The organism is Ureibacillus massiliensis 4400831 = CIP 108448 = CCUG 49529 (assembly GCF_000772965.1).
Lineage (GTDB): Bacteria > Bacillota > Bacilli > Bacillales_A > Planococcaceae > Ureibacillus > Ureibacillus massiliensis.
Genome location: NZ_JPVQ01000006.1, coordinates 57,672 through 115,342, shown reverse-complemented (window position 1 = coordinate 115,342; position 57,671 = coordinate 57,672). Strand labels below are relative to the sequence as shown.

Below are 57,671 nucleotides of genomic sequence, written 5' to 3'. Positions count from 1 at the left end.
GCTCTAGCGCCAGTTAAATCTAAAAATGGATTTGCAGGGAAAAGTGTTAAAATTTGTTCAGGTAATGAAGCAACTGTCCCTGATTGTTCCTCCAATGTTTCCCCACGTGCGATTTCGCTTTCTCCCTGTACTAATTCGGAAGCATCTAAGTCGAAAACTGTTGCTGAAAGTATCCCCACTCCAGCTGAAATTGCCGTAGTACCGATTAATATGAATAAAATAAATCCAGCAATTTTACCTAAATTCGCACCAAGCTTCATTTTCGTAAATGCAGATAGAATGGATATGAATACTAAGGGCATTGCAACCATTTGAAGTAATTTAACATATCCTGTACCTACTATGTTATACCAAGGGACAGTATTTCCGATTGTAGCAGAATCAGCACCATAAATTAATTGCAGCACTAAACCTAGTAAAATCCCGAGCCCTAATCCAATAAACACGCGATTTGAAAACTTTACATGCTTTTTATTTAAAAATTGTAGAAATAAAAGTAGTATGAGTAATATTGCTACATTTATTATTGTATATAAATCCATTTGATTTCCTCCTTTAAGAATCTAATTTTAAATTTTATTCGCATAAAACATATAAGTCAAGTAAGAATTATCGTATTTTATTATATTTCAATGAAAAACAAATAATAACGTACTATTTTACTATATTGGTTGAAATTTACTGAATTTAAGACGAATTCTAATTTATTGGACAGTTTTATTGTGATAAAGAATTCGCTAAATATACAGAAGACTATTTGGAATTTCATTAGATGTTCGTTTCTATCAATTGTAGAGTAATTTTGGTAAAATTAAATTTACGAATTATGAATTGGGAAGGAAATTAAAATCGTCATGAAATCACCATATACATTTCAACATATTGCGCCAACTGATAGAAGTAAAGGAAGTGATGCAGCAATCTTTTTATTTCATGGATTAGGAAGTAATGAGGAAGATTTGCTTCAGCTTGTCGAGTCCCTAAAAGGTAAATGCCACATATTTAGTTTGAGAGGACCAATTACTCACTTTCCAGGTTATGCCTTTTATACGTTTGAAGAAGAAGGAAAGCCAAATAAAAAAGTATTCGATCAAATGATTATTTTTACAAAGCAATTTATATTAGAGGCAATTGAAGAATTTAATCTAGATATAAGTAAAGTTTACCTCATGGGATTCAACCAAGGGGCAGTCGTAACGAATACACTATCTTTAATATTCGGTAGTGAAATAGCAGGGACAATTAGTTTAAGTGGATATATCCCTGATTTTGTAATGTCTGATTATCGACAAAATATTCATGATGCCAATATTTTTATCTCTCATGGAGAATATGACTATGATTTTCCAATTTTGTGGGCAGAGGTAAGTAAACAATTTTTTGAAGAAAACGGGGCAGTTGTATCATATAATACCTATCCTGTAGGGCATGGCGTATCACCTGAAAACATCAATGATTTATTAAACTTTATAAAAATTGATTAATATAAAAACTCCACGAACGCTAGGCAAGTACGTGGAGTTTTATTTAATGTTATTCAATAATTTTTCAGCTTCATTTATCGGCATTGGTTTGTGAAAATAATAGCCTTGTCCAGTATTACATCCAATATTTTTTAATAGATTGTATTGATCAACAGTCTCAATACCTTCAGCAACAGCATGCATTTTTAATCTTGAAGCTAGCTGAATAATAGTTTGGACAACCGCAAACATTTCATCATTATTCATATTACTTATAAATGATTGATCGATTTTTATTTCAGAAAAAGGTAACTGTTGTAAATAACTTAAGGATGAAAAACCAACCCCAAAGTCATCAATTGAGCTCTCATAACCGTATTCTTTTAAACGCATCAAGATATTTTTAGCTTTCTCAAAGTCAACTAACTCAAAATTCTCCGTTACCTCCACTTTTATGTATTCCGGGCTAATATGGTATTGATGAACTAAGGAAATGAAATCATCAACAAACGTATCATGGTAAAAGTGTACGGGTGAAATGTTGACTGAAACCGGTACAAGTTTTAATCCTTTTTCTTTTCTAGCTTGTTGCCATTTTAAAACCTGTTTAAGAATAGCGTTATCAATTTCTCTTATTTTGCCACTATATTCTGCAATAGGAATAAAGGTAGCTGGTGATACCGAACCTAAAACAGGGGAGTGCCATCGAGCTAGTGCCTCAAACCCTTCAATTTCAGCAGTTTTCAGATTCACTTTAGGCTGTAAAAACGCAGAAAATTCATTATTTTTTAGCCCGTGAATTAATTGATTTAACGTATCCATCTCTTGCTGCATTAACTTATTCGTTTCTTCTTCAAAGAAAGTGATAACAGTCCCGAATTTTTTTCTAGAGCTAGTTAGTGCAATATCTGCTTGGCGAATACTTTCTTCCATTAAAACACCATTTCCGAAATGTGCAATTCCAATATTTAAGCTGATAAACATTTCTCTATCTGCTAAGACGTAGGGAGAGGTAGTTAACTCCTGTCTCAATCTCGAAACATATAAATCGATTTTGTCATCGTAAATTTTTTTGGCTGTAATAATAGACGAATTTGAAAATCGGCCATAAATGATATCCTCATTACACTCTACTTTTTGGTGGTTTTTGAGTCGATTTGCAATTTGTATTAATAATTCGTCTCCTGTTTTTCTACCATATAAATCAACTATTCCAGAATATTCACCAGGTTGAATTATAAGTATTATCCCAGTAAAATCTCCTTCAATCCATTCTGTTAAATTAGTGTAAAAATAGTTTTGATTTGGAATTCCTGTATTCATATCATAAAAAGCAAGTCTTTCTAATTCTTGTTTTTGCTCTGCATATTTTAAAGAGAGAGTAATGATGGGAGATAGCTTGTTTAAAAATTCCAAATCTGATTGTTTCAGTGATGCTTGGTCTTTTAAATAGATTGTAATACTCCCTAGTATATGATGATGTTGATTAACTATTGGCTTAGTCCAACATGATATAACTTCCAAAGAGGATATATCATTATAGATGTTGTTATTCAATTCAATTTGTTTATGTGAAACATTGTCAATATAGACAGCTTTTTCATTAAATCCAGCTGTTGGTTCAATAATATATGCATTTATTGATTCAATTAAAGTTGAGGGTAGTGAACCTGTAGCAACAACCTTTAACTCTCCAGTAGAATCTAAAACTCTAATGGCACAATATACACTTCGAATATAATACATTTCTATTTTTTGGGCGATGAGTTGTAATATTACCTCTGTATCTCCACCTTTATCGAGCTCTGCATATACTTCCCGCTCCAATTTCGATAACATTTTATCTAACATTTGATCGGTAATATTTTTACAGCATATTAAAGTAAACTGTACCTCATTTGTTTCGTCTTTTATCGGTAAGGAATATAAATAATTCCAAAAAGGCGAACCGTCTTTATGATAATGTATGATATTTATTTCAACAGGTAGTTGACTTTTTATGTTAAGGTCAATTTCAGATTCTATCTCAGGATCAGTTTTAATACCTCTTAAAGACCGTAAATTTTTACCTATCAACTCATTGTTTATATATCCTGTAAGCTCTGAAAAGGATTCATTATAATAAAGAATCGGTAAGTTTGAATCTTGCTGGTCAATAATTGCAATACATGAATTCGATTGGTCAATGATATTGCATACGAAAGAGAGTAATTGTTCCTTTGATAGGGGCATTTTATTTGGTAATAACATGGCAGTCCCCCTAAAATCAATATGATTATATATAAGTATAACAAATGAAAATAAGATTACTAGAAAAAATGTATGAATATACAGAAAATTTTTATAAATCTTAATGAACTATATATTGATGTAATAATCGAATAAATGTATTAATGCCTCTTTACCTTTTTCTTCAACAAGGTGCTCATCATTGAATTCTAATATGACGTGAGTAGAATTATCGAGAATTTTATTTTTGACAATTTCAAGTTGAACGATTACTTTACCTTCCTTTTTCAATTTCTCTTTCTTTTCCATAGTAATGGAATACATATTAAACAACCCCTCTTGCCAAATTCCTTTTATAGTTAATAGTTGTTTTTCTTCCTTTTGTTCATATTCCCATTGGACATCACGTAAGATAGTTGTAAATAATTCATTTACAGTAAAAGATTTATTTTTATACTCAATTTCAATATTACGTACTGTTTGTGCATCTAAAGTAATTGCATTTGCGGCCCTTTCTGCAGCTGCATTAATCCCAGATATCGCTTCAGTGATTTCATTTATTTTTTCAGCACAACCTGTGAGAAGAAATGTAAATAAAATTGTAATGCTAGCTATTTTAATTTTTCTCATAAGAAAACCTCCAGTCTACAAAATCACTTTATTGCCTTTAATGATAGCGAAATTTATTTAATAGCAGATGTTAAATTTCTCACTATTATCATAGGATTTTTTTGCAAAATGTGAGGATTCTATGAAAATGATTAATTCATAGGGTAAGTGTGCGAAAAACTATCGAAAAGAAAACCTAAAGCGAAAGGAAGAAAGAATGAGAATTGAAGATGACATTCTCGAAAAATTAGGAGTTTATTTTGTTTATCATGATATTTATAATCGTTATGGAATAACATTTGAAACCTTTGTTGATCGGTGGACTAGGGGAATATTGGATATTTAAAATGAAAAGGTAACTCAGAATGGCTTTTTGTAAACCATTTTGAGTTACCTTAAATTACATTTAGAAATGTCGCTTAATCCAATTGTTTGCTTCAATCCAGTTGTTAACCCGTACTACGTTTTTTGGAACAGCATTTTGATTATAGGGTGTATTGAACAATAGGACCGGAATGTTTAATTCTTCTGCAATGGCAACTGCATTATCATGTTTGTCTTCAAAAAACACTTCCACATTATGCTTTTTTGCCGTCTGCAATTTATCATGACTACCTACTAATTCAATGTGATGGTAGGGGACTTTATTTTCCTCAAACCATTTATGGGTTACATGTAAAACACTTGTATCACGAGCAGAAATATAGACAAGCTCGTAAAGGGAATGCCAATTGCGAAGTATGGATTGTGCATCCTTAGCAATTTCACTTACAGTGTACATATGTGCTTCGTTTTCCTTAAACCAACGAGAAAATTCATCGCGATCTACTGGATGAGGAAAGGCACATAAAAAATCGTATTCCGTAATATCATCTAGAACGATGTTTGTATTGTATTGTTTATTGATATGTGGAATAAGTGTATCTGGTGTTGTTACTGTTCCATCAATATCTATTCCAAATCGAGGTTTTTCTTTAGCTTTCATTTAAAACCTCCTATTTTACTTAAGATTGAGTGTTTGATGCTTTTTCTCTTTGTTCTGCCATTTCTGCAGCTAGTTTATCAATTTCTTTTTTCAGTTCTTCAACCATTGTTTCTTCTGGTACTTTACGAACTGTTTTACCTTTCATAAATAAAAGTCCTTCTCCGCGGGCACCTGCGATACCAATATCTGCTTCACGCGCTTCTCCTGGCCCATTTACTGCACAGCCAAGCACTGCCACTTTAAGAGGAACATTTAATTTAGAAATATATTCTTCTACTTCGTTTGCTATTGAGATTAAATCAATTTCAATACGTCCGCATGTTGGGCAAGAAATTAATGTCGCCATATTTGATGCTAGACCAAAGGATTTTAATAACTCTCTTGCCACCTTAACTTCTTCTACTGGATCAGCAGATAATGAAATACGTAACGTATTTCCTATACCTTTTGAAAGAATAGCCCCAAGTCCTGCAGCTGATTTGACAGTACCAGCAAATAAAGTACCTGATTCCGTAATGCCTAAGTGAAGTGGGTAGTCAAATGCCTTTGAAGCTTTTTCATATGCTTCTATAGCGAGATTTACATCAGAAGCTTTCATAGAAACGATAATATCATGGAAATCTAAGTCTTCTAATATTTTAATATGATGTAAAGCCGACTCTACCATCCCATCAGCAGTAGGATAGCCGTATTTCTCTAAAATATGGCGTTCTAATGAACCAGCATTAACTCCAATACGGATTGGAATTCCTTTTGCTTTTGCTGCATTGACAACAGCTTCCACTTTTTCACGACGACCAATATTACCTGGGTTAATACGTACTTTATCAATCCCATTTTCAATAGCCATTAAAGCAAGCTTATAGTTAAAATGAATATCCGCAACAAGTGGGATATGAATGCGTTTTTTAATGTCTGCGATTGCGTTTGCAGCACGCTCATCTGGAACGGCTACTCGCACGATTTGACAACCTGCTTCTTCTAATCGTAATATTTCAGCAACTGTCGCTTCAACATCATGTGTCTTTGTTGTACACATACTTTGGATAAATAGCTCGTTACTACCACCGATTGTTAAATTACCTACACGTACAGGACGTGTTTTTGTACGGTGAATTATTTCACTCATGAAAAATTCTCTCCTTTAACAGGTACATTGATGAAATTTTATTGTACCATCGCCACTCTATTTTATCAGTGTTAGAAAGAAAAAGACAAGGATATGCGCAATTTATTACAATTAACAAATATTTTTCACACTAGTATAAACTGGTATTTTTATTAATTCGCCCGGAACCATTGCTTGCTTTTGTAAATGGGGGTTTAATTCATAGAATTTTGCTAAACGTTCTGCAAGTGTAATGTTAGCTTCTGATGGATATGCTGCAAAGAGAGATTGTGGTGAATCTCCTAGTTCAGTTATAACTGGAATAGTTTTGATTGTATATTGTTTCTCACAATGCTGTTGTGCTTTAGGATTGTCAAATGAAGCTAATGGTAGAGTTCCATCAGTTAAATCTATTTTAATAACTGTCGCTAAAATAAAAATGATAGCAGTTATGATAAGATAACGCATAATAAAATCCCTCCTCACTCCACTATATGAAGACAGAAGGGATTCATGCATATTATTTTTTTGGCATTTTAGGATATTTCGTAGATGCGATAAAAAGTAGGATAATTGTGATGACAATTCCTATTACTGTTTCTAACACATCATGAATGGGTATGAATGAAAATAGAATTGATAATAGAGTAGCCCATGTGATTGCTAGTGCAGATGATCGCCACACATGTCGATATTCACCACGACGTTTTATTAATTTAAGTATGCCAACTCCAATAAACGCATAAACACTAATTTGTAAAAATATCAAAGCCGTTGTTGTCATAAGTAAGATTAATAGTGCGAATGGATATAATAACCATTGGATGTCTTCAACATATTGTGTTAGACCCTCTATATTATAAGTATTAGTATCGGTAGTAGACATTCCCATGACAAATTGAGTAAATGAAAATATCATTACTAAAGTAATTAAAATAAAAACATATTGAATGGTTTTACCGATTGGAAGCATCCGATATCCCGCTAATTTTTTAGGGTGTATTAAACTATCAATAAAAAGTTGTGAATGTTTTACCATCTTTTCTCCTCCATTCGAAAGTTTACCATGAAATTCATGAAAATAGAAAAATAAATAGTTGTCGGTTTTTCAAGTTACTATTGAAACTTTTATAAATTTAAATTCGTAATTTTAAAAGAAGTAGGAAGAGGAGATGTCTACCTTGGATATCATTGCATGGGCTTTAATCATTGCAAGTTTTGTCATCGCTTTTGTTGGCCTTGTTTACCCAATCATACCGTCAGTTCTATTTATATTGCTAGGCTTCATCATCTACGGATTGTTTTACTCCTTTAGTGTTTATAGTTGGTGGTTTTGGGTAATCGAAATATTACTTGTTATTCTACTATTTGTAGCAGATACAGTATCGAATTTAATTGGTGTAAAAAAGTTTGGTGGTACAAAAGCAGGGATATGGGGAAGCACTATTGGGTTGTTAGTCGGGCCTTTCATCATCCCATTCGCTGGAATATTAATAGGACCATTTTTGGGCGCGGTAGTAGGAGAATTAATAGTTACAAAATTCAATTTCATGCAAGCAATTAAATCAGGAATTGGTTCACTAATAGGTTTTATCACATCGGTCATTACAAAAGGTATATTGCAAATAGTCATGATTATTGTGTTTTTTATCGCAATCTAACGTTGCTTAAAGGATTAAAGAATTTATATGAAGGATATAATACTTTGTGGGTTACTATCTATCAGGTTATCAAAACTAGAAATCAATACTATACTCAGTCAAAAGTATGAAATGTAAATGTTTGATGTCAAATAATTGAACAATATTCCTAAATTTGATAACCTACTATTGTAATCAACATTATTTCTTATTCTAGGGAGGAAATTCAAAATGGCTTATGAATTACCAAAATTAGCGTATGCTTATGACGCGTTAGAACCACACATTGATGCAAGAACTATGGAAATCCATCACTCAAAACATCACAATACTTATGTAACAAATTTAAACAATGCAGTAGAAGGTACTGAATTTGCTGGTAAAGATTTATTAGAACTTATCTCTAACATTGATGCACTTCCAGCAGACAAACAAACTGCTGTACGTAACAACGGTGGCGGACATGCTAACCACTCTTTATTCTGGGAAATCTTAACTCCTGGTGGCGCAACTGCTCCTACAGGTGATTTAGCAGCTGCTATTGACGCTAAATTTGGTAGCTTAGATAACTTCAAATCAGAATTTGCAACAGCTGCTGCTGGCCGTTTCGGTTCAGGTTGGGCATGGTTAGTAGTTGATGGTGGAGAATTAGCAATCACTTCAACTCCAAACCAAGATTCACCTGTAATGGAAGGTAAAACACCAATTTTAGGTTTAGACGTTTGGGAGCATGCATATTACTTAAACTACCAAAACCGTCGTCCTGACTATATCTCTGCTTTCTGGAATGTAGTAAACTGGGATGTAGTAGCAGAAAAATTCGCTGCTGCGAAATAATTTGATCAACAAATAATTAAAATAAAATCAAAGGGCATTCTCCGTAAATTATGGGGTTTGCCCTTTGTTTTATTTAATTTAAATCTTTTTTAGTATTGGCTTATGGGATATCTGCTTTTATTAATAGCATTAGGCATAAAACACTCGAAACATGCTCATATTGATAATTGTGGAGGTGAGCCAATTGGCAAAAGAAAAAAGAGAAAAAAAAGGATTAGACCGTGAAGAATACGGGTATGGATTTGATTTAAGTCCAGATGATTTTGATGTAATTGGGCAAAATGATCAAGCCAAAAGACAAAATAAAAATGAAAACAAGGATAAACCTGATAATAAGCACAATCCATCAAGACTAAATGAATAAACAATAAAGTATTTGGCCATTAACATTTTGTTTTTCGCCAAATACTTTTTTTATAATCTTTTCGACAGAAGTTCTATTTATTCCCCATATTTCTTACAGTATATTAACAATGTAAAAGGGGCGAATCAGTTGTTAATAGATGGGGTCTTTTCAGGTGGAGGTATAAAAGGTTTTGCTTATGTAGGTGCATTGCAAATATTAGAAGAAAGAAACATTGAATTTAAACGTGTTGCAGGAACTAGTGCTGGTGCCATTTTAGCTTGTTTTATCGCAGCTGGCTATAAAGCATCTGAAATAGAGGAATTACTTGATGAACTGGATTTAAAGTCTTTATTAGATCCTCCGAAAATTGCTAGAACACTACCTTTTCTAAAATGGTTAAATTTATATTTTCGATTAGGTCTATATCAAGGAAAAGCGTTGGAAAAATGGTTCTATAAAAAGCTAGCAGCAAAAGATATCTACACGTTTGATGATTTACCTAGAGGATCATTAAAATTAGTAGCATCTGATTTAAGTAATGGACAGATGATCGTATTACCAGATGATCTAGATAAATATGGTATGAACTGGAAAAGGTTCTCTGTCGCAAAGGCATTAAGAATGAGCTGTGGTATACCCTTTTTCTTTGAACCAGTGAAGCTTAAGGATAATAAAGGTGAGTGTATCGTTGTGGATGGTGGTGTCTTAAGTAATTTTCCACTTTGGATATTTGATAATGGAAATATGGAACGCCCCTTAATTGGCTTTAAACTAAGTAACCCAAGTGTAGAATCTGGGCCTCGTAAAATAAGTGATGGTTTAAAAATGTTTGAAGCATTATTTGCAACGATGAGAGATGCCCATGATGAACGATATATCTCTCGAAAACATGAAAAAAATATAGTTTTTATTCCTGTAGAAGAGTATAGTGCTACACAATTTGATATAGATGAAACAGGAAAAGAAGCTTTAATTAAAATTGGTAGACAACGAACTGAGAAATTTTTAACAACGTGGAACCCTATTAGTTCTTCTTCAATTTTAAAAGTCAAAATTTAATAAATTCAGATAGCATAAAAGTACAATTCAAGTATTTCAGAATTGTACTTTTAACATTTTGGACAGCTCATTCTAATTTTAAAGAAATAATAACTAAAAATGAAAACAATTACTATATAATAATGCTAAAACTAGTAAGGAGAAACATATGTGGAATTTAACAAAAGAGGCGAAAAAAAGGTTTCAAACTTGTAATCTATTACCTATCCATGAATCAGATGGCGATTGGGAAAGTGAATTCGAATATGCTAAAGAAGAAGGAATCGATTTAACAAAACGATTAGCTGAGGATCTTGAAATGGTAAAGGAGGAATTATTAACAGTGTTACCAAGCCGTTTCATCCCATTTGTTGAAGATGGTACACTTAATCAGCCTACATTACCAAAGAGTGTTCGAGAAGATTATCTGCAGTGGATGCGAGAATGTGATAAGGAATTTGAAGAAATTTTAGCTACAGCCTATGAAAACACAAAATCGACAATCCCTTATTTAAGTGAAAATGTACAAGAAGTTTTTAATGATAGCTTGCATGATTCTATTATTGAACGAATTGAGAGAGAAAATCAAAATCTTCATATATTTTTAAATGCAGAGGGCGGTTTTACCAATAAAACAATCATTCATTTTATTTTTAAGGATGTACTAAGAGAAGAAAGTGACGAGCCACTACAAATTGGTCAATGGTTTATATACAACGAGTTGAAAAAAACGGACAAAGGCTTCGCGTTTAGAGTGTTATTGGATTGTCCAGATTCAGAGTGGACAATTGAGGCACAAAATATAGATGCATCGTATTACTATAGACCAGTTAACTACGCAAAATTACGTGATGAACGCCGAATAATGGATAAAAGTATTGAAGAATATATTCAAGAGTTAAACAAAGACCAACACCAACAATATTTCTTCATTACTCCAGATGCAAATATAACGATTAGCGGCTTTAAGGATAGCGCACCTTTTGTAAATTTAGAAGTAGGGGAAATTCAACTAAAGGATCAAAAACTTATACTATCTCTTAACCAAAACAGTTTTGAATACGATCTTAAAGAACAAAGCTTTATTCATTTTATATATACAGATATATATGAAGATCCATATGCCCAATTTAATATAGCTGTTCCAATTGATGAATTAGAGCAAGCTGTATTCAGTGATGATTTAGACTATCAAGTTCGAGCATGGAATACAATGTATTCAAATCCAGAAGAGACAAAGGATATCGTGAATCGAATTTTCATGAAAATGGATGTGACCGAAGAAAATGAGATGATGTTAAGTATCTATTTGAATCATTTCAATAAACACAAAGTATTAACAGAGAATGTACTTTCTAAATTTGCTACTTTAATAGATGAATAGAATGTTGACGGTGGGACATAAGGAGAAAATTGCAATTCGGAAGGTTCATTGAAGTGGAAGGCACGAAGACTCCTACGGGAACAGCACGAGCTAAAAGCATCCGGACTAAAGCATAGCGAGGGGAAAGGCTGAGGCCGTGCCCGTGGAAAGTAGCGCCTTTAATGGAAATCGACAATTTCTTAATATGTATTGTAAATAGAAAAAGACTGCAGACAATCTCAAGTGGGGCTGTCCCAAAAGAAAAAATTTCTTAGAACTACTCAAAGGAAAATGGTATTTTTTTGCTACTAATTATATTGAAAAGTAGTTGATTGGAGTGGAAGGCGGCGAGTGCATCTGCCGCTTGCGCTTTCGATGCAAAGCAAAGCTTTCCTGCGGGAGCAAAGAGCAGTGGTGAGACCCCGCAGAGCGAAGCGAAAGGAGCACCGCTCGCCACTGGATGCGCGTCCGCCTGGAACGGAAATCAACTAACATTTATCAAAAAAGTATAATTTTGAAATAGTGGTCGATTGTAATTTTCCGCTTATTGGACAGCCCCTTTCATTCAAATCTTACCATGGGATAGTCGTACAAAATTCAGGGTAGTAAATTTAAATAATCGGATTTTAATTATTTTTTGCCTAATTTTCTGTAAAATATTTGATTTTGAAAGATGAAAATACGAACAAAGAACAGAAGACAACATATAATAGAGTAAAGAAATAAAACCTGCTAAAAAATTTAAGCGTTTTCACACGATACATAACTTCTGCCCCTAACATTCAGCCCCATTTACATAAAAAGGTTAGGTGGTGAGGCAAATGGAATACTTTATTTTAGGATTATCACTCTGGCTAATTATCATTGTATCGCTGCTTTTTATGGTAAGAGGGTTCCAAAAGAAGTCTCGTCCAATGATTTACATTAGTATCGTAGGTTATTTATTGCCGATGTTACACTTTGCTACGTACGAAAAATACTATCTCGCCTTCGCGCTTCTTTCACTCTTTCCGTTAATAAAAGCATTTTATATGAAAGGATAGATCCATATCTACTATAAGCTAGTCTTTTACGGCTAGCTCTTTTCAATTTTAAAGTAAGTCGTTATTTAAGAGCTCTTCCTTATGTACCACTCAAAAATACAATACAAAATTTCTAAATACCAAAAATAAAGACAATCAAAGTGATAAGTTCTGAATATAATATAATAAGCATAAATTATTATTAAAGCGCTTACATTTCCTATATAAAAATAACACTTAACTAACGTAAAAGAGTTTTTTATACATAACTAGTTAGGTGGTGAGCAAATGGAATCATTAGAATTAAAACTGTTACTTTGGTTCTTTATTATTTTTTCTTTGATGTTCATCATTAGAGGGGTTCAGAAAAAATCTAAGTTATTTATCTATTTTGGGACGATTGTTTATTTTCTTTCTACGCTCTACCTTGCACAATTTGATCAACAGTATTTCATTTATTCATTGTTCTCCATTATTCCATTTGTATTTTCATTTTTCATAAAAAAACAGGAAATAAGTTAATTTTATGAGCTGATCATTAATGATCAGCTTTTTTATGGTTAAAAAAGGAATTTATACGTTTGATACAAATTTAAATGTAAAAAATCTCAATTTTTAATCATTAAGTACATATTATTTAAATTTTCTAAATTATAAAATTATTAAGGAGGAAATACTAACTATTGGGGTGAATTTATGGAGAAAGAAATAATTCAATTTTTTATCGATGTTGTTGGTAAAGAAAATGTAAAGCATTCAACAGCACAATTACTGGCTTATTCCTATGATGCAACTGCTAATTTTCAAGCTTTACCGGAAATTGTCGTCTCGCCACGTAATACCGAAGAAGTATGCCAAATCGTTAAAATTTGCAATGAATATAAAATTCCAATAGTTCCACGAGGCTCTGGCTCTAACCTGGCTGCCGGGACTGTACCCAATCAAGGTGGAGTCGTTATTTTATTTAATAATATGAATCAAATAATAGAGTTTGATAGAGAAAATTTAACCATTACAGTACAGCCAGGAATGATAACAGCAGACATATGTCATTTCGTTGAAAAAGAAAACCTGTTTTATCCGCCAGATCCAAGCTCTATGAAGATTTCAACAATTGGTGGCAACATTAGTGAAAACTCAGGGGGCTTGCGCGGTTTAAAGTACGGAGTTACAAAGGATTATGTGAAAGGGCTTACAGTGGTTCTAGCAAACGGTGAACTATTAAAAACCGGTGGCAAATTAGCAAAGGATGTTGCAGGCTATGATCTTACAGCTCTACTAGTAGGGTCTGAAGGTACACTAGGGGTAATTACAGAAATTACTTTGAAATTAATACCGTTACCAAAAAATAAAATGACAAGTATTGCTTATTTTCATTCATTAGAGGCTGCTGCAGAGACGGTCTCTACGATTATTGCAAATAAAATTATTCCTGTAACCCTTGAATTTTTAGATAAAAAAACCATTGAGGCCGTTGAGCAATTTATGAAAATAGGATTATCAACGGATGTAGAAGCCATGTTACTTTTTGAACAAGATGGTGAATTAGCACAGGTGAAAAACGATATTCATGAAATGACGCAAATTGCTATATCTAAAGGGGCAACCTTTACTCAAATTGCAAAGGATGAAACAGAAGCAGAAAGGTTAAAAACAGCAAGACGTGTAGCATTATCAGCTTTATCAAGATTAAGACCTACTACAATTTTAGAGGATGCTACAGTTCCAAGATCTGAAATTGCAGAAATGGTAAGAAGGATTAATCAAATAGCTAAAAAATATGATTTAACTATTGCAACATTTGGTCATGCGGGCGATGGAAATTTACATCCTACTTGTTTAACAGATATTCGTAATAGTGAGGAAATGAAGCGTGTTGAACATGCATTTGAAGAAATATTTGAAGCTGCTATTTCTTTAGGTGGAACCATTACAGGTGAACACGGAATTGGTGAAATGAAAGCCCCTTATTTAGAATGGAAGGTTGGCGCCTCAGGTATTGAAATGATGAAGGGGATTAAAGCGGTGTTTGATCCTAAAAACATTATGAATCCAGGGAAAGTGTTTTGCAAAGGAAACTAAAAAGAGAGTGGTGGTTCAAAGTGGTCAATAATCAGATGCAGGTTGCCTTTCAAGAACATGTTAATGAAGATTATTTATTAGACTGTATGCGTTGTGGATTCTGCTTATCTTCTTGTCCGACTTATATTCAAACTCAACAGGATGAGTCACAATCTCCTCGTGGAAGAATTGCATTGATGAAAGCTGTCCGTGATGGGGTAGTAGAGTGGGATTCTTCCATTGAAAATTCCTTTAATCTTTGTTTAGGATGTCGAGCATGTGAGCCAGCATGTCCTGCAGGAGTACAGTATGGTGCATTAATTGAGCAAACACGTGTAGCTATTCAACAAATAAAACAGCCAAAAGGCATCAAAAAAATCGTTCAAAATACAACATTTAATCATTTATTTGCGGATAAAAAAGATTTAGGAAAAGCAGTTAGTTTAGTGCGTTTCTATCAAAAATCAGGTTTGCAAAAAGTAACTAGAAAAATAGGTTTCCTTAACCTATTCCCTTCGTTTTTAAAAGAAATGGAGAAGGCATTGCCTGAAGTTCCGAAAAAGGTCGAGCAGTTATCACCAATAACGAAAAGTCCTATAAAAGTAGCCTTTTTTACAGGGTGTTTGATGGATTCGTTATTTAAAGAAATTAACGATAAGACGATTGAAACCATTAGATTTTTAGGTGCAGAAGTAATTATTCCAAAATTTCAGCAATGCTGTGGCGCCTTACATGCCCATAGTGGAGAATTAGAAAAAGGGATAAAAAATGCACGTGCTAATATTAATGCATTTGACAGTGATGAATATGATTTTATTGTAAATAATGCAGGTGGCTGTGGCGCCTTTTTATCTGAATATGAAAAACATTTAAAAAGTGAGCAAAAATATAAAGAAAAAGCAGAAAGATTCTCAACGAAAACAATCGATATTTCATCTCTATTAATTAAATTAGGATTATTAGATTATTTGAAAACGTTACCAAAAAAAGCTGAAAAAGTAGCTGTCACATATCAGGATTCCTGTCATTTAAGAAACGTAAATAAAGTTTTTAATCAACCGCGGGCAATTCTTGAAAATTTACCTGGTGTTGAATTTAGAGAGATGGCTAATGCAGATACATGTTGTGGATCGGCAGGCATTTATAATCTATTACAACCTAAAATGGCTAATAACATACTAGAAACGAAGATGAAATATGTGAAAGAAGTGAATCCAACTTATATCGTCACATCAAATCCTGGGTGTTTAATGCAGATGCAGGTAGGAATCAATAAAGAAGGTTTGTCTAGTTATGTTCGTGCCGTCCATATAGTAGATATAGTATATGAACAAATAATCGCTAATAAACCTTTAATTTCAAACGAAGTAGTAGATTGTGAACTTGTTCCAGCAATAGATTAGGGGGCGGAATATGTTTGATTTACAAATAATTGGTCCAAAGATTGTAGACGAATTAAAAAACTTAATAGATAAAGATGTAGTCGTTATCGATCATAATGGATTTATTATTGCGAGTACAGATATTTCGAGATTGAATCAGTTCCATGAAGGCTCATTACTTGCGATGAAGGATAAACAGGTTATGCATATGACAACTGAATTATCTGAAAAGCTAAAAGGGGTACGTGAAGGGATGGTCATGCCTTTAATTTTTGATAATACTCCTATTGGTGTCATTGGGATAACAGGGAAGCCGTCAGAAATAGAAAAATATTGTAAACTTGTACAAAAAATAACCCAATTATTTGTAGAGGATTTTTTAACTCGACAGGAAAAAGAACGAGATACAAGAATGTTTGAATTTTTCCTATTAGATTTACTAAACGGAAGAATTGATAAGGAAATTCTTGCTCAACGAGTAGAAATGATTGGAATCGATACTGAAATTTATAATCGTATTGTAATCTTAAGAGTTGAAAGGCGTTTTGAATATAGTGAAATTGATTTTCTATCTAGTATTCAGACCATTCATCCTTTAGTTAAAATCACACAATGGAGCTTCGATAAAATTGTTATGCTCGTACCTGATGTTTCTAGAACACATTTAGAAAAAGGATTAAATACATTAAAACGAAAAATAGAAAAAATTTATAAAACAGCGGTTAATATAGGTGTTGGGAACAAGTGTGAATTTTATACATTAAAGGATTCCTATGATAAGGCAAGTATTGCATTGACTACAGCGATAAATGAATGTGAGGAAATCGTTTTTGAAGAGGATCTAACAATTGAATTGTTACTTTCCGAAATTTCTGATACAAAAATACAAGATTTTTTCGAACGTACGATAAAGCCAATTATTTTTGATGAAGAATTAATGCTAAACCTTGAAATGTGGTTGAATAGTAATGGCTCACTACAGGAAATCGCTAATGATCTTCATATTCATAAAAATACTTTAAAATATCGTTTGAAAAAGATTGAAAAACTTCTAGATATAGATATCAACACTAGTAAAAATAAGCTAGATTTAAATCTGGCTCTTTATTTATATAGAAAATACTACTGTGAAATGTAGGTCTTGAATTGTTAGAAATCAAGACCTTTTTATTTTGTTCGAACAAAAATTAGTCCAATTTGTACAAAAAGTTTAGATGTTTTGTATATATTTTATTAGTTTTCAGAATTATAAAATAATTACAATTCAAAGTTGTAAGCGCTTTGAACCAATTACTAATGCAAAGGGGATAGTGAAATGCACGCATCAAAAAAGGGGAAATTCTTTCTATTAACATTAATTATTTCAATCGTAATGGTCTTAGCCGCATGCGGAGGAAGTACACAACCAAGTAATAGTTCAGAAGGTAACACAGGTGGCGCTAATACTGAAGAAGCAAAATCTTATAATTTAAAAATGTCTGTTACGGTTGGAGAAGCTTCAACATGGTATGAAGCAGCCCAAAAGCTAGCAGATGATATCGAGAAAGAAACTGATGGTCGCATCACAATTGAAGTATTTTCAAACGAACAATTATCTGGAGGAGATTCAGGTAAAGCGGTTGAAGGTTTAGCAAAGGGATCGATTGATTTAACATTCAACTCAACAATCATTTATTCAATTTTAGATGCACGTTTTGGAGTAGCAAGTGCTCCGTTCCTATTTGACAATCTTGATCAAGTAGATCCAGTATTCGCTGGTAAAGGTGGCGAAATGATTAAAGAGATTTTAGCCGAAAAAGGTGTTCATACTTTAGGATTTGGTGAAAACGGTTTCAGACAATTAACAAATAGTAAAGTGAATGTTAAATCTCCATCAGATTTACAAGGATTAAAGATTCGTATTCCTGGTATTACGATGTATACAGATTTATACCGTCAATTAGGTACAGATCCTTCAACAATGACTTTCTCTGAAGTATTTACTGCCCTTCAACAAGGAACGATTGATGGTCAGGAAAATCCGATTGATGTAATCTACTCTTCTAAACTTAATGAAGTTCAACAATATTTAACATTATGGAATTACTCTTATGACCCATTAGTTTTAGGTATTAATAAAGAATTATACGACTCTATGAGTGATGAAGATAAGGCGTTATTCGATCGTTTAGGAAAAGAAGCAGCAGAGTATCAAGTGAAAATTACACGTGAAAGAGAAACTGAACAAATAAAAGAATTAGAAGAATTGGGTATGACAGTTTATACACCAACTGCAGAAGAAATAACTGCATTTAAAGAAGCAGTACAACCAATTTATGATCAATATGAAAGCATTTGGGGAACAGAGTTACTTGAAGCATTCCAAGAAAGATAATGGGGGAATTGGAATGAAAGCTCTTGATTATTTTGAAGAAATATTATTATTTATTACATTTTTAACGATTACTTTAATCACATTTGCAAATGTTCTATCACGAAACTTTTTTAAATTTTCATTTTCCTTTACAGAAGAAATTACGATTAACTTACTTGTTTTATTAACTTTTGTTGGTACTGCTCTAGGTGTGCGAAGATTTGCACACCTTGGCTTTACATTAATTTATGATTTAGTAGGAAAATTGGGAAAAAAAATTATTATCGTGTTTTCTTCATTAATGGGTGCGGCGTTGTTTAGTATTTTATTGTATTACGGATATGAAATGGTTCAATTCCAAATGAAAATAAATCAAACAACACCTGCATTAGGAATGCCACAATGGATTTTATCTTTAGCGTTGCCTTTAGGCGCTGCTCTTTGTCTCATCCGTACTATTCAAGTGACAATTGCAGAGTGGAAATCGGTAAATAAGCAATCTGAAGGCAAGGAGGGGGAAGTATAATGACTGCAATAATACTATTTACTGCATTTTTAATACTGGTTGCATTGCGAGTCCCGATTGCTATTTCCCTTGCTGTGTCGTCCGTTGTTGTTTTGTTTGTTAATAATGGCTTAGATAGTTTTGAAGTTGTAACGGACATTATGTATACAAGTGTCGCTAAGTTTACCCTTCTTGCAATTCCTTTCTTTATATTAGCTGGTGTAATTATGGATCAAATCGGCATTTCAAAAAGATTGATAGATTTTGCCCAAGCTCTAGTTGGCCATCGTAAAGGAGGGATTGTTCTAGTAACGGTAATAGTGGCAATCTTCTTTGCAGCTATCTCTGGTTCTGGACCAGCAACCGTTGCGGCAATCGGTGGTATTTTAATCCCAGCTATGATCAAAAATGGTTATCGCAAAGAAACGGCTGGAGGACTAGTTGCGAGCGCAGGTGCGATCGGTATTATTATTCCACCATCTATTGCGTTTATCGTATTTGCAATTGTTGCAGGCGATCAAATACCGATTACGATTAATCGGTTATTTATGGCAGGTATTGTACCAGGGATATTGGTCGGAATTGGTTTGTTTATCGCAGGAATGTATGTAAGAAATCGAGATATTAAACGCGGAGTATTTAACCAATCGGAAGAAGCAACTGTAAAGGAAAGTACTGGTAAAGAAAAATGGGATGCATTTGTTCGTGCAATTCCAGGATTGTTGATGCCAGTTATTATTCTTGGCGGAATTTATGGTGGTTTTTTCACACCTACTGAAGCGGCTGTCGTTGCTGTAATGTATGGTTTAATCATTGGAATATTCATAATGCGTAAAGAGTATTTTAAAATCCTATATAAGATTTTTATTGAATCAGCTTTACAAACAGCTGTAGTAATGATCATCGTAAGTGCAGCATCAGTTTTTGCTTATATTGTTACAACAGAACTTATCGCAGCAACAATATCAGATGCAGTATTAGGTATTACAGATAATAAATATATCATTCTACTACTAGTTAACATCATATTGCTACTAGCTGGTGCATTTATCGACGCAATTTCTGCTTTTTATATTTTTGTTCCGATCTTGCTTCCAATTATGCTTCAGTTAAATGTTGACCCAACAGTATTTGGTGTGTTTATGACGATCAATCTGGCTATTGGTTTATTTACACCACCAGTTGGAATAAACCTATATGTTGCAGCAAGTATGTCAAGAACAAACATCTTGCAAATTTCTCGTGGAGTTGTTCCATTTATTGTAGCTTCTATTATTGTTCTATTAATCGTAACGTATATACCGGTTATTACAACATTTTTACCTGATTTGCTTGGTGTGAAATAACTGTAAAAGGGGATAAATTATGAATTTAAAAGATGATGTTGCTATTATTACAGGTGCAGCAAGTGGTATTGGTCAAGCGATTGCAGTGCAATTATCTCAGCAAGGGGTTCATACTGTTTTAGTGGATATTAATTCATGTGAGGAAACCATTTCGATGTTAGCACATGAGAGCTATTTAGAGTGTCTAGGTGATATTCGAGATGAAAAATTTGTTCAAGCGACTGTAAACCGAACGATTGGAAAGTATGGAGAAGTTCATATATTAGTTAATAACGCTGGAACTGCTAGTAGAAAAGATCTTGAAACAATGACATTAGAGGATTGGGATCGAGATTTAAATACAAATTTAAAAGCGGCTTTCTTGTTTACGCAAGCATGTGTTTATCCACATATGAAGGATGCTGGATATGGAAGAATTATAAATATCAGTTCCGTTTCTGGATTAAATGGTGGTGTCACGTCAGGCGATGAGGGTAAAGGAAGATCAGGTCCAGCATATGCGGCATCTAAAGGCGGTGTCATTGCATTAACAAAATGGGTCGCAAAAGAATTAGGTCCATATGGCATCACGTGTAACTCTGTTGCCCCAGGTGCTACTGCAACTGCAATCACTGCGGGGGTTCCATATGATACTAGTCAACAGGTCATTAAACGTATGGGTCATCCACATGATATTGCTGGTGCTGTATTGTACTTTGCTTCAAGAGACTCTAGTTATACAACTGCCCAAGTTTTAAAGGTGGATGGGGGAATCAGTATTGGATAACCCACGTCTACAGGCAGTTTATGATCGTAGGACAGAGCGAATCGTTGGGCGTTTAAAAAAAGATACTGATCTATTTACGGGTTTAAAGGAGGTTTGTCAGTACTTTGGCATCAGTGCTGGGCAATTCCAATGTTTAGGGTCATTAAAGTACGCAACCTTTGTTCAAGTTTCAAAAGGTGATCGACCTAACACGATTAAATATTCTCCAAAAGTACAAACAACTTCAGAGGTTGAGATTATCTCTGGTGTTGGTTTTATTGGAGAAGATGAACATGGTGAACTAGATATTCATTTTCATGGGACAGTCGTCGATTGCAATAAAAAAATTGATGGTGGTCATTTTTTAGAAGGTGAAAATTTTACAGCCATTACCGTAGAATTTATCATCTTACCGTTAAAAGATGTGCAACTAACTCGTAAAAATGATGCAATGTTCCATGTACCAGTTTTTACGTTTTCCACAAAGGAGGCTTAATTCATTGAGTACAATTGGTGATTTAGCACTAAAATCAGCAAAGGCTTATCCAAATAAAATAGCTGTAAAATTTAAGGGGATTTCATACTCATATGAACAGTTGATTCAGCGAGCTTATGCATTAACTTCCTATTTTCATAGCATTGGTTTGAAAAAGGGTGATCGTTTAGGCATTTTAATGTCAAATCGATCAGAGCATATAGAGTTAGATGTTGCGGTTTCATTTTTTGGGTTAATCAAAGTACCGCTAAATTATCGTCTCCATCCAGAGGAACATGAATATCAAATAAAGGATTCTGGAATGGTGTTATTAATAGGAGAAACAGATTTACTCAATAAATTAAACACCGCACTACCAACAATTACCGTTGGTGAAGAATATGAAATCATCATCCAAAAGTATTATGGTCAAATTTATGAAAATGAAGTTAACGAAGATGATTTGATGGCGATTATGTACACTTCAGGCACAACAGGGAATCCCAAGGGTGTTATGCTATCTCATCGAAATATGGTGAGTGGAGCAATATCCTTATCCATTGCATGTGAGGTGGATTTTAACGATACGATTGGTCATGTTGCCCCCCTTACACATGGTGCGAACTTTTTAAGCCATGTAGCATGGCTATTCGGATTAACACAAGTAGTTTACGATAAATTTGAGCCACATCTATTTATACAACATTTAGAGGAAGATCAAATATCTATCATCTTTTTAGTACCGACAATGGTTAATTTAATGGTGCAACATGAACAATTTGATCCAGCAAAATTAAAGACGATTAAATCGATAAATATGGCAGGTTCTCCAATCGCTGCAGCAAAACTACAAGAAGCACTTAATAAAATTGGTACAAAATTTGTAGAAACATATGGTCAGGTTGAAGCGCCTATGTGTATTTCAATTATGCCAAGAAATGAACTTCAAAATCGTTTAGATTCTTGTGGCCGTATCGGACCATTTGTTGATGTTAAAATCATCGATGATGAAGGAAATGAATTACCTGCTGGAGAAGTGGGCGAAATCATTGCTAAAGGTCCACTTGTGATGCAGGGATATTGGAATAACGACAAAGCTACACAGGATACGTTAAAGGACGGATGGCTCCATACTGGTGATTTAGGAAAACTAGATAATAATGGTTATTTATATATTGTTGATCGAAAAAAAGAAGTAATTATTTCTGGTGGAGTCAATATATACCCTAGAGAAGTTGAGGAAGTTCTAAATAAACATCCATTTGTAAAAGAAACATGTGTAATAGGTGTTCCTGACGAAAAATGGGGTGAATCTGTCATTGCCTACATTGTTCCAAATGGGCGTGGCGAGGTTCAGTCAGAAGAGTTGATAGAATTGTGTAAAAATCATCTAGCTAGCTTTAAAAAACCGAAAGAGATTTATATTGTAGAAAGTCTACCAAAAAGCTCCTACGGTAAAATACTAAAAAGAGAGCTTGTAAAGAAGCATATCGAGGTGATGAAATGACAGCACCAGTTTATATTCATGGTATAGGGATGACGAAGTTTGGCTCCTTTGAGGATAAAGCGTTAAAGGATCTCCTAATAGAAGCATCGAAAGAAGCGATTAAAGATGCAGGTGTATCTAAAATTGATGCAGTTTTTGTTGGGAATTTTATGGGTGGTTCTTTGTCCAATCAGGAAATACTCGGGGCGATTGTAGCGAATGATTTAGGTCTAGGTTACATTCCAACAGCTAAGCTAGAAGGTGCCTGTGCCTCAGGGGGGATAGCCCTGAGACAGGGTGTATTAAGTATCATGAGTGGGGAATATGAGACCGTACTTGTTGTAGGTGCAGAGAAAATGAAGCATGCTTCTACTTCAACAGTTACACAAGTGATTAATACAGCGATGGACCAAAGTACAAATGAAAAGGAAGCTGGGTTAACATTCCCCGGATACTTTGGTACTGTTGCAAATCGATATTTTTACGAAACAGGTGCATCAAAAGAGCATCTCGCAAAGGTAGCATTAAAAAATAGAGAAAATGCAATGAATAATCCCTATGCTCAATTTCAAAAACCGACTACAATTGACGAAATTCTTAATGCGCGAATGGTAACAGATCCCCTTGGGTTATTTGATTGTTCACCAATTACTGATGGCGGGGCAGCGGTTGTTTTATCTAGTAAACCTTCAAATATTAAAGTGCGTGCTAGTGCACAAGCTTCAGGTCCGACATTAATGCAAGATGCAAAAGACCTGTTAAGCCTACCAGCAGTTCGAGTTTCAGGTGAGAAAGTATATGAAAAAGCAGGGCTGGGTCCAGAAGATATCGATGTAGTAGAAATACACGATTGCTTTTCTATGACTGAAATTCTTTCTAGTGAAGAGCTAGGTTTCTTTCCTAAGTTACAAGGCTGGCAAGGTGTAAACGAAGGGAAAACACGTGTTGATGGGGAAATTCCAATCAATACAAGTGGAGGTCTACTTTCAAAAGGTCATCCAATTGGAGCTACAGGCATTGCACAAATTTATCAGCTTGTTAGACAACTGCGTGGAAATGCACCGAATCAATTAACGAAGCAACCGACAATTGCATTAGCACAGAATCTAGGTGGTACAGGTGCTTACTCAGTTGTTCATATATTGGAGAGGGTGTAAGTATGATAGTATACGAATGTTGCGGTATCGAATCGGTAACGAAAAAAGTGTATTGTAGTTCATGTGGAAAAGAAATTACAAATGAATATGAAGTACCAGATGTAGGTACAGTTTATAGTTATACAGTCATCCAAGTTCCACCTGCACAATTTGCACACTTAGCTCCGTATACAGTTGCACTTGTACAACTAAATAATACAGAAGCAAAAGTTACAGCAAGAATTGCCGATCAAGTGAATATCGGAGATGAAGTGAAGCTCGAAAAAATTGTTGATGGGGCATATCTTTTTAAAAAGAATGAAGTACTCCATAATTCGTAATTTACGAATTATGGAGTTTTTCCTATAAATGAAAGAGGCGGTAACTTTGAGTAATAGCAAAATATATTCCATATTAATTTTAGTCATGCTTTTATGGGGGCTAAATGTTACGTGGTTGAAAATTATTGTTTCAAATGGTGAACCGATTACAATTCAATCCGTACGCATTTTTCTAGCAGGTATTACGGTATTTCTTATTTTACTTTTGATGAAACAAAAGGTTTTTGTCAAGAATATGCCATGGAAATATATTTTGATTGGTAGCTTTTTTGGTGTTATTTGTCACCATGCCTTCATGGCCGTTGGGATTGAACAAACAACGGGAACAAAAACGGCAATCATCAGTGGGTTGAGTCCCCTCATTACAGCACTAATAGCTGTAATTTTTAAAGATACCGTCATGACTATATCAAAATTAGTTGGATTTTTGCTTGGTGGATTGGGTGTTTGTATTGCAGTAATTCAAAGTTTTCATGAAATATTAAATATTGAACTTGGTGATATATTAGTATTCCTATCATTCTTATTACAAGCATTTAGTTTTATTGCCATTAGAAGAGGTACGAGAACAATTTCTCCATTACTCATGACTGCATATATGTTAACCATTGGATCTGTCATTTTATTAATAAGCTCATTGTTCATTTATCCTACAAGCTTGAGTGCTTTCATGACTAGCGACTTTCAATTTTGGAGTATATTTATTTTATCGGGTGTGTTCGCTACTGGTGTTGGGCATAGCCTATATAATTTATGTATTAAACATATTGGGACAGCCGAATCAGCCATTTTTGTCAATTTAAATACAGTGTTCGCATTGTTTGGAACAGCATTATTATTAAATGAGATTATTTCAATTCAGCAACTAATTGGTACGATGATTATTATTATTGGGGTAATTGTAGGTACGAGTAACATCGAAGCAATTATACTAAAATATAAACGGTCAAAAATTAATAGAAAACCTTTAGAATCATCAAATTTGGTAAATACAGAACAACAGCAGGAAAAAATTGATTCTAATAAACTATTGTAAGAGAGTCAAAAAGAAAAAAATAACTAGAAATAATTATATTCTGAATACTTCATTTTATCTGACGAAATATGTTATAGTAATTCATATAGCTTTAAAGGCAATAGGAACACTCAGGATTAAAAGAGGAATAATAAAGCTCCAAAACGTCCTTGAATGTACAAAAAGTAAAAGGAGTAATTAAAATGACAGAATTAGTAGGACCATTTCGTTATGATCATGTAGGGAGTTTTTTGCGCCCTCAAAAGTTGAAGGAAGCACGTACAAAATTTCAAAACAATGAAATTACATACGCTGAGTTAAAACAAGTAGAAGACGAAGAAATCATTCGTTTAATTGAAAAGCAAAAAGAGATTGGCGTATTATCAATTACGGATGGTGAATTCCGTCGTAGCTGGTGGCATTTTGATTTCTTAGGTGCACTTGAAGGAATGGAAAATTACGAAAAAGATCATGGTTTACAATTTCATAAAGTAGAAACAAGTAAAAAAGGTATTCGTGTAGTTGGGAAAATTGACTTTGGAAATCATCCATTTTTAGATCATTTTAAATTTGTCCGCGACCATGCAGGAGATTCTACTGTTAAATTTACAATTCCAAGTCCAAATATGCTCCATGCACGCGCGGATAAAAACGCTGATATTTATCCAAATGAAAATGATTTAATTGAAGATACGATAAAAGCATACCAAAAAGCGATTCAAGCGTTTTATGATGCAGGTTGTCGTTACTTACAATTAGATGATACTTCATGGGCAAGTCTTTTCTCGGAAGAAACTCGTTCAAAACTAGTTGATGAAGGTAAAAACCCACAGGAGTATATGGAAACATTACAATATGTGATTAATGAATCGATTAAAAACAAACCATCTGATATGACCATTACAATGCATATTTGTCGTGGTAATTACAAATCAACATTCCATTCAAGTGGGGGATATGATTTTGCAGCAAAAGTAATTTTTGGTGGATTAAATGTAGATGGCTTATTTTTAGAATTTGACGATGAACGTTCAGGTAGCTTTGAACCTTTAAAATATGTAAATCGTTCTGACTTGAAAATCGTTCTTGGTCTTATTACTTCAAAATTTGGTGAGCTTGAGGATAAAGATAGCATTAAAGCACGTATTCAAGAAGCAACAAATTTTGTTCCATTAAATCAATTATGCTTAAGTCCTCAATGCGGTTTCTCATCTACTGAAGAAGGAAATATTTTAGAAGAAGAAAACCAATGGGCAAAACTTACTTTAATAAAAGAAATTGCAGAAGAAGTTTGGGGTTAATTTAAAATTATTACCATATGGAGAAAACATATAGCTTAAAGAGATGACCGTTCTCTTTAAGCTTTTTTAATGTTGAAAATAAAGATAAAAAGGATAAACTCTTAATATTAGAATTAATGAAGTAAATTTAGTTCTTAGTGAGGTTTCAAATGATTACAATAGATTAGAAGAGAGATTTTAAGGGGTGGGATATAATGGCAAAGAAATGGGGCATCGGTTCTTTAATTTTATTTGGCCTTTACTCATTGGTTATGTATGTTTATATTTTTCATTTTAGTGATGGTGGAGTTCCTGAATCCTTTAAAGGGACTGTGGCGGACCCTGAAACATTTATGACAGATCGGGAGCTACTACTTAGTGAAGAATATTCAAAAATACGAAACTTCATCTTTTTTATTGTGAATCCATTTGAGTGGCTTATGTATTTTTACATTTTAATTTTTGGCATCTCGCATTTATTTGAAAAATGGTCAAAAATATCAAATTGGAAGGTTGTACACTACACAGTATACTTATTCTTATTAACCTTGCTTACATTTATAGTATTTTTCCCAATTAATTATTATCGATATACACTAAGTAAAGGATTTGGTATTAGTACCCAAGGATTCGCTTCATGGATGAGCGATAATGTAATTGATTTCTGGTTAAATTTTTTAATAACAGTTATTACTGTTTCAGTTCTATATTGGTTAATTAGAAAAAGTAAGAAAAAATGGTGGCTCTTTGCTTGGATTTTAACCGTACCATTTTCGATTTTTTTAATGTATATACAACCGGTCATAATAGATCCGCTATATAATGAATTTTATCCATTGCAAAATAAAGAGCTTGAAGAAAAAATACTAGCTTTGGCAGATAAGGCAAATATACCAGCTGAACATGTTTTTGAAGTAAATATGGCCGACAAAACAAATGCATTAAATGCATATGTAACGGGTGTAGGGAATAATTCAAGAATTGTCCTTTGGGATACAACATTAAATCGACTAAATGAAGAAGAAATTTTATTTATTATGGCACATGAAATGGGGCATTACGTAGAGAAACACATTTATATTGGTATCGCGGGTTATCTACTCATGATGTTTGTAGGACTTTGGCTGATTTCAAAAATTGCTCCTTGGATGATAAAAAAATACGGACATTATTTTAAAGTTAAGAGTTTAGATAATATAAGCTCTCTGCCGATTATATTACTTATTTCGTCTGTTTTGTTATTTTTCTCTAACCCAATTTACAATTCAATCTCAAGATATCAGGAAGCAAGGGTAGATCAATATGCGATTGAATTAGTGAACGATTCTGAAGCAGCTGTTAGCGGTTTTCAAAAATTAGCAAAAGCTGGTTTGAGTGAAATGAATCCTCCACTACTTATTAAGTGGTTTAGATATACACATCCACCAATGCTTGAAAGGATTAATAAAATTGTTACAAAAGAATAAGTAAAGATAAAAAGTGCCGTCATTATGGCACTTTTTTATTACTTTCTTCGGATTGAACAATAGAGAATAAGGGAGCTTAATAGGAAATTATAATGAATTTATAAATGATTGCATAAAATTAATAAAAATTATTGATTGTTAAAGGAATCACAAATAAAGGTGTCGAAAACCTTTAAAAAGTTTAAACATCTATAGGAGGATTGATAATGACATATATTTGTTTAGTGCGGCACGGTGAAACGGATTGGAATACGCTTCGAAAAATTCAGGGCAGAAAAGACATTCCCTTAAATCAAAATGGCTTTACACAAGCAAAAGATTGTAGAAACTATTTAAGTGACTTCGAATGGAATGTCATCGTTACTAGCCCACTAAGAAGAGCTAAACAAACAGCAGAGATTATAAATGAAAAGTTAAACTTACCACTAGTTGTAATGGAAGAATTTGTAGAGAGAGATTATGGTGATGTGGAAGGTCTGACAATAGAAGAACGTGCTTTACTGTATCCAGAGAAAAATTGTATAAATCAGGAAAGTGTAGAAATGGTTAATAAACGTGTATTTGCAGGGCTTGATAAACTACACAAGTTATACCCGAAGCAAAAAATCATCATCGTTGCCCATGGTGGTATTATTAAAGTACTATTGATCTCGATTTTGAAGAAAAAAGACCGATTAGAAAAAAGCGGAATGTCAAATGGAGGCATTAGTACTATATACATTGAAAATGGGGAGTGGAAAGTAAAAGGGTGTAATCATATTGAACATTTGTCGAATACACAAAAGACTATCCTGAGATAAAAAGTAGATACATATTTTTTACAATTAATCCCTTTTATATTATTATTTAATCCTATAATGTTTATTAAAAATGTAATTTAAGAGATATTTTTGGTATTTTTATGATAAAAAAATAGATTACTTTTTCTGAATAGCTATAAAGAACTATTTTCATCCAATATTATATATAGATAAAGAGGTAGCATGTTTTCCCTTTTTTCTATAAAATAGACAGAAGGAAAACAATTGGAAAGGTGGTTTGGCGAATGCTGGAGAAAAAGACTGAAAAGCAAAGTTTATTTGATTGGTTATGTCGAATTGGAAACCCGCTTAACTCTGCTTTTCTGATAACCGATCCAAGCCAACCAAATGAACCAATAGTTTATGCGAATAGTGCTTTTACAAAGATTACGGGCTATTCAGAAGATGAAGTAATTGGTAAAAGTAAATCCCTTTTATTCGGGGAAAATACGCAAATTGAAACTATTAAACAAATAGAAAAAAATAAGAAAAATGATACTAGCTCTAGTGTGAAAATATTAAACTACAAAAAGGATGGCACAACTTTTTGGAATGATTATTTTGAGCATACTTTAATAGATGAAAATGGAATTCATTTTTACAACGTATCCATTTTTTCAGATAGTACAGAAAAACAATCACAATATATTGATACGATTTCAGGCATATCAAATTATCTTTATTTTATAGATAAATTCAAAGAAATGACAAAAAACTACAAAAAAACCGGTTTTCTACTTTTAATGCAGCCGGGTGAGTATATTAATATTGTCGATGCGTTTGGTAAAACTCAGCTTGGTTATTTACTTAAAGAATTAAATAGACGTGTGAATTCAATTTACTCAAATGTCCCATGTATTATTTCAAGAGCTACTGAGGGATCATTAATAGTTGCTGTATTTTGTGAAGAAAATGAAATCAATCATTATCTCGAAATGTTAATGCAAACTGTTAAAGAGCCAATATTAGTTAACGATATTGATTTGTATATTTCATTGAAAATTGGTGCGGTATCATTTGAATTTTACAATGATAATATAGACGAATTTGTTAGGTTTGCTGATATCGCTCTTACCCAATCAAAAAAACAAGCAGGGAACTCAATTGCTCTGTACCATGAACAACTCGGTTATGAAATACAGCAAAAGATAAAAATACAAAATGAATTAGTACAAGCCATTAGAAGAAAAGAAATTTCGGTTCACCTGCAGCCGAAAGTAGATATATCAAATGGGAAAATTGTCAGCTTTGAAGCATTAGCAAGATGGAAGCATGCAAAATTAGGGTATGTATCACCAGTTGTATTTATTGAAGCTGCTGAAACAATTGGGAAGATTGAAGAGTTAGATTTTTTAGTGATTGAACAAGTATTGGCATGGCTAGCTCAAAGAAAAAAGGAAAATTTAAATTTATATCAAGTATCCGTTAATATTTCACCAAGTCATTTTTATACACCAAATTTTATAGAGAATTTACTGAAAATAGTAAATCGGTATGAAATTGAAACGAAATATATAAAAATTGAACTTACCGAAAATATCGGATTAGTAGACTTAGAAAGAGCAAAACAAATTATCCATGAATTATCAATCCACGGATTCGAATGTTCTGTTGATGACTTTGGTATTGGGTTTTCTTCTTTAAGTTATTTACACCAACTACCTGTTACTGAATTAAAGATAGATCGTAGTTTTATTAATAACCTCCAAGATAGTGGAGGAAGTGCAATTGTTAAAACAATCATCCAATTAGCAAGTAATATGAATTTACTATCTGTTGCAGAAGGAATTGAAACGGAAGAACAGTTGGAAATAATTCGTGAAATGAGTTGTCAAATTGCACAAGGATACTATTTTTACAAACCAATGTCACTAGAAGAAGTGGATACTATCATTAAAAAAGAACAATCTGAACAGAGGAATTAATTTCCTCTGTTTTTTTGTGTAGCAATATGGGATTTTAAATAATTACGAAACCTTTTAATTAACTTTTCGTTAAAGATAGTTGAATTTGTGTCTCTTTTTAATTAATCGTATAAATGATATACTAGAATGCATGAATTATGAAGAAATGAGTCAATTTAAAATTTAAGGAATCAGCATCGTTAATAAAAAAACGTAAAAGTGATGAGTTTCTATTCGTCGATTTAACAAGCGGTTTTTTATATTTTTAGAAAGGGGGATATATATGCGAAAAATACCGAAAAGTAATCGTGCTTCAAGTGTTAAAGCAAAGTATCGAGCTAACTTATCATTCCGTATGAATGTTTTATTCTTTTCGATCTTTATATTGTTTTCTTTGTTAATATTTAGATTAGGCTATTTGCAAATCGTAAAAGGGGAAGATTTTGTACTTGCTGTACAAAAAACCGAAGAAGTATCCGTAAATACGAGTGTTGCTAGAGGAAGAATATATGATCGATACGGTAGAATTTTGGTAGATAATGAACCTCAAAATGCTATTACATATACAAAGCTACCAAGTACAACATCAAGTGAAATGCTTCAAATAGCTGAACAATTAGCGATGTTAATTGAACAACCTACAAATCGTGTTACATATCGAGATAAACAAGATTTTTGGATTTTACGAAATAAAGATAGAGCTTATGAGAAAGTAACGGATGAGGAAGAAGCTGCAATTAAAGCTGATGAAAATATAGCAGAAAATCAAGTTCAAGCTGAAATCGACCGATTAGTCCGTGAACGCATTACTGAGGAAGAATTAAATGAACTAACTGAGTATGATTTAGAAGTTTTAGCAATATATCGTGAAATGATTTCAGGTTACAACTTATCACCTCAAATCATTAAAAGTGAAAATGTAACAGATGAGGAATTTGCCCGTGTTTCTGAACGATTACCTGACTTACCTGGGGTTAACACGACAACGGACTGGAAACGAGTTAAGTTATCTTCGCTATCCATTTTAGGAAGAACGACTGTTCCGAGTAAAGGGATTCCTTTAGCGAAATTAAATTATTTCTTAGCAAGAGATTATTCTCGTAATGACCGTGTAGGTGAAAGTTATTTTGAAGCACAATATGAAGAACTATTACAAGGTAAAAAATCAGTCATAAAAAATGTTACGAATAATAAAGGGGAAGTAATAGATACGCTTACTACCTATGAAGGTGAGCCAGGAAATGATTTAGTAACGACAATAGATATCGAGCTACAAGCTGAAGCAGAGCGTATCGTAGAAGAAAAATTGTTAGAGCTTAAAGCTATCGGTGGTTCACAATTGTTAGATCGAGCATTTTTTGTCATGATGAATCCGAATACGGGAGAGCTATTAGCCGTTGTTGGTAAAAAGATAGAAACAGATCCTGAAACAGGAGAAGATTATATTGTTGACTATTCATATGGTACATTTACAACTGCTTATGAAGCAGGATCAACAGTGAAAGCAGCAACATTGTTAATGGGTTATAAAGAAGGCGTTATCGAACCTGGTACAAGGTTAGTCGATCAACCGATTAAGCTATTAAATACTGAACCGAAAAGCTCTATTTTCAACCGATCAGGTGCTATTCCAATGGATGATATAAGAGCATTAGAACAATCTTCAAACTCATATATGTTCCAAGTTGCCATGTTTTTAGGTGGAACAAGATATTCGTATAACATGCCTTTAATTATAAGAGAAAATACATTACAAACAATGCGTAATGGTTATGCTGAATTTGGGTTAGGTGTTAATACTGGACTAGACTTACCAGGTGAAACATCTGGATTCAAGGGTGTCCCTGATAATCCTGGTGTTATCTTGAACCAGGCAATTGGACAATATGATACTTATACAACAATGCAATTAGCACAGTACATTTCAACTATTGCAAATGATGGTTACAGAGTTCAACCACGAATGTTAAAGGAAATTCGAGATCCTTCAGAAGATGGTCAGCAATTAGGATCTTTAGTGGAAGAAATAACACCGAATATTTTAAATAGAATTTCTAATTCACAAGAAGAAATTGATCATGTAAAAAAAGGACTTAGACAAGTTTATATAGGATCTTATGGTTCTGCACGTAGTGTATTTTCAAATACACCATACACAGCAGCAGGGAAAACAGGTACTGCTGAGGTGGTTTACTATGGCCCGTTACGAGATGAGTGGAGAACGGAAACAGTAAACCTAACCCATGTTGGATTTGCACCATATGAAAATCCAGAGGTTGCTTATGCAGTAATGATTCCATGGGTAACTACCAATTTTGAATTATATTTCCCTCAAAACAATGAAATTGCAAGAGAAATTCTTGATTATTATTTTGAACTAAAATATAAATATGCTGAAAAAGGAATATCAGATAGTTCCGTTGAACAGAAAATTTTACCACCAACAACTGATGAAAAAATTGATGAAGAAACAGAAGAACAAGTGGTAAATGAATAGCATCTATAAAAGTAAAAGCTCCAAAAGTGAAAAACACTTTTGGAGCTTTTATTATATTAAGAATTTTAGTGAACAAGTTTTTGACTTACAAATTTGTATCACAAAGTGTCTTAATAAATAAACAAAATAATAGTATTGCCATTTGTTTAAATGTTTTTACAATAAAACTCTTTCGTTTACAATCTCTTAACAATTCATTTATATGTCATCAACATTGTAACTTTATAGTATTTCTTGTAAGACAACTTACTATGAATTTTATGGAGGAAATAAAAGATGAAAAAATGGAAGTACTTAACTATGACAGCTGTTGTTGGTTCAGCATTAATGTTAGGAGCTTGTGGTTCTAATGGCGAATCATCTGAACAAACTGAAAATCCTACAACTGGTACAGAAAACTCAGGTTCAGAAACTCCTCAACAAGAAACTGCAAAACTATCTGGCACAGCTAATGGTGACGGTTCATCAACAGTAGCACCAATTATGGATGCATTAGTTGAACTATATGCAGGAGAACAACCTGATGTTAAAGTATCATCTGGTGTATCTGGTACTGGTGGTGGTTTTGAAAAGTTCAGCGCAGGTGAAACTGATTTCTCTAACGCATCTCGTCCAATTAAAGAAGAAGAAGCAGCTGCTTTAGATAAAGCGGGAATTGAATATACAGAATTTAAAATTGCTTACGACGGTTTAACAGTTGTTGTTAACCCAGAAAATACTTGGGCAACTGACTTAACAGTAGATCAATTAAAACAAATTTGGATTGAAGATGGCACTACTAAAAAATGGTCTGATATTGACCCATCTTGGCCAGCAGAAGAAATCGCATTCTACGCGCCAGGTACTGACTCTGGTACATATGATTACTTTGATGAAGTAATTTTAGAAGGTGCTGAACTTGTTAGTAATGCAGAGTTATCTGAAGATGACAACACATTAGTAATGGGTGTGTCTGGAAACAAAAATGCAATTGGTTTCTTCGGTTATGCTTACTACCTAGAAAATCAAGATAAATTAACAGCAGTAACTGTTGACGGTGTAGCACCAAATAACGAAACAATCGAATCTGGCGAATATACTCCACTTTCTCGTCCATTATTCGTTTATGCTAAAAACAGTGCACTTAAAGAAAACCCAGCATTCTATGATTTCATGAAATTCACTTTAGAAAACTCTGGTGATATGGCTGAAGCTGTTGGTTATGTAAGACTACCAGATGAAATCTATGCAGAAGGTTTAGCAACTTTAGAAGGTTTAAAATAATTCAATTTTATAACTAGATTTTATAAGATGTGTGGGTAAATCTAGCGCCCACACATCTTCTCACGTGTATAGGAAGGGAGTATTTTGTATGGCTTCGCAAGGCATCAGGAACGGTCAATCGATTCAAGATATGATCGCAAAGTCTCGAAATAGAAAAGGGAAAAAATTCACAGAAAAATTAATGCCAAAACTATTATTTATTGCGGCATTCATTTCAGTTTTAACAACCATTGGAATTGTTTTCACATTAATTTTCGAGACCTTTGAATTTTTTCAGAGAGTATCAATTACAGATTACTTATTTGGCACTGAATGGTTACCATTCTCAGGAAGTAATCCCCAATATGGTATTTTAGCTTTAATAGCAGGTACTATTAAAGTTACAATGATTGCAATACTTGTTGCTGTTCCAATAGGTTTAGCTGCGGCAATCTATTTAAGTGAATATGCATCTGATAAAGCTCGACGCACAATTAAACCGATATTAGAAGTTTTAGCTGGCGTTCCAACAATTGTTTATGGTTTCTTTGCTTTAACATTTGTTACACCGATTCTACAACAATTGATACCGTCGCTGAAAATATTCAATGCGCTTAGCCCAGGTGTTGTGGTGGGAATTATGATTATTCCTATGATTGCATCACTATCAGAGGATGCGATGAGTTCCGTTCCAAATTCAATTCGTGAAGGTGCACTAGCTCTAGGTGCAACAAAATTTGAGGTAGCAATAAAGGTCGTTCTTCCTGCAGCACTTTCAGGTATTATTGCTTCTATCGTATTAGCAATTTCACGTGCACTAGGTGAAACAATGATTGTTTCATTAGCAGGTGGAGCAAAACCAACATTTGATTTTAGTGTTACTGAATCTATTCAAACAATGACAGCGTATATTGTTCAAGTATCTTCTGGTGATGCAGGATATGGTACTACAATTTACTACTCAATTTATGCAGTAGGATTTACATTATTTATCTTTACGTTAATCATGAATTTACTTGCACACTATATTTCCAAACGCTTCAGAGAGGAGTATTAATTTATGAGATACATTGATGATACTGTTGTAATGAAGCGTATGAAATCACGTTTAAGAAAAAATAATGGATGGAAAACTTTATTCTTAATAGCAACATTATTTGCTTTATTATGTTTAGTTATATTATTATATCGTATCGTTTCTCAAGGTATTGGTTACTTAGATTGGGATTTCATCACTAGCTTTGCCTCTCGTTTTGCAGATAAAGCAGGGATATTACCTGCACTTGTCGGATCTCTATATATGATGGCTGTTGTCGCACCTGTTTCAATCATTTTAGGGGTTGCTACAGCAATTTATTTAGAAGAATATGCGAAGAAAAACAAGTTTACAGATTTTATCCAAATGAACATTTCTAACTTAGCTGGTGTTCCTTCGATTGTATTCGGTTTACTTGGATTAACAATTTTCGCTCGTGCATTAGCATTGGGAACAAGTATTTTAGCAGCGGGTTTAACGATGAGTTTATTAATCTTACCTGTTATTATCGTTGCTGCACAGGAAGCGATTCGTGCAGTTCCTCAAGATCAACGTGAAGCATCTTATGGTATGGGTGCAACGAAATGGCAAACGATAACACGAGTTGTGTTACCATCAGCAATACCAGGAATTTTAACGGGAAGTATTTTAGCCTTATCAAGAGCTATTGGTGAAACAGCACCACTTGTAGTCTTAGGTATTCCAGTTATATTACAATTCTTACCAGATGGCCTGTTAAGTACATTTACAGCATTACCGATGCAAATTTATGAATGGGCAAAACGACCTCAAGAGGAATTCTTATATGTTGCATCAGCTGGTATTATTGTGTTGATGATTTTACTTGTGATTATGAACTCTATTGCGATCTTTATTCGTAATAAGTTCCAAAAACGATATTAAGGATGTGTGAAAGTGGTACAGTCTAATATGATTACGAATGAAAATAATATAAAAGTTAATATACAATCTACTTTGCAATCTCAAAGTGCAAGCGAAGAAACAATTGCAGTAGCAAATAAAAATACAGTTTTTGAAACAAACAACTTTGATCTTTGGTATGGTGAACATCATGCATTAAAGGATATTAATTTAAGTATTCAAGAAAATGATGTTACTGCTATTATTGGTCCATCAGGTTGTGGTAAATCTACCTATATTAAAGCTTTAAATCGCATGGTAGAATTAGTCCCAATAGTTAAAACTACTGGTGAAATTAATTATCGTGGACGTAATATATTCGAAGCAAACTATGAGGTGGAAGAGTTACGTACAAAAGTAGGAATGGTATTCCAAAAGCCAAATCCATTCCCAAAATCCATTTATGATAATATTGCTTATGGTCCACGAATTCACGGTATTAAAAACAAAAAAGTTCTTGATGAGATTGTAGAGAAATCATTAAGAGGAGCGGCAATCTGGGATGAAGTGAAAGACCGTTTAAACCAAAATGCTTATGGATTATCTGGTGGACAACAACAACGTATTTGTATCGCACGTTGTCTTGCTATTGAACCCGATGTAATTTTAATGGATGAACCAACGTCAGCATTAGACCCTATTTCTACTTTAAAAGTTGAGGAATTGGTGCAAGAATTAAAAGATAATTATTCAATCATTATTGTTACTCATAATATGCAACAAGCTGCCCGCATTTCAGATAAAACTGCATTTTTCTTAAATGGTGAAGTAATCGAATTCGATAATACGGATAAGATTTTCTCTACGCCTACAGACCAACGTACAGAAGATTATATTTCTGGTCGCTTCGGTTGATTAAAGAGGGAGTGTAGTGTATGGGTGTTCGTGAGCGTTTTGAACATGAATTAGACGCTGTTCAAAAAGAATTTCTAAAGCTTTGTGATCAAAGTATCGAGCGACTTGAAACATCTTTCAAAGCATTGATAAATAAGGATCTTGAAGTAGCTCAAGAAATTGTTCAAAGAGATGTCGAAATTAATCGATTTGAAGAAGCTATTAATGATCGTGTTATTTTATTAATGACTAGACAACAACCAGTTGCTACAGATTTACGTCGTTTAATTGTCTTATTAAAAGCTGCAGCTGATATGGAACGTGTTGGTGATTATGCCGTAAATATTGCAAAAGAAACAATTCGCATTGCAAAAGAACCGTTCATCACTTCTGTAGAATTGATTGAGGATATGTGTTTAAAGGCTTCTCAAATGCTTCGACAAATTGTTGAAGCTTTTGTTGAAGAAAATACCGCAAAGGCTAAAGAAGTAGCAGAGCTTGATGATCAAGTTGATGAAATGTACGGTAATATGATTAAGCATTTGTTGAGGCTTTCAAGTGTAAAACCGGAAAGTATTGCTCAAATCACGTATCTATCATTCGTGTGTCGTTATATTGAAAGATGCGCTGACCACGCTACAAACATCGCAGAATACCTACTTTACTTAAAAAAAGGTCAACGATACGATTTAAATAATTAAATAAAACTAGGCTACTACCGAATAAAAAGCATTTGGAATATATTTCATTCCAAATGCTTTTTAAGTTTTTTGTTATTAATATGCTTCTTTACTTTCATTACCTCTTAGTATTCTTACCATTAATCCAATGTATGTAACAACGATTACTAAAATAATTTCAAAACGGAGGGCTTCTGAAGGGTTATCAAAAAATGGCTTTACATAGGCATCCTTTGCTATCATTTCAGCTGCAGTCAATGTTAATACACCAGAACCAATTAAAATGATAATCGGAAACTTCCCAATTAACTTGATTACAAGAGTGCTTCCCCAAACAACAATTGGAATGGAAATAATTAATCCAAGTGTAATTAATAGAATATCTCCATTTGCCGCACCTGCAACTGCAATAACATTATCAACTCCCATTAACACATCAGCAATTATGATTGTCGATAAAGCACTAAATAGAGTGTTCTTTTTTGAGTGAATTTCAGGCTCAGTATTACTAGTGAGCAATTTGAAGGAAATGTACACTAATAACAAACCACCAATTAAAAGGAGACCATCAATTTCAAGTAATTTTACAGCAACAATTGTTAGTATGAGGCGGACTACTATAGCCCCAATCGTACCTAAAAAAATCGCTTGCTTCTGCTGTTTCTTCGGTAGATTTTTCGCAGCCAAACCAATCAATAACGCATTATCACCAGCAAGAACTAAGTTGATCAGAATAATGGACATTAAAGCAGAAAAAAATTCCGGTGTAAAGATTTCCAATATGTACTTCCTCCTAATAACTTTTAAAGTAGATTGTACACAATAGGTTACCTTAAACATTTGCGACGTGTTTACATAAAAGGATATGAAACAACTAAAATACTTATAAATACTAAAATCAAATGAAAGCGAATTCAAATGATAAATGTTAAGATAGCAATTTTTCTACAGGTATTATTAAAATTTACAAAATTGAACTCATCAAAGACATTTTTCATACAGAGCAATTATCAACAAAGTAGTTAGCATAGGCCCATTTTAATTAAAAAAACGTAGGGTTTAATATGGTACTAGGTCATTTGGCCAGACGAGTCATCGGAATCGAATTGGAATTGACTCATGTCAAATAGTGATAAATTTTGGCTATCACATTGCCAAAACAGTATTTATTTAGAAAGGACGGTAGGAGATGAGTCGAGAGCTTGAAATTGTATTAAATTCAATATGGCCACTTTTAAAGGCTGGTCTAGCTGTAACAATCCCATTGTCGTTAATTTCATTTGCAATCGCATTAGTAATCGCTGTTATTACAGCTCTTGTAAAGCTATCTAACTTTAAAATTTTAAAATTTATTTTCAGTACATACGTGTGGATATTTAGAGGGACGCCTTTACTTGTGCAATTATTCCTCGTGTTTTATGGATTACCAAAGGCAGGTATAACATTAGATCCTTGGGTTGCAGCTATCATCACATTCTCATTAAATACAGGAGCCTATGCTTCTGAATCAATTCGAGCTTCTATCTTATCGATTCCAAAAGGTCAGTGGGAAGCAGCGGAATCATTAGGGATGACCTATTGGCAACTATTAAGGAGAGTCATAGCTCCACAAACGATCCGAATTTCGTTACCACCAGTTACGAATGATTTTATCGATCTTGTAAAGGGAACATCTCTTGCAGCAAGTATTACTATTGCAGAGATGTTTATGATCGGTCAACAAATTGTGGCCTTTACATACGAACCTTTAGCAATTTATTCACTTGTTGCAGTACTTTACTTAATCTTCGTATCGATTTTAACGATCATTCAAGGTAAACTAGAAAAATATGCTTCTAAGTATATATAAAAAGAGGGGTGGACATCATCGTTATATTTAAAGAGATGAATAAGTCGTTTAAAAATCATCACGTGCTAAAAAATATTAATGTACAATTTAACAAAGGTGAGACAACTGTTATTCTTGGCCCTTCTGGTTCAGGAAAATCAACTCTTTTAAGATGTATTAATTTGCTGGAAATCCCTCAATCGGGTACTCTAGAAATAGATTCTTTGAAAGTAGATTTTGCGGGTAAACTAACTCAAAAGGATAAATTAGACATTCGCCAAAATACGGCAATGGTGTTTCAATCCTTTAATCTGTTTCCGCATATGACCGTTCTTGAAAATGTTATTGAAGGACCGATAACTGTGTTGAAAAAAGATAAATCAAGCATGATTCATATTGGGGAACAGTTATTAGAAAAGGTTGGATTAATACACAAAAAAGATAGTTATCCGTCCCAATTATCTGGTGGTCAACAACAGCGTGTAGCTATTGCTCGTGCCCTTGCAATGGAGCCGAAGTTTCTTCTATTTGATGAGCCAACTAGTGCACTTGATCCAGAGTTAGAGGGAGAAGTATTAAAAGTATTAAAGGCACTAGCAGAAGAACAAAAATCTATGATTCTTGTAACCCATAATTTGAACTTCGCTCGTGTTGCTGCGGATCGAATTTTATTCCTTGAAAATGGTGAAATTATTTTCGAGGGAAGTACAGAGGAATTCTTTAATAATACAGAGAATGATCGTATCATAGCATTTATCCAATCAATGCAATTTATTTAGGAGGAATTTAAGATGACAAAAGAAAAAACAAATGTTGAAAGCTTCGATTTAGACCATACAAAAGTAGTGGCGCCATACGTAAGACTTGCTGGAGTGAAAGAGGGCGAAAAAGGTGATGTTGTAACGAAATATGATGTTCGTTTTAAACAACCAAACAAAGCTCACATGGAAATGCCAGCCCTTCATTCTTTAGAGCACCTGATGGCAGATCGTATCCGTAATCACTCAACAAAAGTAATTGATTTATCACCGATGGGCTGTCAAACAGGCTTTTACTTATCGTTTATTAATCATAACGATTATGAGGATGTATTAGATATTCTTGAAAAAACATTGAACGACGTTTTAGCAGCAACTTCAGTACCTGCTTGTAATGAAGTTCAATGTGGCTGGGCTGCAAGTCATAGCTTAGAAGGAGCGAAAAGCTTAGCAAAAGAATTTTTAGAAAAACGTAACACGTGGCATATTGTATTTACTGAATAATTTAAAACGAATAACGGAAAACGACTCAAGAGGTTTATAACTGATTGAGTCGTTTTTTTAGGTTATCTTTATGGAGTTAAAATATCTAGTGCCTTATGGTAATAAAAAACGATTCAAATCCAAAAAGCCATTTTTTTCTGTTTTTATTCAAATTTATTTGAATAGTAAATCTATATAGGTTAAAATAAGTTCTAACAAAATAACAAAGCGATAATGAAAAAGAGTAGTATTATCGATTGCCAAAGAGAGCTAGCGGTGGTGGGAGCTAGTGCATGACATAATATGAATGGGCTTTCTAGCTTCTAGTTTCGAAAATTTACAGTAGATTCTAGCGTATTTGTTGCGTTACAACAGTTAGAGTGGACTAGATTAACCATTTGATCTGGTCAATGAAGGTGGCACCACGGCTTTTTTCGTCCTTTGTGATGAAAAAGGCCTTTTTTATTTGTGCAAATGAGTTTGAGCTTAGCCTGAGAGGAGAGAGATGAGAATGTCAGTAGAAGTAAAACCGTACATCATTCGTGAAATACAAGGCGATATGATGACACCAATTTCAGTTTTTGATAGTTTGAAAGGGAAGAACAAAATTTTATTTGAATCATCAGCAAAGCATGATGAAAGTGGACGTTATTCCTTTATTGCAGTTAACCCAGTTGCTGAATTAAAAGGGGATAATGACACTTATTACTACCGATATGATGATGCTGAGCTTATTCAAGAATCAGGGTCAGTACTTCAAAAATTACGTGAAATGCTACCTATTCGGGATATCCAATTACCCTTTTCTTTTTTTGGTGGAGCAATTGGTTATTTTGGATATGATACAGCTTTTTATAACGAGAAGATTGGAGAATTTCTACAGGATGATTTAAACATGCCGGATGTCCATGTTTATTTTTATAATACATTTGTGGTGTTTGACCATTTTTTACAAAAGGTTTCGATTGCTGCAATTGATTTATTTCAGGAATCCCTATCTGAAGAATCAATGATTGAAAATATAAATCAACTGGTAGAACAGATCAAACAAGGATTGACATTTGTTGAGGATGAAGACATTTCAATACGTTTTGAACCTACTATCAATAAAGAGAAGTTCATTTCTATGGTTGAGGAAGCGAAAGAACATATAGCACGAGGGGATATATTCCAAGTTGTATTATCACAACGTTTTTCCGCACAATTTAGTGGCAATCCTTTCTCACTTTATCGAAAATTACGTACATCAAACCCATCGCCATATATGTTTTATTTAGAGTTTGATGATTATGCGATTATAGGGACTTCTCCCGAAAGTCTTGTGAAAGTTTATAATCGAGTCGTTACAACAAATCCAATCGCAGGGACAAAACCACGTGGTAAAACAGTAAGTGAGGATTTAGAACTCGAACAACAGCTTTTGAAAGATGAAAAAGAAATTGCAGAACATCGAATGCTAGTTGACTTAGGTAGAAATGATATCGGTCGCGTAAGTAAAATCGGTACTGTAAAAGTAAGCAAATATATGGTAATAGAACGTTATAAATATGTGATGCATATCGTTTCAGAAGTAATTGGTGAGCTTCAAGATGATGTACATGTTTTAGATGTATTATCTTCTTGTCTACCCGCTGGAACAGTTTCAGGTGCTCCAAAGATTCGAGCGATCCAAATTATAAATGAATTAGAAGATAAAAAACGTGGTGTATACGCGGGCGCAGTTGGTTATGTTTCTGTACAAGGAAATATGGACTTAGCACTTGCGATACGCACTATGATTGTGAATAATGATAAAGCGTATGTTCAAGCTGGAGCAGGTATTGTGTATGATTCAATCCCTGAATCTGAATACAATGAAACCTTAAATAAAGCAAAGGCTCTTTTGGAGGTGCACAGATGATTTTATTAATCGATAATTATGATTCCTTTACCTATAATTTATATCAACAAATTTCAAGTCTTGGTAAGGAAGTAATGGTTGTCCGAAATGACGCATTGACAATCAATGATATACGAAAGCAAAATCCCGAAGCAATTGTTTTATCACCAGGGCCAGGAACGCCTAGTGAGGCAGGAATTACTGTAGATGTAGTGAGAGAATTGTATAAGGAGTATCCCATTATAGGGATTTGTTTAGGCCATCAATCTATTGGAGAAGCATTTGGAGGAGAAATTGTCCGTGCACAAAATATTATGCATGGGAAGATTTCGACCTTAACATATGAGAAAAAAGGGTTATTTAAAGATTTGGATGGGGAGTTAGAGGTGATGCGTTACCATTCACTAATTATCGAACCTACAACATTACATGCTGATCTAGAGATTGTTGCAACTTCAGCAGATGATGGAGAAATTATGGCTATTCAGCACAAAAACTACCCTGTTTTTGGTTTACAATTCCATCCTGAATCAATTGGAACGAAAACTGGAACAAAAATGATGGAAACATTTTTAAATTTAATCTCAGTAAGTAAACAAATAGGGTGAGAAAATGAATCGAGATAATAACATGATTGTAAAACTTGGGCAAGAATCTGATGAAAAGGTAATCTCGAAATTACCAGAAATCTTTCAGCTCTTAAAAAAAGGGGAAGTTCAACCCTCTAATGAAGTCCTTGATATTATTAGTAAATTTCCAACAGAATCAACACCCTATATATTAGAGATTCTAGGGGAGAATGAGGAGCAAATTAATTTACAAATTTGGACTTTAAAAGAGGTTGTTCCAAAGCTACCATTCTTTGTGAAAATTGCATTAACAGATGAAATTGAAAGAATGGTCAATAAGCCATCTTCTCAAGAAAAAGAGCAGAAACTTGATTCAATAGCTCAAGAAGCTTTAAATAGTATATTATAAAGAAGATATTTTGCAGAATGTAAAAGATGACTTAAAGGATGCTACAGTCTTTTAAGTCATCTTTTATATTTATCAATGGTGAAAAAATGTATCTAATATCAATATTGCCAATGGTTTTCAAGCTTCGATGCTGATTTTTTATTAAGGACAATTAGTGTAACAGCTAATGTGAAGGAAGTAATTAATAATACGCAGATAAATGCGATTACGCCATTCCATCCCCACATGGACCAGAAAACACCACCAGTAGTACCACCAACACTTGAACCAAAATAATAGGCAAATAAGTATAGGGAAGAAGCTTGAGCCTTATCTTTTTTCGCCCGGAAACTAACCCAACCACTTGCAATTGAATGGGAACCGAAAAATCCGAAGGTGAAAATAATAATACCGATTATTTTAATGATTAAATTACCTGGGATTGTTAAAATCGCACCTGTTAACATTATCGAGATGCCAGTGATTAAAACCTTTTGACGTCCAAGCTTATCTGAGAGACTACCAAACCAAGTTGAACTAAAAACGCCAACTAGATATACAACAAATATCCATCCCACAACCCCAGCGCTCAAATTATAGGGCGATCCAACCAGATGAAAGCTGATATAATTATAGAGGGTAACAAACCCACCCATTAGTGTAAAAGCGATACCAAACAAACAGATTAAGCCAGGATCTTTTAAATGAGAAAATAAAGATATCGTTAGTCCTTTAAATTCTAGTTTTCTAGGAATAAAATTGTTTGAGTCAGGTAAAGCCCAAACAAAGTAGAAGCAGACAATTAAACTGATTATGCCTAGCACAATCATCCCGATTTGCCAGCTGAACAAATCTGTCATAGTCCCCATAATAATACGACCTGATAAGCCTCCAACAGTGTTACCACTTATATAAAGTCCCATGGCAACACCTAAACTTGATGGGTCTACTTCTTCCCCTAAATACGCCATTGCAATCGCTGGAATCCCAGCAAAAACAAAACCTTGAACCATTCTTAAAAGGAGTATCATTTCGAATGTTGGAGCAAATGCAAGGGCAATTGTTAGTATAGAAGCTGCAAAAATTGAAAAGGTCATTAACCGTTTTCTTCCCCAAGCTTCAGATAGAGATCCAAACAATATTAAACTTACAGATAATACACCTGTAGCTAAAGATAATGATAAACTTGCAATTGTTGGTGAAACCTCGAATTCCTCAGAGAACTGAGGTAATAATGGCTGTGTAATATACAAATTAGCAAAAACAGTAAAAGCAGCAGCAAACAACGCTAAATTTGCCAATTTAAATTCTTTAGTTCCTTTTTTTAAATATGTCATTTCATTCAGCCTCTAATCTATCGGAAATTTTGACATTTTTTTGAACTTTTTAGTTTACTTTATTATAATAATGAAAGACAAATAAAGAAAATTGATTGTTTTTATACATCTTATAAATAAAAGTTATAAGGAGCCTTCCAATGGATTTTATCTCACTCATGTATTTTAAAACGGTTGCTAAATACGAGAATATGTCTCGAGCCTCTGAGCATCTGCATGTATCTCAGCCAGCATTGAGTAAATCAATTGCATTACTTGAGGAAAATTTAGGTGTTACTTTATTTGATCGACACGGTCGCTCAATAAAGCTTAACCGATATGGTAAATTCTTTTTAGAAAGAGCAGAAGTCATTTTAAGAGAATACGAGCGTACAAAAGAAGAACTAGCAAATATGGTCGCACCTGGTCATGGTGAAGTATCTTTAGGATTTATGCACACCCTCGGACTAGAAGTGATACCATCTTTATTGACAAATGTGAAAAAGGTTTATCCATATATGAAATTTCAGCTAACCCAAAGTAATTCTAGTGTATTGATGGAAAAGCTTGAGCTTGGGGAGCTTGATTTATGTTTAATTTCCTCTTTAGAAACAAATAGTGATGTTGTTTGGGAAAAGTTATGGGAGGAGGAATTGTTTTTAATCGTACCTATACATCATCCGTTAAGTGATAAGAAATTAGTGAAGGTTTCAGAATTTGCTCAAGATCCTTTTATCTCGATTAAAAAGGGCAATTCATTGCGCAAATCTGTTGATGAATTGTATAAAAAGGAAGGATTTCATTTAAATGTAGCTTTTGATGGAGAGGAGGTACATACAGTTGCAGGCTTAGTTGAAAGTGGGCTTGGAGTTTCATTGATACCTAAAATTAAAGGATTGGAGCAGTATCAGTTAAAAGTAATTCAAGTCGACGCAGTGGATTGTAAAAGAGAAATCGGTCTAGCATACCTTGAGCATCGTTACTTAAGCAGTGTGTCCAAACAATTTGCTGATTATATTCGGGGGTATTTTAAAAATTAAAAGATGACAAAACTCTTATTGAGTTTGTCATCTTAACTTTTACCTGTTATTAAATTCGCAATTTCTTCAAAGGTCATTGATGAATTGAGTTCGTATTGACCAATTTGAATAGATTTTGCATATTCTGGCTTTGCTAAAAATAATTCCAGCTCAAGTCCGTTTTCAACAACGCCTAAGTCTTCAAGCTTTTTACCTATATCATAAGGGGTTAAGCCCGAGTAAATATGTAATGTTGCATGAATGATATCATTTGGTGTATCCGCATTACTCGCTTCTAGTTCAACTTCTTCACTCGAGTCATTTTCAGTTGAATCCGTCTCTATTACTTCTTCAGGCTGAGCTTGTCCTTGTTTCTGCTCTTGTTCAAACTGGTTGATTTGATTTTTCGCTTCATCTAATTGTTGTTCAAGTTGCGTAATTTTTTCTTCATATTCAGCAATCGCTTGTTCATCATTCGTGTTATGAGGATTTATGTTTAATTTATCATAGACCCCATAGCCTGCACCAATCACAAAACAAGCTATTCCAAATGCACGTACTGAGGATTTATTCATTGAATACCTCCATTATTTGTTAAAATATAACGTATTTGTTCTTCTGATAATGGAGACATTTTAATCATTTCTTGAAGGGTATATCCTTGTTTTTTCAATTCGATCACTTGTCTAACTAAAATTTCATTTATCGGTTTAACATTTTTAGCTGGTGCAGCTTCTGTCTGTTTCAATTGAAAGGATTGATTGATTGAAGACTTTGTTTTATTAGGCAGCGGCGATTTCACTTGGAAATTTGGTTCAAGTAAAAGCTCTTCCTCCACAACCTTCAATCGTCTTTTTAAAGAATTCGTTTCTTGATATATACTAATAGAAAGCTCTTCAAGATCTTTTTCAATTTTTTTGGATGAATCTTTTAAGAAAAATGATACTACTACACAAACAATACCTATAATCATTAATATAATTGAGAAATCCACGCTGTTTCCTCCGAATTTTTTTGTTTTTTATTATTTTACTTACTGTAATTGTTTATTTACATAATTGAATATGAGATGCTATTGAACAAGCTGTAAGTGAAGGCACGATAAAAACATTATAATAAACGAACACATTGCTTATAGTTTGAAGCTACACATAATTTTATCATAAGAAAAGTTAATAATAAATGATGGTAGATTTTTTTTCAGTTTATGATATAATGGGTTAGTCGTATAAATCATGCTCATGTTAAAAATAATTTTTCATATAGAGTGGGAGGGTTAATGATGCGCGTAAACATTACATTAGCTTGCACTGATTGCGGTGAACGTAATTACATTTCTAAAAAGAACAAACGTAACAATCCAGAACGTCTTGAACTTAAAAAATATTGCTCACGCGAGAAGAAAGTCACTCTTCACCGTGAAACAAAATAATAATTCATGCTCATTGCCAAAACCACTCGAGGTTTTGGCATTTTACATATAGTTTAACTTAAAGGATGGTTGTTCTATGGAGAAGAAAGCATTGCGTAATAAGATAAGACAATTATTATCTGAAATGAACGATTCGGATTATTATCGATATTCAGAAATAATTGCGGACAAGTTACGAAATGAGGAAGCGATTATAAACGCAAAAACAGTCGCACTTACAATATCGAACAAGCCTGAAGTTGATACATATTTAATTATAGAAAAGATGTGGGATTTAAATAAAAAGGTAGTTGTTCCAAAGTGTAATCCAAAAAATCATTCCATGCGATTTTTTGAAATTCAACACTTTGATCAGCTTGAAAAGGTATATATGGATTTACTGGAGCCAATACCTCATAAAACCATATCCGTTGAAGCGAATGATATTGATGTCATAATTGTCCCAGGTATTGTATATGATTTGAAAGGATATCGGATAGGGTATGGTGGTGGATATTACGACCGCTATATTGTAAATTATAAGGGGAAATTAATATCTATCGCATTTGACAATCAAATCGTTGAAGAAGTACCAAAAGAAAGTCATGATAGACCAGTTGATATGATTATCACTCAATCAAGAATAATAAATTGCAGCAATTATCGAAAGGGGTCATAAAATTGAAATCAATGATTGATATTTATGATTTACTTAAAAAACATGGAACTTTTATTTATACCGGTGATCGTATTGGAGACTTATTATTAATAGAAGATGAAATAAGGGAATACTATAAATCACAGGTTTTAGATATAAAAGATTATCAAACAGCACTATTAATCATTAGAGGAGAAATAAGAAAATTAGAGACTAAAGAAAACTGATTTTAATATTATAAAATATATTAATTTAATTAAAGGATTTATTCTTTTCATTAAAAAATAGGCAAACAGTGGGATATCTTCCGCTGTTTTATTTTTGGGAACAATTTTGTAAATGTAGCGTAAAATATTAGTGTTAGCATGTAAAAAGTGCACAGGAGTATATGAAAATATTCAGCAAATTCCGCTTTTTGATAAAGCTATTGCAATATCAAAAATAAAGGATTAAGATAAATTTTGTCTTTTAACCACTTTGTTAATATTTTGTAACAAAATTGTAATCTAATTGAAATATGTGAGAAAGGATGTTAAGAATGAAAGCTTTTAAATGGCCAATTCATTCAATTACATTAATTGCTATTGTTGCAACTTGGATTAAGACAGCCATTACTTATCATACAAGTTTTGAGATTAACATCGAAAATCCAATGCAGGAATTTATTTTAATAATAAATCCACTTAGTTCGTTACTTTTTATATACGGACTATCGTTGTTCTTTAAATCATCTAAAGCCGTAAATAGTTATTTAATCATGGCTAGTATTCTATTGTCTATTGTGTTGTATGCAAATGTTGCATTTTACCGATTTTATAATGACTTTATAACGTTGCCTGTACTATTCCAAACAAATAACTTTGGAGAACTTGGTACATCCGTTTCAGCAATTACAAATTGGTATGATTTCATGTTCTTTATCGATGTAATCGTAATAATTGTAGCAATAAAGATAATTCCGAAGTTTAAAAATTCTTTAAAGATAAATAAGAATGGTCGCCGTGCTTACTTTTTGATTGCTTTAGCCATATCATTTTTAAATTTAGGATTAGCGGAAACACAAAGACCAGAACTTTTAACAAGAAGTTTTGATCGTGAGTTGCTTGTAAAAAATATTGGTACTTACAATTACCACTTATACGATATTTATATCCAATCAAAATCATCTGCTCAACGTGCCTTAGCAGATGGAAGTGAACTAGTTGAAATTGATAACTATGTTCAAGCAAATCAAGCATCGGTGAATAGTGAAATGTTTGGTAAATATAAAGGTCGTAATGTAATATTAGTTCAACTTGAATCACTTCAAAGTTTTGTTATTAATAACGAAATGAATGGAGAAGAGGTAACGCCGTTTTTAAACTCGCTAACAAATGATCCAGACACTTATTATTTTAATGACTTTTATCATCAAACGGGTTTAGGTAAAACGAGTGATTCAGAGTTTTTAGTTGAAAATTCATTATTTGGGTTAGGTAGGGGAGCTGTATTTTTCACTCATGGTGGAAATACCTATAATTCTATGGCGGAAAAATTAGGGAAGAATGGATATTTTACAAATGTAATGCATTCGAACAATGATTCATTCTGGAACCGTGATGTGATGTATGATGCGTTAAAAATTTCTAAATTTTATGATGTGAATGATTACACCGTATCAGATGAAAATTCTGTAAACTGGGGATTGAAGGATATACCGTTCTTTGAACAATCAGTTGATATGATGACAGAAATGCCACAGCCATTTTATTCTCGAATGATTACTTTAACGAATCATTATCCATTCTACTTAGATGAGGAAGATATCATGATCCCAGAATATACTTCGGATTCTGGAACTTTAAATCGTTACTTCCAAACAGTCCGTTATTTAGACGAATCAATTAAAGTACTTTTTGAGGAACTAAAAGAAAAGGGTTTATACGAAAATTCCATCATTGTGTTGTATGGTGATCATTATGGAATTTCAGAGAATCATAATAATGCAATGGCGATGTATTTGGATAAAGAAGAAATAACAGATTATGATAGTGCTTTACTTCAATCTGTTCCTTTATATATCCATATTCCAGGTTCTGGAGATGGGCAGGTTATAGAGAAAACATCTGGGCAAATCGATTTAAGACCGACTATTTTACATTTATTAGGTATTAACACTTCGAATGATATGCAATTGGGTGCAGACTTATTTTCTGAGGAGCATCAAGATTTTGTTATTTTCCGTGATGGACGTTTTGTAACATCTGATTATGTTTTTGCGGGAGAGAAATGCTATGAGCGACCAAGTGGAGAAGAAATCGATATTGCAGCTTGTAAACCATATATTGAACGTGCACAAGTCGAATTAAATTATTCTGACAAAATAATAAATGGGGATTTACTACGTTTTTATGATGAAGAGACAGGGAATTTGAAAAAAGAAGCTGTAAAATAGAGAAAGTGACGCGGTCGATATGGCTGCGTCACTTTATATTATGATTTAGATGAACTAAAAAACAAGGTATCCGCAAAGATACCTTGTTTTTATATTTACATTATATTAATGTAATGCAGGTGGATAGCCTTGATGTAATACAGTCATTACCACAAACCATCCGAAGATCGCAGCAGAAGCTACACCGAATACTAAAGCAAGAAGATTCTTGTTTTTAATAGAGTTGAATACGCTTACTACTGACAAAATAGCGATTAAAGCGAAAATAACCATTAATAAGTTCATTAATATAGACACTCCTTTCGACATCAGAAAATGAATGTCGGTAAACAATATTCCTTCTTTATTGTAAAGCAATGGATAAGTTTTGTCGAGAATAATTCGTGACGTTTATATGAACAGTTCATGCTATTTTTTCTAGAGAGAACAGTTATAATATGAAAGAGGTGATATATTTTGTTAAATGTAAAAGCATTATCATTAGGGCCAATTCAAACGAATTGTTATATCGTAAGTAATAAAAATAAAGAATGTATTATTTTCGACCCTGGGGAGGAGTCTTCAAAAATAATAAAAGAAATTCGCGTGAATCAATATAAGCCTTTAGCAATTTTTTTAACTCATGCCCATTTTGATCACATTGGTGCAGTTGATGCTGTAAGAGAAGAATTCAATATCCCAGTTTACATTCATGAAAAAGAAGTGAGTTGGCTTTCTGATCCAGCGAAAAATGGATCTGGTCGCTATGCAGAATTGCCAAATTATATAGTTAAATTACCCGATCCTGCTCATATTATACGTAAGGAGCAAAGGTTTGAAATTGGCAGTTTTACATTTAAAGCTGTTTTTACACCTGGACATTCACCAGGTAGTATTTCGTATATTTTTGATGAAGATGGTTTTGCCATAGTAGGAGATACGTTATTCGAACGAAGTATCGGAAGAACAGATTTGCTTCAGGGTTCACTAGAAATATTATTAAAGTCAATTCACGATAAATTACTTACTTTAGATGAGGATACCATTATTTATCCGGGACATGGTTCATACACAACACCAGGTGAAGAAATGGAGATGAATCCATTTTTAAATGGGTTTTAAAAAAACAAAACACCGATTGCAAAGTGCAATCGGTGTTCATTCATATTAGTGATGGCCTCCAGGTATGTGGATGAAAGTAGTATAATACGTAAATCCAGCAAAGAAGACTGTTAAATACGCGCCGAAGATGTACATGTACATTCTTTCAGAAAGGTTTAAGAAGCCTAATAATAAGAATAATCCAGTATTACCTAAGAATAATAGCGAAACCTCGTTCATACCACCGAGATAGAAGAAAGTGGCAAAAATCCCTGTAAAGAAAGCCATAACTTTATACATGTTACTCATGAAGAATTCCCCTCCTTTTGCCATGCGACACAATTATCTCAAGGTTTATTATAAATGATTTGGAACAATAATGTAAACTGATACTTTCAATAGTTTGTGACAATCAAGTGGAAATTATTAATAGTATACCTAATCTTTTAAATTTATTTGATACATACAATTGTCACAATTATTGATCATACTGTCAATTTGTATTAATTCGTGCTGTTCAAAAAGTGCGTCCACCTGACCTTTAATAAAGGATTCGTGAATTGTGCAAATTAAATTTTCGTTTTCAGATAGATTTTCTTTAAATGGACAATTATAAATGGTAAACATAAGTTTTTTTCCATCACTTGTTTGGATAACAGATGGTATGTAACCAATTAATGACACTGATTTTGTTAGCAGTTGTAACTTGTCATCAAATTCGATGCTATGTTTCATCGAAGCCTCTTTATTTAGTGCATTTGTCATTTCATTGAAACCATCTTCATAGCTTACAGTTTTTATAATTTCAACGGCTTCTTGCCCCATAAGCTGAAAAGATTTTAATGCCCATTTTAATATACGATTATCATCTCGTTTTGGAAAGCTTAGCACAATTCCTTCTTCAGACGCTTTATATACTCGTCCTGGTCGTCCACCTTTTCCTGACTTCTCAAACTGATACTGAACTATGCCAATCTCACATAATTTTGTAAGATGTAATCGCGCCACATTGGGATGTATGCTAAATTGGTCTGCAATATCTTGCACAGTATATGATTTTTTATGCTTTAGTATAAAGTCATAAATTTGAAAACGAGTTTCATCCGCTAAAGTATTTAAAACTTTCATATGATTTTTCATAATAATCACCTCTTTCAAACAGGAAGGCATCTTTCCATTTATTTTAACTTTTCTGTTTGTGAAATGATAGAGTACTTGAGAATATTTTTTAATTATTAAGAATTTATATGCTTAATCAATACAAAAACTCATTATTTTAATGTTCAAAATTTAATTTTCAACAGGTAATCATAGCTCAAATAAAAATGTTGAGAAAAAGGGTTTTCAAGAATTATTTTACAAATTATACTAAACTCAAAATCACTTGCGGTCACGAAACTACATTGAAGAGGTGGGAATATTGAACGTCGAATCAGTCGTAGAAAATAAGTGTGGGCAGCTTTTGATGAAGGCCATAACCTTTGGTGCTTCTGACATACATTTAGTTCCAACAAGTAATCATTTTAATATTCACTTTCGGAAATATGGTAAATTGTTTCATGCCGGAAATTTACCCTTTGAACATGGGAACCGGATGATATCCTACTTTAAATTCAAATCATCCCTTGATATAAGTGAAAAAAGAAAACCTCAAAGTGGTTCCTTTCAAAAGGAAGTTCAAAATCAACTATATTCCTTTAGAGTTTCTACATTACCTTCTGTTTTTCAAAAAGAAAGCCTCGTAATCCGTGTGTTACTACAAAATGCAACACATCCAATTTCCTCACTTTGTTTTTATCAAAACTCAACTGAAAAATTATTAAATCTCGTTTCAAATAGGCAAGGCCTCCTATTATTTTGCGGGGCAACTGGATCAGGAAAAACAACATCTATGTACTCTTTAATCAATTACTGCAGTGATACTTTAGCACGTCATGTTATTTCATTAGAAGATCCTGTTGAGAGTAGCCAGGAAAATTTACTGCAAATTCAAGTAAATGAAAGAGCCGGTGTTACGTATGCGGCAGGTTTAAAGGCGATTTTAAGACATTCGCCGGACGTTATTATGATTGGTGAAATTAGAGACCAAGAGACAGCAAACATTGCGATTGAAGCCGCATTAAGTGGACATCTTGTGTTATCCACCATACATGCAAAGGATACAGTAAATTGCATTTATCGGTTAATGGATTTAGGCATAACAATAGAGGAGCTTAGACAATCCTTAATCGGAATAGTGGCACAATGTCTTATTCAAATCGGACATCATGATGAGAGAAAAGCGTTATTTGAAATATTGAGCGATATTCATTTGTACGAAGCAATCACTGCAACAATGCGAGGGGAAGAATACTGTCTTCCAGAACAAGAAACATTAATCTATCAAAGGAATTCAATTGAGGTGAATGGACAACATGTTCACTCAAGTATTTAATCTCAAAAATCGAATTATAGCAAAAAGAAATGAAAGTGTGGAAAATATTCCATCTTTATTAGAACGAATGAGCACTTTGTTAGATGAAGGGTATACACTAGCTGATTCAATCATTATGCTACTTCCTTATCACGTTAAAAATATTGAAAGCTGGCAAATGAAAATTGAAGAGCATTTACGGAATGGTGGAAATATTATTGAACTATTTGACATTTTATCGATTCCAAGACACTACTTAATTTCGATCAAGATTGCAGAAGAGAATGGCACATTAGTTGAAACATTAAAGGCTATTTCTAAAGAAATGGAGTTTAATGAAAAAACAAAAAAGAAGCTAGGTAAGTTACTTCTGTATCCTGTAATTTTATTATTATTTTTAATTTCAATTTTTGTTGCCTTTCGAACTTTTTTTCTTCCTAACATTGAACAAATTATTGAATCAAGGGCTCAAAATGGGCTATCAAGCTTAGCAATGACGAAGGTATTTCTTTATTTTCCGGATGTCCTTCTTACTTTTACTCTATTAATAACTATAGTTTGTATATGCTTTTTTCTTTATTTAAAAAATAGTCCAATTAAAAGGCAAATTGAAATGTTGTTAAGGCTACCCATCGTAAGTTATTTCTTTAAACTACACATGACGATGAATTTTTCCAGAATGGTCGGCAGTTTAGTAGCTGGTGGATTGTCATTACAGCAGGCATTAGAAATACTCCATCAACAGGACCTAAATCGGTATCTGAAAGAGGTTGCACTGAAAGTAAAACATGGAGTGTTATACGGTGATTCACTTTCACAAGTGGTCCAATCTTCAGATTTGTTCTTTTCAAAATGTGATGAGTTTATAAAACATGGTGAAAAAAGTGGTTATTTAGGTAGAGAACTAATGATTTATAGTGATTTGTTAAATGAGAAAATGCATTCGATTATAAAGATAAGTTTATCTCTTGTACAGCCATTCTTCTTTGTCCTAATTGCGTTGTCAATCATTGCAGCCTATTTAAGTATATTACTGCCAATGTATAACATTATTGAAGTGATTTAATAAGGAGTGAACTTATGAAAAATAATGAAAGTGGTTTTACATTAATTGAGATGCTAATTGTACTTTTAATAATATCCGTTCTAATCATTATAACGATTCCGAATGTAACAAAGCATTTTGCAACAATTGATGAAAAGGGCTGTGATGCCTTTGTAACTATGGTTCAAGGACAGGTTGAAGCTTATAAAATCGATTTTAATAAATACCCATCTGTTGAAGAATTAGTTGCTGAAGGGTACTTAAAAGAATCGGAGACAAGCTGTCCAAATGGTGATCAAGTAAAGATTGATCATAATGGACAAGTAACGGCAATTTCGTCTAGGGATAATAATGACGAATAGGTTATTGGGTAGCGAGGGCAGATGAAATTTGATGATGATAAAATCGAAATATAAAGAAAAGGGCTTTACTCTAATTGAAGTTTTACTTGTATTGTCCATCGTTGTACTCATAGGCTCTATCGTTAGTCATGTTACCTTTAAGCTTTCAGAAAAAAGTGTCGTAGATCAATTTATTCAACAAGTTACTTTGGATATTCAAAGAATGCAAACATTTGCGATGGAAAAGGAAGTATATACAACCATCGTATTTTTAGATAATGGGACTTACAAAGGATATGTTCAAAATGAATATAACAATCCATTACTTGAAAAACAGTTTCCTTCAAATATTAAGCTTAATACAAATAGTAATTTAAAAAGGATTCGATTTAATATGAACGGTGACATTGTCGAATTTGGGAGTATTGTTTTCTTTACATATGATGGCTATCGGCAATTAATTGTAAATATTGAAAAGGGTAGGTTGAAAATCGTTGAATGAAAAAGGAATTTCATTTGCTGAAACGTTATTAACAGTCCTAATTATTTTTACCTTAGCGGGAACGATTATTCCCTTTAGCTATAAAATGAACAAATCATTGGAGAAGGCAAAAGTTCAATTACATGCTGCAGAAGTTGCTTATAATGCTGCAAAAATTATTCTTTTTGAGGGGAGTACTTCAGGCTCTAGTTTAATAGAGGATATCATTTATCAATGGGATTATGATGGGCATACACTATGTGTGAAATACGAATTTTATCATGAGGAAGAAAAGGCTTGTATCAATCAAGAAAGCGTTGTTTAGGCGGAGGATATACATTACTTGAAGCATTGTACCAGATAGTCGTGTTAATTTTATTAACACAAATCATCATTCTTATTTTTTTATGGATGAACAAACAAAATCAGACCTTTATGATAAATGAGAGTATCCCTTGGGAAATTTTTGTTAATGATTTTCAAAAATATTTAACAAATGTTGAGAATCTCACTGTCGAGAATAATGGAACTAGACTGAACATTAAATATAAAGATTCTTCTAGTACGATTCAAATTAGTCCTATTAATAATGTAATTAGAAAACAAGTAAATCATACTGGACATGTACCGATGTTAATAGGTATTAAAAACTTGAAATTTACATTAGTAGAAAATGAATTATCAATAACAGTTATACTCTTAAATGGTGAAGTGAAGGAGAGAACATTTTTTGTTCAAATACTTAAAGAATGAACGTGGAGTCATATATCCTATAAGTATGATGATCATGTTTATAGTACTTACGTTTATTTTTTACTATGTTAGTTCGTATGAATCGCAAATTTCAATATATAATTCATTGGAATTCGTCAATGTTCGTGCTACGATAAACCTACTAACAGAAATAAATAGGAATTAAGTCTTTTTGAGTAAAGTAGGTGCTAGCATGCGTAAAATATACTTAGTCGGTTTTATGGGAAGTGGTAAGAGTGTAATCGGACGTAGATTGAGTTACTTTCTAAAACTCCCATATTACGACATGGATCGCGAAATTGTTCGACAACAGGGGATGACGATACCTGAAATATTTGAAAAATATGGGGAAGCCCATTTCCGAAAAATTGAGACTGAATTTTTAAGGAATTTTCGAGATGAAGCTTGTATCATTTCGACAGGTGGTGGCGTCGCGATCAATGAAGAAAATCGAAAAATTTTGCGCAAGACAGGATTAGTTTTTTTTCTGGATGCAAACTTTGAGGATATTTATAAACGTGTTAAAAATGATAAGAATCGCCCAATCGTCCAAAGTTCAACAAAAAATGAATTGGAACAATTATTTTTTACAAGAAGGAAATTTTATCGCGAAGCAGGGCATATAAGAGTATTAACGGAAGGAAGAAGTTTAAAACAAATTGTTGAATAT

63 protein-coding genes, 1 pseudogene and 1 other annotated feature (2 of these 65 cut by a window edge) are annotated in these 57,671 nt (G+C 33.3%); of the genes and pseudogenes, 50 read left to right on the top strand and 14 right to left on the bottom strand.

Annotated elements, in window-relative coordinates; genetic code table 11:
- Window positions 1-542 carry the beginning of an L-cystine transporter gene (locus CD30_RS05620; RefSeq protein WP_036173633.1) on the bottom strand. The gene continues 838 nt to the left of window position 1, outside the view, so only the first 542 of its 1,380 coding nucleotides appear in the window; it begins with the start codon at window positions 540-542; its stop codon lies beyond the left edge, outside the window.
- Window positions 543-854: 312 nt separating this feature from the next.
- Between CD30_RS05620 and CD30_RS05615 the strand changes: the two genes are divergently transcribed.
- The gene (locus CD30_RS05615) at window positions 855-1,484 is read left to right on the top strand and encodes an alpha/beta hydrolase (RefSeq protein WP_036173632.1); all 630 of its coding nucleotides are present in this window, start codon (window positions 855-857) and stop codon (window positions 1,482-1,484) included.
- Window positions 1,485-1,523: 39 nt separating this feature from the next.
- On the opposite strand, the gene CD30_RS05610 is transcribed toward CD30_RS05615, so the two are convergent.
- Together CD30_RS05610 and CD30_RS05605 are read right to left on the bottom strand one after the other, a co-directional pair.
- Window positions 1,524-3,713, bottom strand: a complete 2,190-nt coding sequence (locus CD30_RS05610; RefSeq protein ID WP_036173629.1) for an EAL domain-containing protein — start codon at window positions 3,711-3,713, stop codon at window positions 1,524-1,526.
- A gap of 108 nt (window positions 3,714-3,821) precedes the next feature.
- The gene (locus CD30_RS05605) at window positions 3,822-4,322 is read right to left on the bottom strand and encodes a hypothetical protein (RefSeq protein ID WP_036173626.1); all 501 of its coding nucleotides are present in this window, start codon (window positions 4,320-4,322) and stop codon (window positions 3,822-3,824) included.
- A 196-nt stretch (window positions 4,323-4,518) separates the two neighbouring features.
- Between CD30_RS05605 and CD30_RS20620 the strand changes: the two genes are divergently transcribed.
- On the top strand, window positions 4,519-4,647 hold the full coding sequence (locus CD30_RS20620; protein WP_268871080.1) for a hypothetical protein: 129 nt from the start codon (window positions 4,519-4,521) through the stop codon (window positions 4,645-4,647).
- Window positions 4,648-4,707: 60 nt separating this feature from the next.
- Here the strand turns inward: CD30_RS20620 and CD30_RS05600 are convergent, their stop codons facing one another.
- The 4 genes from CD30_RS05600 to CD30_RS05585 all read right to left on the bottom strand — a co-directional run bounded on the left by CD30_RS05600 (window position 4,708) and on the right by CD30_RS05585 (window position 7,433).
- On the bottom strand, window positions 4,708-5,286 hold the full coding sequence (locus CD30_RS05600; protein WP_036173622.1) for a nucleotidase: 579 nt from the start codon (window positions 5,284-5,286) through the stop codon (window positions 4,708-4,710).
- A gap of 19 nt (window positions 5,287-5,305) precedes the next feature.
- Window positions 5,306-6,415, bottom strand: coding sequence for a flavodoxin-dependent (E)-4-hydroxy-3-methylbut-2-enyl-diphosphate synthase (gene ispG, locus CD30_RS05595; RefSeq protein WP_036173619.1), 1,110 nt, complete (start codon window positions 6,413-6,415; stop codon window positions 5,306-5,308).
- A gap of 111 nt (window positions 6,416-6,526) precedes the next feature.
- Complete coding sequence (locus CD30_RS05590) at window positions 6,527-6,862, bottom strand: hypothetical protein (RefSeq protein ID WP_036173614.1); 336 nt, start codon at window positions 6,860-6,862, stop codon at window positions 6,527-6,529.
- 52 nt (window positions 6,863-6,914) lie between these two features.
- Window positions 6,915-7,433, bottom strand: a complete 519-nt coding sequence (locus CD30_RS05585; RefSeq protein ID WP_036173612.1) for a DUF1189 family protein — start codon at window positions 7,431-7,433, stop codon at window positions 6,915-6,917.
- Window positions 7,434-7,575: 142 nt separating this feature from the next.
- Between CD30_RS05585 and CD30_RS05580 the strand changes: the two genes are divergently transcribed.
- The 29 genes and pseudogenes from CD30_RS05580 (at window position 7,576) to phoU (ending at window position 38,166) form a co-directional block, all read left to right on the top strand.
- Window positions 7,576-8,055, top strand: coding sequence for a DUF456 domain-containing protein (locus CD30_RS05580; protein ID WP_036173610.1), 480 nt, complete (start codon window positions 7,576-7,578; stop codon window positions 8,053-8,055).
- 210 nt (window positions 8,056-8,265) lie between these two features.
- Entirely contained in the window at window positions 8,266-8,871 is a 606-nt protein-coding gene (locus CD30_RS05575) for a superoxide dismutase (RefSeq protein ID WP_036173608.1), read from the top strand.
- A gap of 175 nt (window positions 8,872-9,046) precedes the next feature.
- Complete coding sequence (locus CD30_RS05570) at window positions 9,047-9,235, top strand: hypothetical protein (protein ID WP_235802006.1); 189 nt, start codon at window positions 9,047-9,049, stop codon at window positions 9,233-9,235.
- A gap of 129 nt (window positions 9,236-9,364) precedes the next feature.
- On the top strand, window positions 9,365-10,276 hold the full coding sequence (locus CD30_RS05565) for a patatin-like phospholipase family protein (protein ID WP_036173604.1): 912 nt from the start codon (window positions 9,365-9,367) through the stop codon (window positions 10,274-10,276).
- Window positions 10,277-10,424: 148 nt separating this feature from the next.
- Window positions 10,425-11,639: a DUF4085 family protein gene (locus tag CD30_RS05560; RefSeq protein WP_036173600.1), complete on the top strand. Its 1,215-nt coding sequence runs from the start codon at window positions 10,425-10,427 to the stop codon at window positions 11,637-11,639.
- An 800-nt stretch (window positions 11,640-12,439) separates the two neighbouring features.
- Window positions 12,440-12,661, top strand: a complete 222-nt coding sequence (locus CD30_RS05550) for a hypothetical protein (protein WP_036173595.1) — start codon at window positions 12,440-12,442, stop codon at window positions 12,659-12,661.
- A gap of 267 nt (window positions 12,662-12,928) precedes the next feature.
- Window positions 12,929-13,162, top strand: coding sequence for a hypothetical protein (locus tag CD30_RS05545; RefSeq protein WP_036173593.1), 234 nt, complete (start codon window positions 12,929-12,931; stop codon window positions 13,160-13,162).
- A gap of 174 nt (window positions 13,163-13,336) precedes the next feature.
- A pseudogene (locus CD30_RS05540) lies at window positions 13,337-14,753 on the top strand (FAD-linked oxidase C-terminal domain-containing protein).
- Window positions 14,743-16,104: a (Fe-S)-binding protein gene (locus CD30_RS05535; RefSeq protein WP_328286119.1), complete on the top strand. Its 1,362-nt coding sequence runs from the start codon at window positions 14,743-14,745 to the stop codon at window positions 16,102-16,104. Before CD30_RS05540 ends, CD30_RS05535 begins: the two are co-directional and overlap by 11 nt.
- Window positions 16,105-16,114: 10 nt before the next feature.
- On the top strand, window positions 16,115-17,221 hold the full coding sequence (locus CD30_RS05530) for a CdaR family transcriptional regulator (protein WP_036173591.1): 1,107 nt from the start codon (window positions 16,115-16,117) through the stop codon (window positions 17,219-17,221).
- Window positions 17,222-17,398: 177 nt separating this feature from the next.
- On the top strand, window positions 17,399-18,457 hold the full coding sequence (locus CD30_RS05525; protein WP_036173587.1) for a DctP family TRAP transporter solute-binding subunit: 1,059 nt from the start codon (window positions 17,399-17,401) through the stop codon (window positions 18,455-18,457).
- Between the two features lie 13 nt (window positions 18,458-18,470).
- Window positions 18,471-18,962 carry a TRAP transporter small permease gene (locus CD30_RS05520; RefSeq protein WP_036173679.1) on the top strand — a complete coding sequence of 164 codons (492 nt, stop codon included), beginning with the start codon at window positions 18,471-18,473 and terminating at the stop codon, window positions 18,960-18,962.
- Window positions 18,962-20,287 carry a TRAP transporter large permease gene (locus tag CD30_RS05515; RefSeq protein ID WP_036173585.1) on the top strand — a complete coding sequence of 442 codons (1,326 nt, stop codon included), beginning with the start codon at window positions 18,962-18,964 and terminating at the stop codon, window positions 20,285-20,287. Before CD30_RS05520 ends, CD30_RS05515 begins: the two co-directional genes overlap by 1 nt.
- 19 nt (window positions 20,288-20,306) lie before the next feature.
- A complete protein-coding gene (locus CD30_RS05510) occupies window positions 20,307-21,053 on the top strand; it encodes an SDR family NAD(P)-dependent oxidoreductase (RefSeq protein WP_036173582.1) in 747 nt (248 codons plus the stop codon).
- Window positions 21,046-21,528, top strand: a complete 483-nt coding sequence (locus tag CD30_RS05505; RefSeq protein WP_036173580.1) for a PPC domain-containing DNA-binding protein — start codon at window positions 21,046-21,048, stop codon at window positions 21,526-21,528. Before CD30_RS05510 ends, CD30_RS05505 begins: the two co-directional genes overlap by 8 nt.
- Before the next feature lie 4 nt (window positions 21,529-21,532).
- Entirely contained in the window at window positions 21,533-23,014 is a 1,482-nt protein-coding gene (locus CD30_RS05500) for a class I adenylate-forming enzyme family protein (protein WP_036173578.1), read from the top strand.
- Entirely contained in the window at window positions 23,011-24,150 is a 1,140-nt protein-coding gene (locus CD30_RS05495) for a thiolase domain-containing protein (RefSeq protein WP_036173575.1), read from the top strand. Before CD30_RS05500 ends, CD30_RS05495 begins: the two co-directional genes overlap by 4 nt.
- A 2-nt stretch (window positions 24,151-24,152) precedes the next feature.
- Entirely contained in the window at window positions 24,153-24,470 is a 318-nt protein-coding gene (locus CD30_RS05490; RefSeq protein WP_036173573.1) for a Zn-ribbon domain-containing OB-fold protein, read from the top strand.
- Between the two features lie 46 nt (window positions 24,471-24,516).
- Window positions 24,517-25,506 (top strand): DMT family transporter, encoded by a 990-nt coding sequence (locus CD30_RS05485; protein WP_170215805.1) that lies wholly within the window; start codon window positions 24,517-24,519, stop codon window positions 25,504-25,506.
- A 182-nt stretch (window positions 25,507-25,688) separates the two neighbouring features.
- Entirely contained in the window at window positions 25,689-26,786 is a 1,098-nt protein-coding gene (locus CD30_RS05475) for a 5-methyltetrahydropteroyltriglutamate--homocysteine S-methyltransferase (RefSeq protein WP_036173567.1), read from the top strand.
- A gap of 194 nt (window positions 26,787-26,980) precedes the next feature.
- A complete protein-coding gene (locus tag CD30_RS05470; protein WP_036173558.1) occupies window positions 26,981-28,231 on the top strand; it encodes a M48 family metallopeptidase in 1,251 nt (416 codons plus the stop codon).
- A 206-nt stretch (window positions 28,232-28,437) separates the two neighbouring features.
- A complete protein-coding gene (locus tag CD30_RS05465) occupies window positions 28,438-29,031 on the top strand; it encodes a histidine phosphatase family protein (protein WP_036173554.1) in 594 nt (197 codons plus the stop codon).
- A 245-nt stretch (window positions 29,032-29,276) separates the two neighbouring features.
- Window positions 29,277-30,956: a bifunctional diguanylate cyclase/phosphodiesterase gene (locus CD30_RS05460; protein ID WP_052126053.1), complete on the top strand. Its 1,680-nt coding sequence runs from the start codon at window positions 29,277-29,279 to the stop codon at window positions 30,954-30,956.
- Window positions 30,957-31,218: 262 nt separating this feature from the next.
- Complete coding sequence (locus CD30_RS05455; protein ID WP_036173551.1) at window positions 31,219-33,432, top strand: peptidoglycan D,D-transpeptidase FtsI family protein; 2,214 nt, start codon at window positions 31,219-31,221, stop codon at window positions 33,430-33,432.
- A gap of 276 nt (window positions 33,433-33,708) precedes the next feature.
- The gene (locus CD30_RS05450) at window positions 33,709-34,695 is read left to right on the top strand and encodes a PstS family phosphate ABC transporter substrate-binding protein (RefSeq protein WP_036173548.1); all 987 of its coding nucleotides are present in this window, start codon (window positions 33,709-33,711) and stop codon (window positions 34,693-34,695) included.
- Between the two features lie 88 nt (window positions 34,696-34,783).
- Window positions 34,784-35,731, top strand: coding sequence for a phosphate ABC transporter permease subunit PstC (gene pstC / locus CD30_RS05445; protein ID WP_036173546.1), 948 nt, complete (start codon window positions 34,784-34,786; stop codon window positions 35,729-35,731).
- Between the two features lie 3 nt (window positions 35,732-35,734).
- Window positions 35,735-36,613 carry a phosphate ABC transporter permease PstA gene (gene pstA / locus CD30_RS05440; RefSeq protein ID WP_036173544.1) on the top strand — a complete coding sequence of 293 codons (879 nt, stop codon included), beginning with the start codon at window positions 35,735-35,737 and terminating at the stop codon, window positions 36,611-36,613.
- A 27-nt stretch (window positions 36,614-36,640) separates the two neighbouring features.
- Window positions 36,641-37,486: a phosphate ABC transporter ATP-binding protein PstB gene (gene pstB, locus CD30_RS05435; protein ID WP_036173673.1), complete on the top strand. Its 846-nt coding sequence runs from the start codon at window positions 36,641-36,643 to the stop codon at window positions 37,484-37,486.
- Between the two features lie 20 nt (window positions 37,487-37,506).
- Window positions 37,507-38,166 carry a phosphate signaling complex protein PhoU gene (gene phoU, locus CD30_RS05430; RefSeq protein ID WP_036173543.1) on the top strand — a complete coding sequence of 220 codons (660 nt, stop codon included), beginning with the start codon at window positions 37,507-37,509 and terminating at the stop codon, window positions 38,164-38,166.
- Window positions 38,167-38,241: 75 nt separating this feature from the next.
- Here phoU and CD30_RS05425 read toward each other — a convergent pair whose 3' ends face one another.
- A complete protein-coding gene (locus CD30_RS05425; protein WP_052126052.1) occupies window positions 38,242-38,925 on the bottom strand; it encodes a YjbE family putative metal transport protein in 684 nt (227 codons plus the stop codon).
- 409 nt (window positions 38,926-39,334) lie between these two features.
- Here CD30_RS05425 and CD30_RS05420 point away from each other — a divergent pair, with 409 nt between their 5' ends.
- From CD30_RS05420 to CD30_RS05395, 6 genes are all read left to right on the top strand, one after another.
- Entirely contained in the window at window positions 39,335-39,994 is a 660-nt protein-coding gene (locus CD30_RS05420) for an amino acid ABC transporter permease (RefSeq protein ID WP_036173542.1), read from the top strand.
- 17 nt (window positions 39,995-40,011) lie between these two features.
- Entirely contained in the window at window positions 40,012-40,752 is a 741-nt protein-coding gene (locus tag CD30_RS05415) for an amino acid ABC transporter ATP-binding protein (protein ID WP_036173669.1), read from the top strand.
- 12 nt (window positions 40,753-40,764) lie between these two features.
- Window positions 40,765-41,235, top strand: a complete 471-nt coding sequence (locus tag CD30_RS05410) for an S-ribosylhomocysteine lyase (protein ID WP_036173541.1) — start codon at window positions 40,765-40,767, stop codon at window positions 41,233-41,235.
- A gap of 201 nt (window positions 41,236-41,436) precedes the next feature.
- Window positions 41,437-41,659 (top strand) — a binding site (T-box leader).
- 66 nt (window positions 41,660-41,725) lie between these two features.
- Window positions 41,726-43,114, top strand: coding sequence for an anthranilate synthase component I (trpE, locus tag CD30_RS05405; RefSeq protein ID WP_036173540.1), 1,389 nt, complete (start codon window positions 41,726-41,728; stop codon window positions 43,112-43,114).
- Complete coding sequence (locus CD30_RS05400; RefSeq protein WP_036173539.1) at window positions 43,111-43,701, top strand: anthranilate synthase component II; 591 nt, start codon at window positions 43,111-43,113, stop codon at window positions 43,699-43,701. The genes trpE and CD30_RS05400 overlap by 4 nt, the downstream gene beginning before the upstream one ends.
- Before the next feature lie 4 nt (window positions 43,702-43,705).
- Window positions 43,706-44,071, top strand: a complete 366-nt coding sequence (locus tag CD30_RS05395) for a DUF5071 domain-containing protein (protein WP_036173533.1) — start codon at window positions 43,706-43,708, stop codon at window positions 44,069-44,071.
- Between the two features lie 98 nt (window positions 44,072-44,169).
- On the opposite strand, the gene CD30_RS05390 is transcribed toward CD30_RS05395, so the two are convergent.
- The gene (locus CD30_RS05390) at window positions 44,170-45,387 is read right to left on the bottom strand and encodes an MFS transporter (RefSeq protein WP_036173532.1); all 1,218 of its coding nucleotides are present in this window, start codon (window positions 45,385-45,387) and stop codon (window positions 44,170-44,172) included.
- 140 nt (window positions 45,388-45,527) lie between these two features.
- Here CD30_RS05390 and CD30_RS05385 point away from each other — a divergent pair, with 140 nt between their 5' ends.
- The gene (locus tag CD30_RS05385) at window positions 45,528-46,406 is read left to right on the top strand and encodes a LysR family transcriptional regulator (RefSeq protein WP_036173529.1); all 879 of its coding nucleotides are present in this window, start codon (window positions 45,528-45,530) and stop codon (window positions 46,404-46,406) included.
- A gap of 32 nt (window positions 46,407-46,438) precedes the next feature.
- On the opposite strand, the gene CD30_RS05380 is transcribed toward CD30_RS05385, so the two are convergent.
- Together CD30_RS05380 and CD30_RS05375 are read right to left on the bottom strand one after the other, a co-directional pair.
- Window positions 46,439-46,960: a hypothetical protein gene (locus CD30_RS05380; RefSeq protein WP_036173526.1), complete on the bottom strand. Its 522-nt coding sequence runs from the start codon at window positions 46,958-46,960 to the stop codon at window positions 46,439-46,441.
- On the bottom strand, window positions 46,957-47,379 hold the full coding sequence (locus tag CD30_RS05375; protein ID WP_052126051.1) for a hypothetical protein: 423 nt from the start codon (window positions 47,377-47,379) through the stop codon (window positions 46,957-46,959). The genes CD30_RS05380 and CD30_RS05375 overlap by 4 nt, the downstream gene beginning before the upstream one ends.
- Window positions 47,380-47,667: 288 nt before the next feature.
- Between CD30_RS05375 and rpmG the strand changes: the two genes are divergently transcribed.
- From rpmG to CD30_RS05355, 4 genes are all read left to right on the top strand, one after another.
- Window positions 47,668-47,817 carry a 50S ribosomal protein L33 gene (gene rpmG / locus CD30_RS05370; protein ID WP_036173524.1) on the top strand — a complete coding sequence of 50 codons (150 nt, stop codon included), beginning with the start codon at window positions 47,668-47,670 and terminating at the stop codon, window positions 47,815-47,817.
- Window positions 47,818-47,893: 76 nt separating this feature from the next.
- Window positions 47,894-48,475 carry a 5-formyltetrahydrofolate cyclo-ligase gene (locus CD30_RS05365; RefSeq protein WP_036173521.1) on the top strand — a complete coding sequence of 194 codons (582 nt, stop codon included), beginning with the start codon at window positions 47,894-47,896 and terminating at the stop codon, window positions 48,473-48,475.
- Window positions 48,476-48,477: 2 nt separating this feature from the next.
- Window positions 48,478-48,681 (top strand): YqgQ family protein, encoded by a 204-nt coding sequence (locus CD30_RS05360; protein ID WP_036173519.1) that lies wholly within the window; start codon window positions 48,478-48,480, stop codon window positions 48,679-48,681.
- A gap of 311 nt (window positions 48,682-48,992) precedes the next feature.
- Entirely contained in the window at window positions 48,993-50,888 is a 1,896-nt protein-coding gene (locus CD30_RS05355) for an LTA synthase family protein (protein WP_036173517.1), read from the top strand.
- 105 nt (window positions 50,889-50,993) lie between these two features.
- Here the strand turns inward: CD30_RS05355 and CD30_RS05350 are convergent, their stop codons facing one another.
- On the bottom strand, window positions 50,994-51,173 hold the full coding sequence (locus CD30_RS05350; RefSeq protein ID WP_036173514.1) for a DUF2759 domain-containing protein: 180 nt from the start codon (window positions 51,171-51,173) through the stop codon (window positions 50,994-50,996).
- Window positions 51,174-51,344: 171 nt separating this feature from the next.
- Between CD30_RS05350 and CD30_RS05345 the strand changes: the two genes are divergently transcribed.
- Window positions 51,345-51,989 (top strand): MBL fold metallo-hydrolase, encoded by a 645-nt coding sequence (locus CD30_RS05345; RefSeq protein ID WP_036173511.1) that lies wholly within the window; start codon window positions 51,345-51,347, stop codon window positions 51,987-51,989.
- 45 nt (window positions 51,990-52,034) lie between these two features.
- Here CD30_RS05345 and CD30_RS05340 read toward each other — a convergent pair whose 3' ends face one another.
- Both CD30_RS05340 and CD30_RS05335 read right to left on the bottom strand, forming a co-directional pair.
- A complete protein-coding gene (locus CD30_RS05340; protein WP_036173509.1) occupies window positions 52,035-52,277 on the bottom strand; it encodes a DUF2626 family protein in 243 nt (80 codons plus the stop codon).
- A 129-nt stretch (window positions 52,278-52,406) separates the two neighbouring features.
- The gene (locus CD30_RS05335) at window positions 52,407-53,108 is read right to left on the bottom strand and encodes a helix-turn-helix transcriptional regulator (protein ID WP_036173499.1); all 702 of its coding nucleotides are present in this window, start codon (window positions 53,106-53,108) and stop codon (window positions 52,407-52,409) included.
- A 277-nt stretch (window positions 53,109-53,385) separates the two neighbouring features.
- Here CD30_RS05335 and comGA point away from each other — a divergent pair, with 277 nt between their 5' ends.
- From comGA to CD30_RS05300, 7 genes are all read left to right on the top strand, one after another.
- The gene (gene comGA / locus CD30_RS05330) at window positions 53,386-54,402 is read left to right on the top strand and encodes a competence type IV pilus ATPase ComGA (RefSeq protein ID WP_036173665.1); all 1,017 of its coding nucleotides are present in this window, start codon (window positions 53,386-53,388) and stop codon (window positions 54,400-54,402) included.
- Window positions 54,383-55,447 carry a competence type IV pilus assembly protein ComGB gene (comGB, locus tag CD30_RS05325; RefSeq protein ID WP_052126050.1) on the top strand — a complete coding sequence of 355 codons (1,065 nt, stop codon included), beginning with the start codon at window positions 54,383-54,385 and terminating at the stop codon, window positions 55,445-55,447. Before comGA ends, comGB begins: the two co-directional genes overlap by 20 nt.
- Window positions 55,448-55,461: 14 nt before the next feature.
- On the top strand, window positions 55,462-55,788 hold the full coding sequence (gene comGC, locus CD30_RS05320; protein ID WP_036173493.1) for a competence type IV pilus major pilin ComGC: 327 nt from the start codon (window positions 55,462-55,464) through the stop codon (window positions 55,786-55,788).
- Window positions 55,789-55,822: 34 nt separating this feature from the next.
- Entirely contained in the window at window positions 55,823-56,269 is a 447-nt protein-coding gene (locus tag CD30_RS05315) for a prepilin-type N-terminal cleavage/methylation domain-containing protein (protein WP_211254621.1), read from the top strand.
- On the top strand, window positions 56,262-56,573 hold the full coding sequence (locus tag CD30_RS05310; RefSeq protein ID WP_036173488.1) for a hypothetical protein: 312 nt from the start codon (window positions 56,262-56,264) through the stop codon (window positions 56,571-56,573). Before CD30_RS05315 ends, CD30_RS05310 begins: the two co-directional genes overlap by 8 nt.
- Window positions 56,546-57,001 carry a competence type IV pilus minor pilin ComGF gene (gene comGF / locus CD30_RS05305; RefSeq protein WP_036173486.1) on the top strand — a complete coding sequence of 152 codons (456 nt, stop codon included), beginning with the start codon at window positions 56,546-56,548 and terminating at the stop codon, window positions 56,999-57,001. Before CD30_RS05310 ends, comGF begins: the two co-directional genes overlap by 28 nt.
- Window positions 57,002-57,194: 193 nt before the next feature.
- On the top strand, window positions 57,195-57,671 hold the 5' portion of the coding sequence (locus CD30_RS05300) for a shikimate kinase (protein ID WP_036173484.1). The gene runs 36 nt beyond the window's last position; only the first 477 of its 513 coding nucleotides appear in the window; the start codon lies at window positions 57,195-57,197; the stop codon falls past the right edge of the window.

Excerpts from the sequence above, each read along its gene's own strand:
- CD30_RS05615 (WP_036173632.1), top strand. The coding sequence starts at position 855 with ATGAAATCACCATATACATTTCAACATATTGCGCCAACTGATAGAAGT.
- CD30_RS05610 (WP_036173629.1), bottom strand. The coding sequence starts at position 3,713 with ATGTTATTACCAAATAAAATGCCCCTATCAAAGGAACAATTACTCTCT.
- CD30_RS05605 (WP_036173626.1), bottom strand. The coding sequence starts at position 4,322 with ATGAGAAAAATTAAAATAGCTAGCATTACAATTTTATTTACATTTCTT.
- CD30_RS20620 (WP_268871080.1), top strand. The coding sequence starts at position 4,519 with ATGAGAATTGAAGATGACATTCTCGAAAAATTAGGAGTTTATTTTGTT.
- CD30_RS05600 (WP_036173622.1), bottom strand. The coding sequence starts at position 5,286 with ATGAAAGCTAAAGAAAAACCTCGATTTGGAATAGATATTGATGGAACA.
- ispG (WP_036173619.1), bottom strand. The coding sequence starts at position 6,415 with ATGAGTGAAATAATTCACCGTACAAAAACACGTCCTGTACGTGTAGGT.
- CD30_RS05590 (WP_036173614.1), bottom strand. The coding sequence starts at position 6,862 with ATGCGTTATCTTATCATAACTGCTATCATTTTTATTTTAGCGACAGTT.
- CD30_RS05585 (WP_036173612.1), bottom strand. The coding sequence starts at position 7,433 with ATGGTAAAACATTCACAACTTTTTATTGATAGTTTAATACACCCTAAA.
- CD30_RS05575 (WP_036173608.1), top strand. The coding sequence starts at position 8,266 with ATGGCTTATGAATTACCAAAATTAGCGTATGCTTATGACGCGTTAGAA.
- CD30_RS05560 (WP_036173600.1), top strand. The coding sequence starts at position 10,425 with ATGTGGAATTTAACAAAAGAGGCGAAAAAAAGGTTTCAAACTTGTAAT.
- CD30_RS05550 (WP_036173595.1), top strand. The coding sequence starts at position 12,440 with ATGGAATACTTTATTTTAGGATTATCACTCTGGCTAATTATCATTGTA.
- CD30_RS05545 (WP_036173593.1), top strand. The coding sequence starts at position 12,929 with ATGGAATCATTAGAATTAAAACTGTTACTTTGGTTCTTTATTATTTTT.
- CD30_RS05530 (WP_036173591.1), top strand. The coding sequence starts at position 16,115 with ATGTTTGATTTACAAATAATTGGTCCAAAGATTGTAGACGAATTAAAA.
- CD30_RS05525 (WP_036173587.1), top strand. The coding sequence starts at position 17,399 with ATGCACGCATCAAAAAAGGGGAAATTCTTTCTATTAACATTAATTATT.
- CD30_RS05520 (WP_036173679.1), top strand. The coding sequence starts at position 18,471 with ATGAAAGCTCTTGATTATTTTGAAGAAATATTATTATTTATTACATTT.
- CD30_RS05515 (WP_036173585.1), top strand. The coding sequence starts at position 18,962 with ATGACTGCAATAATACTATTTACTGCATTTTTAATACTGGTTGCATTG.
- CD30_RS05510 (WP_036173582.1), top strand. The coding sequence starts at position 20,307 with ATGAATTTAAAAGATGATGTTGCTATTATTACAGGTGCAGCAAGTGGT.
- CD30_RS05495 (WP_036173575.1), top strand. The coding sequence starts at position 23,011 with ATGACAGCACCAGTTTATATTCATGGTATAGGGATGACGAAGTTTGGC.
- CD30_RS05490 (WP_036173573.1), top strand. The coding sequence starts at position 24,153 with ATGATAGTATACGAATGTTGCGGTATCGAATCGGTAACGAAAAAAGTG.
- CD30_RS05475 (WP_036173567.1), top strand. The coding sequence starts at position 25,689 with ATGACAGAATTAGTAGGACCATTTCGTTATGATCATGTAGGGAGTTTT.
- CD30_RS05470 (WP_036173558.1), top strand. The coding sequence starts at position 26,981 with ATGGCAAAGAAATGGGGCATCGGTTCTTTAATTTTATTTGGCCTTTAC.
- CD30_RS05465 (WP_036173554.1), top strand. The coding sequence starts at position 28,438 with ATGACATATATTTGTTTAGTGCGGCACGGTGAAACGGATTGGAATACG.
- CD30_RS05460 (WP_052126053.1), top strand. The coding sequence starts at position 29,277 with ATGCTGGAGAAAAAGACTGAAAAGCAAAGTTTATTTGATTGGTTATGT.
- CD30_RS05455 (WP_036173551.1), top strand. The coding sequence starts at position 31,219 with ATGCGAAAAATACCGAAAAGTAATCGTGCTTCAAGTGTTAAAGCAAAG.
- CD30_RS05450 (WP_036173548.1), top strand. The coding sequence starts at position 33,709 with ATGAAAAAATGGAAGTACTTAACTATGACAGCTGTTGTTGGTTCAGCA.
- pstC (WP_036173546.1), top strand. The coding sequence starts at position 34,784 with ATGGCTTCGCAAGGCATCAGGAACGGTCAATCGATTCAAGATATGATC.
- pstA (WP_036173544.1), top strand. The coding sequence starts at position 35,735 with ATGAGATACATTGATGATACTGTTGTAATGAAGCGTATGAAATCACGT.
- pstB (WP_036173673.1), top strand. The coding sequence starts at position 36,641 with ATGATTACGAATGAAAATAATATAAAAGTTAATATACAATCTACTTTG.
- phoU (WP_036173543.1), top strand. The coding sequence starts at position 37,507 with ATGGGTGTTCGTGAGCGTTTTGAACATGAATTAGACGCTGTTCAAAAA.
- CD30_RS05420 (WP_036173542.1), top strand. The coding sequence starts at position 39,335 with ATGAGTCGAGAGCTTGAAATTGTATTAAATTCAATATGGCCACTTTTA.
- CD30_RS05410 (WP_036173541.1), top strand. The coding sequence starts at position 40,765 with ATGACAAAAGAAAAAACAAATGTTGAAAGCTTCGATTTAGACCATACA.
- trpE (WP_036173540.1), top strand. The coding sequence starts at position 41,726 with ATGTCAGTAGAAGTAAAACCGTACATCATTCGTGAAATACAAGGCGAT.
- CD30_RS05400 (WP_036173539.1), top strand. The coding sequence starts at position 43,111 with ATGATTTTATTAATCGATAATTATGATTCCTTTACCTATAATTTATAT.
- CD30_RS05395 (WP_036173533.1), top strand. The coding sequence starts at position 43,706 with ATGAATCGAGATAATAACATGATTGTAAAACTTGGGCAAGAATCTGAT.
- CD30_RS05390 (WP_036173532.1), bottom strand. The coding sequence starts at position 45,387 with ATGACATATTTAAAAAAAGGAACTAAAGAATTTAAATTGGCAAATTTA.
- CD30_RS05385 (WP_036173529.1), top strand. The coding sequence starts at position 45,528 with ATGGATTTTATCTCACTCATGTATTTTAAAACGGTTGCTAAATACGAG.
- CD30_RS05380 (WP_036173526.1), bottom strand. The coding sequence starts at position 46,960 with ATGAATAAATCCTCAGTACGTGCATTTGGAATAGCTTGTTTTGTGATT.
- rpmG (WP_036173524.1), top strand. The coding sequence starts at position 47,668 with ATGCGCGTAAACATTACATTAGCTTGCACTGATTGCGGTGAACGTAAT.
- CD30_RS05365 (WP_036173521.1), top strand. The coding sequence starts at position 47,894 with ATGGAGAAGAAAGCATTGCGTAATAAGATAAGACAATTATTATCTGAA.
- CD30_RS05355 (WP_036173517.1), top strand. The coding sequence starts at position 48,993 with ATGAAAGCTTTTAAATGGCCAATTCATTCAATTACATTAATTGCTATT.
- CD30_RS05350 (WP_036173514.1), bottom strand. The coding sequence starts at position 51,173 with ATGAACTTATTAATGGTTATTTTCGCTTTAATCGCTATTTTGTCAGTA.
- CD30_RS05340 (WP_036173509.1), bottom strand. The coding sequence starts at position 52,277 with ATGAGTAACATGTATAAAGTTATGGCTTTCTTTACAGGGATTTTTGCC.
- CD30_RS05335 (WP_036173499.1), bottom strand. The coding sequence starts at position 53,108 with ATGAAAAATCATATGAAAGTTTTAAATACTTTAGCGGATGAAACTCGT.
- comGB (WP_052126050.1), top strand. The coding sequence starts at position 54,383 with ATGTTCACTCAAGTATTTAATCTCAAAAATCGAATTATAGCAAAAAGA.
- comGC (WP_036173493.1), top strand. The coding sequence starts at position 55,462 with ATGAAAAATAATGAAAGTGGTTTTACATTAATTGAGATGCTAATTGTA.
- CD30_RS05315 (WP_211254621.1), top strand. The coding sequence starts at position 55,823 with ATGATAAAATCGAAATATAAAGAAAAGGGCTTTACTCTAATTGAAGTT.